The following is a 49,538-nucleotide window of genomic DNA, read 5'->3' on the forward strand; positions in this document are numbered from 1 at the left end:
TAAAGCTGGCCAAGACTGAAGTGCAAGTAACTTTTTATTGGAAAAACCTGTAACTCCATGCCAAAGTTCTTCAGTAAGGTGAGGCATCAAAGGATGCATCATTACTAAGAGTTCTCTTAAAACTTTAAACATAACTATTTGCGATTTCTTACGATTACTCAAATCAGCTTCACTAGGAGATTCACCAAGATTCAAACGTCTCTTAATTAATTCCAAATACCAATCACAAAAATCATTCCAAGCAAATTCATATAACCCTTTAGCTGCCTCACCAAGCGCATATTTTTTATAACGTTTAGCTGTTTCGTTATTTACCTTTGAAAGCTTCGATAAAATCCATTGATCTGATAATTCCAAACGATTGTGCTCTAATTCATCAAATGTCTCCTTAAAAGTTGTATCCCCAAGATTAATTAAAGCAAATCTAGTTGCATTCCATAATTTATTTGCAAAGTTTCTAGCAGCCTCAACTGTTGCAGAGGTATCTTTTGCCCGATCATAATCAATACGAATGTCTTGACCTGCTCCTGCTACCTCTTTCACTAAAGCAAAACGAAGGGCATCAGTTCCATATCGATCTATAAGTAAAAGTGGATCAATACCATTTCCTGCACTTTTACTCATTTTGCGATTTTGTTCATCTCTGACTAAGCCATGAATATACACATCAGCAAAAGGCATCTTTCCTGTAAAAGCACCTGCCATCATTGTCATTCTCGCAACCCAGAAAAATATTATGTCAAAGCCAGTCACCAAAGTATTAGTGGGATACCAGCGTGATAAGTCAGCATTCGTTTTATCTGGCCAACCCAAAGTAGAAAAAGGCCACAAACCACTTGAAAACCAAGTATCGAGAACATCCTCATCTTGTCTAAGTACAGCATCAGTTCCATATTTTTTCTGTGCCTCCAAAAGCGCATCTTTTTCTGAAAGAGCAACTATATATGGAGTGTCATCTGTAAGTTCATTATTCGTTTCACTTACAACAAACCAAGCTGGAATACGATGTCCCCACCACAATTGTCTGCTAATGCACCAATCGCGAATACCTGTTAACCAATCCCTATAAACTTTTGCCCAACGATCGGGATAAAAGCGAGGTTCATCTTTGCCAAGATGCGAACGACAGCGCTCTGCCATAGGTTCCATGCGGACAAACCACTGAGTTGAAAGCAAAGGTTCTATAGGAACCTTACCTCTATCAGAAAAAGGAACGCTATGCCGATATGGTTCTACCTTGGTCAATAATCCCTTTTGCTCTAATGCTTTAACAACTGCTTTACGAGCTTCAAAACGATCAAGGCCTTCGAAAGGACCTGCCTCAGCATTCATAGTGCCATCTTTATTCATCACTGTGATCTGCCGCAAATTATGTCGCTGACCAATTGCAAAATCATTCGGATCGTGCGCAGGCGTAACTTTGACACATCCTGTACCGAAATCCATATCAACATGATCATCAGCTATAACAGGAATTTCACGACCCAGAAATGGCAAAGTAAGTGTTTGACCAACAATGTTTGAATATCTACTGTCTGAGGGATTTACAGCAACAGCAACATCACCCAACATAGTTTCAGGCCTAGTAGTGGCCACCTCAAGAAATCTGATTCCATTTGAATCATTAATCTTGGAGAGTGGATATTGGAAATGCCAAAGATACCCATCAACTTCTTTAGTCTCTACTTCTAAATCACTAACTGCCGAAGAAGAAGCAGGACACCAATTCACAAGATATTCTCCTCTATAAATCAATCCTTGTTGGTGTAAACGTACAAATGCCTCTGAGACAGCCTTGCTTAATCTTGTATCCATTGTGAACCTTTCTCTCTTCCAATCAACTGAATAACCCAAACGTCGTAATTGCTCAACAATTCGACCACCACTTTCTGATTTCCATGCCCATGCTCGCTCTAAAAAAGCTGATCTTCCTAATTCATCTCTAGTAAGACCCTCTTTTTTTAACTGTTTTTCTAAAATTGTTTGAACAGCAATCGATGCATGATCTGTCCCTGGTAAACAAAGTACATTTTTGCCTTGCAAACGTTGAAATCTAACAATTGTATCTATTAATGCTGTATTAAAAGCATGGCCCATATGCAGGCTGCCAGTGACATTTGGAGGAGGAATAACCACTGAAAACGGCTCACCTTCATCATTAGGGTCTGGATGAAAGGCACCCTCTTCCTCCCATATTTTTTGCCAACGACACTCTGTTCCTAAAGGGTCATATCTCTTAGACAATGCATCTACTGCATGATCTAAATTTTCTGAATCAGGCTGGTCAACCACAAGAACAAAGAAGAATTCAAATCTTATAAGAAAACACTAATGAAGTTAAATGTTTTTGTAAAAATCAACAGCCACTTTCTGAAGAATTCCACGGAATAGCAATTAATTGATCATGTTCCTCCCATTGACTGCTATCTGTAATAACTCGTGCAGTTAATCCCACAATATTCAAAGCTTCCTTACAGCGATCATATGTTAATGAAATCTCACTGGCTACTGGCATAACAAATACCTTGGCTTCAGATGGATCTGCTATTAAATATAATGACAAATCTTCTAAAGTTCTTTCAAAAAATATCTTCCTCATTCTTATGGTTAAAGTCGATCCCAAAGCATCAGCAAAACTTTGAAGACTCTCTTTTTCTCCAGATAAGCCACAATTTAAAGATAACCAAATTAAAAGTTTTACCCAACTATCTACAGTCCAAATTGGTTCAAAACTATTTCGTTGATTTCTTACCAATTCAAATACAGCAAAATTGAACATTTTTGCCTGAATGCTTGATTGATTTGTTTTTTTCATAACAACAGTTTCTTTTTCTAATAAAATTAGATTTGACTGCCTTTAAACAGCATTAATACTAATCATGGATCTAAATGACCCCGAACTAGAGTTTTCCGACTTAATTTACGCCTATCAAAGTTGGGTGATGGCCGTAATTAATGATGAAAAGTTAGATAACGGTGAAAAACTCCTTACAGAAGAGATAGCAGATGATGCTATCAATGCAATGAGATTTCTATCTGGTGACGTTACCAATGCTATAGAAACAAGCTTAGCTAGGGTCTACGATGTTGATTCTGAAGAATTAGCTTCCTTACTATTCCCTGAAGAGTAAGAAATAAGAATAGTTAATCTATTAACTAGCTAAAAATTTGTATAGCTACTTAATTAAAATTAAGTTTAAATTCTGCAAGACATCAAAAGCGTTCTCACCTTCTTGCATAAGGATAAGAACCACTGCCTTATGATCTCTGTACAATTTCAAAACCTTTAAAGATAATCTAAGATTCTCAATGGGCGATCCAGGGTTCGAACCAGGGACATCCTGCTTGTAAGGCAGGCGCTCTACCGCTGAGCTAATCGCCCGTTAGTTAATTCTGCCTCATCAAGGCAACCCCAGTAGAAAATTAATGGAAAAAGAGAACACATCTATAAAATAAAATTTTTAAATTCCCATCTTCCAAGCGATGCTGGAAATGAGTTAAACAAGGAAATGAGACTTGCATCATCTTTGAAAATTAAAAAAACTAGTTTTTGGGCCTTCTAAGAAAGAGTTCAAAACTCAACTTTTTAATGACATTAAACAAGAATATTTGTTGATCTAAGACAAGTTCAGGCTAAAAAGAAGAAATAATTCCCCTAAGGAATTTGAAAGCCATAACAGAAAGTGTCTTCAGCAATCAAATCAATGTTAAACCTCCGCAAGTCCAATCCAAAAAGTGCCATAGAAGAGCTTATAAGAGTTGTCTCTAAACTACGCAACCCTATTAATGGATGTCCCTGGGATCTCAAACAAAACCACACATCATTAATTCCTTACGCTATTGAAGAAGCTTACGAAGTTTGCGATGCAATTCGTTATGGAAATGATTCAGATTTAATTGAAGAACTAGGTGACTTATTACTTCAAGTTGTTCTTCATGCACAGATTGCTAATGAAGAAAAAAGATTTTGCTTTGATGATATAGCTCAAACAGCTGCTGAAAAAATGATTAGGCGACATCCTCACGTTTTTCATAAGAAAAGAGAAATGAAGGAAGAAGAAATTCAACACACATGGGAAGAAATAAAGCAATTAGAAAAACCGATGCCAGATACAAATATTCCATTTAGTCAAGGCTTAATAAGAAAAGTACGGTCACAATCTGCTCTTACGAGTGCAATCTATATATCAAAAAAAACATCTGAGAAAGGACTTGAAAGGCATTCATTGGAAGAAGCCTGGAAATCAGTTGAAGAAGATATAAAATCATGTAAAAATGACTTGTCAGGAATAAATAATAGTGAAGGTAATATAGGTAGATTACTTCTAAATATAATCAATATTGGCATAATTAAAAAATTAAATCCAGAAGAAGGTTTATTAAAAGCAAATAAGGAATTTCTTTGTAATCTTAGCTATATAGAAGCTAAACTTAATAATACAGTAGCTAGCAAATTACAAATAAAAAATTTGTGGAAAGAAGCTAAGATGAATAATATGAAAGATACAGCATCAGTTAACTATTTACAAACTTAATCACAAAGTAAATTTAAATAATAAAAACATGTTTGAAAATGAAAATCCGAATGGTTCTTGGCTTGATGAATATCAAAATGATGTGCGCTATGGCCTCAAAGGTAAAAAGATAATTGAAGAGATAAGTAATTTCCAAAAGATAACAATATTTGAAAGCAATCGTTATGGGAAAGCTCTTCTACTTGATAATTGTTGGATGACTGCAGAGTATCAAGAAAAACAATATCATGAATGTATTGTTCATCCTGCTTTATGTGGTTCAAAAGAAATAAATAAAGTCTTAATTATAGGAGGAGGTGATGGAGGCTCTGCAAGAGAATGTCTTAAGTATCAAGAATTAAAAAACCTAGATCTAATTGAAATTGATAAACGAGTGGTTGAGTTGAGTCAACAATACTTATCAGTTATTGGAGGTAATTGTTGGAAAGACCAACGACTTAATCTAAAATTAACAAATGGTATTAACTGGGTAAAAGATGCAAAAGATAACTCATACGATGTCATTATTATAGATGGATCTGATCCCAAAGGTCCTGCAAAAGGGTTGTTCAATAAAGACTTTTTTAAGGATTGTCATCGCATACTTAAACCAGATGGCGTATTAGGAGCACAAACAGAATCTCCAGAATCCTTTGAAGATATTCATATCAATACTGTAAAGATGATAAAAGAAGTTTTTAAATATGCAGACCCATTATATGGTTATGTTCCAATATATCCAAGTGGTATATGGAGTTGGACATTTGCTTCAATTAAAAAGCCGCGCCATCTCTACCCTATTATTTCTAGAGCCAATACAATATCTAAAACATGTCAAGTATGGAGTCCAAGATGGCAACGAGGGGGCTTTGATGCTATACCAGCAAACATTGAAAGAAAGTTGCAACAATGAATAAAAGTAACCAAAACAAAGATCCAATCTTTAATTGTGATGATGCTATTTATATGTGTGCAAAGCGAGAAGTAGATAATTGCAACCTAGGCATCTATGGTGTTAATTATGATGGAACGACGTCTTTTAGGCCAGGAGCTAGATTTGGCCCTTCTTCAATTAGACAGGTTAGTAATGGAATAGAATCTTTTTGTCCACAATTAAACCTTGATCTTGAAGATATTAATTTTACAGATTTTGGTAACTTAGAAATAAATTTTGGAGCTCCAGAACCAGTTATTAAGAAAGTAAAAACTGCTTCGAATTTCATTTATTCTTTAGGAATGAAACCATTGCTCATTGGTGGTGAGCATTCAATTACCATTGGATCAATTCAATCAACTATAGAATATTTCCCGAACTTAATACTTATACAATTAGATGCACATGCAGATCTCAGAGAAGAATGGCTAGGATCCAAATTTAACCATGCATGTGTTATGCGAAGATGTCTTGAAATGATAAGTAGTGAAAGAGTCTTTCAAGTTGGAATAAGAAGCGGTACAAAAAAAGAAATGCATGAGTTAAGAAAGACAAAAAGATTGGTAAATTTCATTTCAGGACAACCTGCAAAAGAACTATATAACGCATTAAATCCACATAAAGGTAAACCTATTTACTTAACTGTTGATGTAGATTGGTTTGATCCTAGTGTTATATCAGGGACAGGAACTCCTGAACCAGGAGGTTTCACTTGGCAAGACTTTTCTGCAATAATTAATGTTCTTCAAAACCATAAAATAATTGGTGCAGATATTGTGGAATTAGCGCCACAGTTAGATCCATCTGGAGTAAGTAGTATAGTAGGTGCAAAAATAACTAGAAGTTTAATAATGTTGCTCAGCATTTCTCAATCAACAATTAGATAATGTGACTGCAATGATCGGCAGCAAGCTTTGAAAAGTTAGATTTCACTAATTGCCAATTCTCGTCCGAAATCTAATTGTTTTTCTACCATTTCGATATTTTCAAGTACTGGTAAAGATGCTTCTTCTTGACTCCAATGATGGCAATAAGCATATGAAGCAATATCAGAATGGATTTTTATCTTTCGAAGCAAACACCAACCATTTGCAGATGACTGAAAAGCCTTACTGTATTTACAAGTTTTGCAACATTCTTTAAATGACATCAAACATCAAATATGTTCCAAGACTTATACATTAGTGAAAGTTTTCAAATCAGGCCACAAACTTCTAAATATGAATTGTGCAAGATTGTATTGGGAATTGGCTCGAATGATGCGACCACTAAGAACCTTTTATAGAGAAGTCAAATGAAATCAAAAAACACTCCTCTTTATGAAACTTGCCTAAATGAGGGCGCTCGAATGGTGGAGTTCGCTGGCTGGAACATGCCAATACAATTCTCAGGACTAATTAATGAACACAATGCAGTAAGAAAAAATTCCGGAATATTTGATATTTCTCATATGGGAGTTTTTTCTATTCAAGGAAAAAACCCTAAAGATGCTTTGCAAACATTAGTTCCTTCCGATCTACACCGAATTGGACCAGGAGAAGCATGCTATACAGTCTTGCTTAATAATGATGGCGGAATTATTGATGACCTAATCGTTTATGACCTAGGCACTAATGATCCAAATAATGAAGAATGCATTTTAATAGTTATAAATGCAGGTTGTACGCAAGCTGATATTGATTGGATCAAGGAACATCTTTCGGATAAGAATCTTAAGGTTTGCAATGCAAAGGGTGATGGAGTACTGCTTGCATTACAAGGACCTGACTCCACAAATCAACTACGTAATGTCTTAGGTGAATCTTTAACGAATATTCCCAAATTTGGGCATCGAGAAATACAAGTACAACTAAAAACTCATCCAGTAAGTTTCTCAATATTTATCGCACGAACAGGTTATACAGGTGAAGACGGTTATGAAATCCTTCTCAACACAAATGCAGGAAAATCACTCTGGCGCGAATTAATAGAAAACGGAGTCACCCCTTGTGGTCTTGGTGCTAGAGACACATTAAGACTTGAAGCAGGAATGCCTCTTTATGGCAATGATATAAACAATACAACCACTCCTTTTGAAGCAGGTTTAGGATGGTTAGTTCACTTAGAAACCCCAGACGAATTTATTGGAAAAGCTGCACTTGTAAAACAAACTAACGAAGGTATAAACAAGAAATTAGTCGCTCTAAAGATTGAAGGGAGAGCAATAGCTCGAAAAGGTTATCAAATAATGTTTAAGAATAAATTTGTTGGAGAAATTACCAGTGGAAGCTGGTCCCCGACTTTGAATGAAGGGATTGCACTCGCATATTTACCAATCGATTTAACAAAAATAGGAACAGCAGTAAGTGTACAAATACGCGATAAGCTACATACAGCGATCGTGGCCAAAAAGCCCTTTTATCGCAGAGTTTCCTGACATAAATGTGCTTTTCTCAAGCCTACATACATTCGTTATGGGAAACTCATTCTCTCTATCTAGATTTTTCTCATGCGCAGTAACTACTGTGGAGAACTGCGCAAAAAGCACATTAACTCCAATGTCCAATTATGTGGCTGGGTAGATCGACGAAGAGATCACGGTGGTGTGATTTTTATCGATCTAAGAGACCGCACTGGAACAATTCAAATCACAATTGACCCTGATCAAGGATCAGAACTATTTACTGTTGCAGAAAATCTTAGAAATGAGACTGTTGTGCAAATTTCAGGAACAATTAGGGCTAGGCCTTCAGAATCATGTAATCAAAAATTAAAAACTGGCGAAATAGAAGTATTAGCAAACCATCTAGAAGTCTTAAATCAAATACAAGGGAACTTACCCTTTTCTATTTCTGTTCACGATGATGAACCAATCAAAGAAGAATTAAGACTTCGTCATCGTTATTTAGATCTAAGAAAAGATCGCATGACAAAAAACCTTCGATTGCGTCATGAAGTTTTGAAAACAGCCAGAAATTTTCTTGAGCAAGAAAATTTTCTGGAAGTAGAGACTCCAATCCTAACTAGATCTACCCCTGAAGGAGCGAGAGATTATTTAGTCCCTTCAAGAGTATGTGAAGGGGACTGGTTCGCTTTGCCTCAATCCCCACAACTCTTCAAGCAATTATTAATGGTCGGAGGAATAGAGCGCTATTACCAAATAGCTAGATGTTTTCGTGATGAAGACCTGCGTTCAGATAGACAACCGGAGTTCACTCAACTGGATATCGAAATGAGTTTTATGAGCCAAGAAGAAATTTTAGGATTAACCGAAAAATTAATCTCATCAATATGGAAATCCGTCAAAGGCGTAGACCTTGTCCACCCTTTTCCTCGATTAACTTGGCAAGAATCAATGGATCGATTTGGCACTGATAGGCCAGATACCCGTTATGGGATGGAACTCAAAAATGTCAGTCAAATTCTTAAAGGAATAGGTTTTAAAGTTTTTTCAGGTGCTATTGATGCAGGTGGTTCGGTCAAATGCATTACTATCACAGGAGGTAACCAGCTAATAAGCAATGTAAGAATTAAGCCAGGAGGAGATATTTTTAGCGAAGCGGAAAAAGCAGGTGCCAAAGGACTCGCCTTTATAAGAGTTCGTGGCAATGGTGAGATAGATACTATAGGCGCAATAAAAGACAATTTAAATATCGCGCAAAAAGAAGAACTCCTCAAACAAACCAATGCAAATGAAGGAGATCTAATTCTTTTTGCAGCTGGCGATACAACAACGGTTAATAAAACCCTCGCTCGCTTAAGACAATTTCTTGCCAAAGATTTAGACCTGATTCCATTCAAACTGAACAATGAACAATGGAATTTTCTTTGGGTAGTTGATTTCCCTATGTTTGAATTTAACTCAGATGAAAACCGCCTGGAAGCTCTTCACCATCCGTTCTGTGCTCCCAATCAAAGCGACCTAGGTCAAAGACGATTATGGGAAACAAATCTTCCTACAGCCCGTGCCCAGGCTTACGACTTAGTATTAAATGGTCTAGAGCTTGGCGGAGGATCTTTACGCATTCATAATCCTGATCTTCAGCTGACAGTTCTAAAAACTATCGGGCTTCCTTTACAAGAAGCAAAAAAAGAATTTGGCTTTCTGCTCGAAGCTCTAGAAATGGGAGCACCTCCACATGGAGGCCTGGCATTTGGGTTAGACAGAATAGTCATGCTATTAGCTGGCGAAGAATCCATCAGAGACACAATTGCTTTTCCTAAAACCCAACAAGCTAAATGCTTATTAACAGAAGCACCTGCAGAAGTATCAAAGAAACAATTAAAAGAGCTTCATATAACAAGCACCTTCATAAAAAATGAATAGATTCATATTGGTTTATAAGTTCTCCACCCATCTTTCCAATATATCCAAAAAATATTGAATTTTCTTGGCCTTGCTAAAGATCGAGTTAACTTAAAGTAGACAAACAAACTCAATGGCAAAATTTGTCTTCGTTACTGGAGGAGTTGTTTCAAGCATCGGTAAAGGAATTGTTGCTGCCAGTCTTGGACGACTCCTCAAATCAAGAGGATATAGCGTATCCATTTTGAAATTAGATCCATACTTAAATGTGGATCCTGGAACCATGAGTCCTTTTCAACATGGAGAAGTTTTTGTTACCGAAGATGGTGCAGAAACAGATTTAGATCTAGGGCATTACGAGCGTTTTACTGATACTGCAATGTCACGATTAAATAGTGTGACGACAGGCTCTATCTATCAATCTGTAATCAATAAAGAAAGACGCGGTGACTATAACGGTGGAACAGTACAGGTTATCCCTCATATCACAAAAGAAATCCGCGAGCGGATTCATCGCGTATCTGCAAATAGTAATGCTGATATTATTATTACTGAAATTGGTGGAACTGTAGGAGATATTGAATCTCTTCCTTTTCTAGAAGCAATTCGTGAATTCAAAGGTGATGTTGGGAGAAATGATATTGCTTATATACATGTCACTCTTTTACCTTTCATCAACACGTCAGGGGAAATCAAAACTAAACCAACTCAACATTCAGTAAAAGAATTACGTTCTATAGGAATTCAACCAGATGTCTTGGTCTGCAGAAGTGATAGAAACATTAATAAAGAATTAAAAACTAAAATTAGTGGATTTTGTGGAGTACATGCTGAGGCTGTAATTCCAGCATTAGACGCTGACAGTATTTATTCAGTTCCTCTTTCTTTAAAAAAAGAAGGCCTTTGTAGAGAAATACTTAAAATTTTAGAATTAGAGGATCATCAATGTGACTTGGAAGAATGGGAAGCCTTGATCCATCAATTACGAAATCCTGGACCATCAGTCACAGTTGCTGTTGTTGGAAAATATGTCCGACTAAATGATGCCTACCTTTCTGTAGTAGAAGCATTACGTCACGCCTGCATAGCTCAGAATGCCTCTTTAAATATAACCTGGGTATCTGCTGAAAAAATAGAAACTGAAGGTCCCGAAAATCTTCTAGAAGGAATTGATGCAATTGTAGTTCCAGGAGGTTTCGGGAATAGAGGTGTCAATGGAAAAATTACAGCTATACAATGGGCAAGAGAGAAAAGGATTCCATTCCTTGGGCTTTGCTTAGGAATGCAATGTGCTGTCATTGAATGGGCAAGAAATATAGCAGGGTTAAAAGAAGCTACAAGTTCTGAACTCGATCCAAACGCAAGTCATCCAGTCATTCATTTACTTCCTGAACAACAAGATGTAATAGATTTAGGTGGAACAATGCGACTAGGTGTGTATCCATGCAGGTTAACCCCAGAGACAATGGGGCACAAGCTCTATGGAGAAGAAGTAGTGTATGAACGGCATAGACATCGCTATGAATTCAACAATTCTTATAGGAATCTCTTCGTTGAATCTGGATATAGCATTAGCGGAACATCACCAGATGGTCGATTAGTGGAACTGATTGAATTGAAAAGTCATCCTTTCTTTACAGCCTGCCAATATCACCCTGAATTCTTATCCAGACCAGGAAAACCACATCCACTATTTCAAGGGCTAATAGAAGCCGCCCAACTCCGTTTACCTGCAACACCTCAAGAAGTATTCAAAAATACTCTGCCCAATTTTCAAAAGAATAAATGAGTACTTGCCTACCAATTGTAGAGAGATTTCATTCTCTTCAAGGAGAAGGTCTGCATTTTGGCAAAAGCGCATTTTTTATTCGACTTGGTGGTTGCAAAGTAGGTTGTCCTTGGTGTGATACCAAAGAGTCATGGTCAATAGCTACCCATCAAGAAGCAACTGTTGAAGAACTTTCAAAAGAAGCTGCAATTGCTCAATCACAAGGAGCAGCAATTTTAGTTATCACTGGAGGTGAACCTCTGCATCACAACTTGAATGCATTATGTAAAACCATACAAGATTTCACTTCCCATAACTCCAGAGAAACAATGCCTATTCATCTTGAGACTTCTGGAGTTGATGAAATAACTGGATTAATAAATTGGATCACACTTTCCCCAAAGCGACATGCCCTTCCCAAGAAATCTCTTCTCAGAGCATGTGATGAAATAAAAGTAGTTATTCATCAAAAAGAAGACTTGCTCTTTGCAGAAGAAATGGCTAATCAATCAATTAAAGAAAGACAAATTTCTAAGAAAACTTCAGATGAAAACCATAAAATTTCGCAACCTCATCTTTTTCTACAACCTGGCTGGAACAGTAAAGAAGGTACACAACTTACAATTGAATATATCAAAAGCCATCCACAATGGAGATTGAGCCTACAAACCCACAAATGGTTAGGAGTATTGTAAAAATTCAACAATTTTTACTATAGTTGCTTGTTATTAAAAATTAAATAACAAGAAAGTCCAAAAGTAATGTCTCTAGAAGAAAGGCCAAAAACTATTGCCCTTCTATCAGGAGGTTTAGATTCAGCCACTGCAACAGCAATTGCAATAGAGCAAGGGCACAATGTAATAGGACTATCTTTTGATTATGGGCAACGGCATAAACGTGAATTAGAAGCAGCCAAACTATTAGCAAATCACTTAAAGCTAATAGAACATCACATAATCGATATCAACCTATCCACTTGGGGCGGATCATCTTTAACTGATCTCAATGAATCAATTCCAAAAACCGGCGTTTTACCAGGAGTCATACCAAACACTTATGTGCCGGGAAGAAATACAGTCTTTATTGCTATTGGACTGAGTCTTGCAGAAGCAAGAAATGCAAAACAACTAGTTTTAGGGATAAACGCAATGGATTATTCAGGTTATCCAGATTGCAGACCTGATTACTTAGATGAATTCCAAAAACTTGCGAATTTAGCTAGTAAGGCTGGTAGAGAAGGTAATGGTATTAAATTATTGGCACCACTAATTCATTGGAATAAAATTCAAATAGTTCAAGAAGCTCTAAGATTAGATATTCCAATTGATCTCACATGGAGTTGCTATAACGGAGACACAGAAGAATGTGGTTTATGTGATAGCTGTCGTATACGCAATGAAGCATTACAAAGCGTAAGGTCCTTAAATAATTCTAAGACTCACTGAAGATGAATAATTTGTGTAGAGAGCTATTGGATTGGGTTGATCCTCAAATTGTTGCTCAAAAACTAATTCAAATTTATGGAGAACCAGGACTAGTGTGGCTTGATAGTGATGGAAGCAAAAATGGGCGATGGATAATTTTAGGAGCAGATCCAATTGAACACATTTGTTCTCATGGTTTACCAAATGACCCATCAGCTACCAACCCTTTTGAATTACTACGGACTATCCACTCAGGACATTGGAGTGGTTGGCTTAGCTATGAAGCTGGAGCATGGATTGAACCTAATAATCCATGGAAACAAGATTCAATGGCTACACTATGGTGTGCTAGACATGATCCTATTCTGAAATTTGATTTATATAATCAGCAACTCTGGCTTGAAGGAATCGATCGTAAAAGATTAGTAGAAATCAGAGAATTACTCAAAGAATTAAAAGCAAGTAATTTACAAAAGAATCAATCTCTAAAAAGAACTAAAGAGTTTCAAGGTATTGCCAAAGAAAAGTGGAAATGGCTAAATAATAAAGAGGAATACGCTAAAAAAGTAGCAACTATAAAACAATATATTGAAGAGGGAGATATTTTTCAAGCAAACCTTTCTACATGTTGTCAAACAAAAAATACTGCAAATCTTTTATCTATTGACCTTTTTAAGAGGCTGAGACAATACTGTCCTTCACCATTTTCAGGAATAGTCGTAGCAACAGGAGAAGCTCTAGGTGAAGCTGTTATATCTACCTCACCTGAACGTTTTCTAAAAGTTTTGCCAAATCAAAAAGTAGAAACAAGACCCATAAAAGGAACTAGACCTCGTCATGCTAACCCTAAAAAAGATTCTGAATTTGCGGCTGATCTAGTAAGCAGTTTAAAAGACCGAGCTGAAAATATTATGATTGTTGATTTACTAAGAAATGATTTAGGAAAAGTCTGCATACCTGGGACAATAGACATTACACAATTGGTAGGTTTAGAAAGTTTTTCCAAGGTCCATCACTTAACATCAGTTATTAAAGGGAAGCTAAAAACAAATAAAACATGGGTTGATCTTCTTGAAGCCTGTTGGCCGGGTGGATCAATTACCGGTGCCCCTAAAATAAGGGCATGCAAACGTTTATATGAACAAGAGTCAATTGCAAGAGGACCATATTGTGGGTCCTTCATACATTTAGATTGGAATGGTCAATTTGATAGCAATATTCTGATCCGATCTTTAATGGTTCAGAAATCTAGTTTACGTATATATGCAGGTTGTGGCATTGTTGCTGATTCGGATCCTTATAGTGAATCAGAAGAGTTAACTTGGAAGATAATGCCTATACTGGAGGCATTGCAATGAACAATATTTTAGATAATCAAATCAGTTGGATTAATGGTCATTGGATTAAACATAATGAGCCACAGTTGCCAATAAATGATCGTGGTCTAACTCTTAGCGATGGAATATTTGAAACTATTCTAATTATGAATAATCAACCGATATTATTAAATGCCCACCTCGATAGATGGAACGAGAGTGCCATCCTTTTAGGAATGGCAAAACCACCAACCAAAGACCATATACTGTCATTAATTAAAGAAGCTATTAATAAGAACCCTTTAGCCCAAGGCAGTGCTGTCCTTAGACTTAATTGGAGTAGAGGCGACAACAATGGACGTGGTATTAAGCTTTCATCTGCTAATGCTAAATCATCCTCTCACAGATTTTGGTTGACACTTCGTGCGTACAAGCCTTCTTTTAAACCTATTACAACAATGATAAGTAAACTTGAACAACGCAATGCGAATAGCAAAATCAATCAATGCAAAACATTTGCCTATACCCAATCAATCCAAGCTCGTCGTGAAGCAAATATTGCTGGCTTTGATGATGCTTTATTGTTAAGTACTAATGGTGAGATAGCTTGTGGAACAACATCTAATTTAATTGTCAAAAGGAGAGATAAATGGTTAACTCCTCATATAAGTAGTGGTTGCCTTCCCGGTATAATGAGGCAACAAGGACTAAATTCTGGGATTTTAAAAGAAGCTAAGATTTCTCCTGAACCTGAACCTAAGGATCAATGGCTATTGATTAATAGTCTTAGTTGTCATTCTATTATCAAGGTCAACACAAAATCATTTGAAGAGTATGAGGCAAGTAAAATACTTTGGACATCATTAACAAAGAGTTAAAAAGAAATTGGCATGGTGACTTTTGCTGGGGATGGTGCACAAGCTTCAATCTGAAAATTTATGGTTTCTCCGATGATGATTATGGAAGGAGAAATAAATTCTTGCTCTTTTACTTCTTTCACAAGGCTATCTAATGAGGTTCTCAAGCAACGTTGTCCATTAACAGTTGCCTGCTGAATAACCGCTGATGGAATCTTTGGGGACAGGCCTGCAGCTAATAATTCCTTAACAATATAACTGAGATTATGTACACCCATATAAATAACTAAAGTATTGCTTGCTTTTGCAAGAGCTTTCCAATTCACAGAAGGTCGGCGTTTATCAATGCCTTCATGTCCTGTCACAAAGGTCACTGAACTACTTGCAATACGATGGGTCAAAGGAATACCAAAATATGCTGAAGCAGCTATACCAGATGTAATGGCAGGAACAACTTCAACACCAATACCATTCTTATGTAAATAAGCTGCCTCTTCACCACCACGTCCAAAAACAAAAGGGTCTCCCCCTTTCAAACGCACTACACATTTGTTCTTTTTTACTAATTCCAAAAGAAGTGCATTAGTTTTCAATTGTGAAGTTGAATGATGACCTCTTAATTTCCCCACAAAAATAGATTTACAGTCTTTTTTAACTAATTTAAGAATTTCATCCGGCACTAAAGCGTCATATACCAAGACATCACATTGACTCAGGAGCCTATGTGCCCTAACAGTTAATAAGTCAGGATCTCCAGGGCCAGCACCAACTAAATAGACAGTCCCTAGCTGCTTGTCTTTCATGAAGGAAACATCTTTTAATCAAGAGCGTTTTAAGCGCTACCTACGCAAGATAGGTAGCGGAGAGCAAACTAGCCGTGGAATGACACGAGAAGAATCAGCCGATGCTTTAGAACTAATCCTCAACGGAGATCCTAGTCCTGCCCAAATAGGCGCTTTCATGATTGCTCATCGTATTCGGCGCCCAGAGCCACAAGAACTTGCTGGGATGGTAGATACTTACTTAAAGCTAGGTCCAAAACTATATTCCGAAAATAATTTACACCCACCTATTTGTTTTGGAATGCCCTTCGATGGAAGAAAAAAAACCTCACCTATTTATCCTCTCACTACTCTTTTACTTTTAGATGCATCTCAACCAGTAATTCTTCAAGGTGCAGGACGATTGCCAGTTAAATATGGTGTAACAACAGAAGAATTATTTAAAGGACTAGGGCTATGCCTAGGAGGAATGGATATACAAAAAGTACAAGACGGTTTTTCAGAACATGGACTAGCGCTTATTTATCAGCCAGATCATTTTCCTTTAGCAGATAGTTTAATCAACTATCGAGAAGAAATTGGGAAAAGGCCTCCAATCGCAAGTATGGAATTAATTTGGTCAGCCCATCAAGGAGAACATATTCTAATTTCTGGTTTTGTTCATACACCAACAGAAGATAGACATATCAAAACACTGAGATTATTAGATGAACAAAATTTCATAATGGTCAATGGTCTTGAAGGAGGGATCGACATACCAACCAGTCGAATATCAAACTTAAAATTTATGAAAAATCAAATATTAAACGACGTGAAAATTAATCCTCGAGAATATTCAATGAATTGCAAAGACTTAGAATTTGATGATATCGCTACATGGAGAACTAACAGTTTTAAAGCCCTTCAGGGTGAAGGCCCGTTATACAAAGCTCTTGTTTGGAATGCAGGAATTTACCTGTGGTTTGCAGGAGCAGTACAAAATATTTCTATTGGTATGAAGAAAGCTGAGAAAGCAATTCAATCTGGTTCAGCAAAAAAGAAGCTTAATCAATTAATTGCATGGAGAAACAAATAAACCATTTGTTAGTAAATTATTATTGAATGCGTTTCTAAAGTTTTTTCAACATTCGAAAACGATCAAAAGGGATACTCGCTATTTCGATTTTTTCTATAGATATCTCAACCCAACCAGATCTCAACAACAAAGGATGGCTAAATAAACTTGCTTCAGTAAATAATGTTGTGATTCCTTCTTGAAAAGCATCTAATTCAATTTTCTGAAGAAGCTTAGTAGCATAGCCTTTTCGCATGGAACGACCTCGACAATAAAGGAGAGCTAAGCGATCAGATGGATAGCGAAGTCCAAATGCTTCAACTTGATTTTGTTTCACTGCTAACCACCCTTTTCCATCTTCTATTGGTTTATCAAGAACTCCTGGCAAAAACGCTAATCCTCTCCAAGCTTCGATTTGATCATTACTATAAAAGACTGATCCTTGTGAAACAATTGCATCTGTATATACCTCTCTAAGTACAAGGTGATCCAAATTTTTAATTGGTCTTAAATGAACATCGAAATTATTCTGTTCAGCCTTAGTCAAAAACCACCCTCTATGAGATCTTTAAACTATTATGCATAGTTTCTCTTTGAAAAAGCCAAAAGTACCGACTCTGCTATGTGCCTTCATTACTTTATTAAATGACCGATTAGGTGAGACTATCGTTTTTCCTTTATTGCCTTTTCTTTTAGAACGCTTTACAAGTAGTGGAAGTACTATTGGCCTACTTGCAGGAACCTATGCCATATCACAATTTACTGTTGCCCCATTAATAGGAGCACTCAGTGACCGTTTTGGTAGAAAACCAATAATCATAATCTGTGTATTTGGTTCAGTTATAGGTCTTAGTCTCTTTGCAATAACAGTAAGTCTAAACTGGGAAAATATCCTCCCTGTATCAGCTGCAAGTCTTCCTTTAATCTTTTTATTTATAGCTAGAATTATCGATGGGATTAGTGGTGGAACAGCGACAACAGCAACGGCAATACTTGCAGATATATCTACACCAGAAAATCGTGCAAAAACTTTTGGTCTAATAGGTGTTGCTTTTGGACTAGGTTTTCTATTGGGTCCCGGGCTAGGGACAACACTCGCAAAATATAGCGTTACCTTGCCAGTCTGGGCAGCGACAGCTTTTGCAATGTTAAATCTAACCTTGGTAACTTGGCTATTACCAGAGACTCATCCTGTTAATGCACGCAATCAATTACCTAGAAAAAGAGAACTTAACCCAATCACACAATTAAGTCTGATTTTTACAAATCCATCATTACGCAGACTTTGTCTAGGGTTTTTCCTATTCTTTATGGCTTTCAACGGGTTTACTGCTATCTTAGTTCTCTATTTGAAACAGGCTTTTAACTGGAGTCCAGAATTAGCCAGTCTTACATTTGTAGTTGTAGGACTAGTTGCCATGGTTGTCCAAGGTGGCTTGATTGGTCCTCTAGTGAATCGTTTTGGAGAATGGAGATTAACAATGATAGGAATTGGCTTTGTAATTATTGGATGTTTACTTTTACCAATTGCTAATCAAGGAAATGCGATACCAATAGTATTCACAGCTGTTGCGATTTTAGCCTTAGGAACTGGCTTAGTAACACCTTGTCTACGTGCTCTAGTCTCAAAAAGATTAAATGCCACTAATCAAGGAGCTATTCTTGGGAGTCTTCAAGGGTTGCAAAGTTTAGGTACTTTTATAGGAGCAGCAATCGCTGGTATTTCCTATGATTTTTTAGGCGTAAAGAGTCCATTTTTGGGAACCAGCATTGTATTAATTATCGTTATAATATTAATTTCCAACAAAAGACACATTAAGTCTCAAAGATCAATCTAGAAAAGAATATAAAAGAGAATGCAGAATCTATAATGTTATAATGATTAGCAATCTAATAACGAATTACAAAGAACATTAATATTACACAATGGCTAAAAAATTTCGACTTGCAGAGAATTATATTAATAGAGAGTTAAGCTGGATTAATTTCAATGAAAGAGTTCTTGAGAAAGCCATTGATAAAAAGACCCCTCTTCTAGATCAAGCTAAATTTAGTGCGATTTTTAGTAATAATTTAGATGAATTTTTTATGGTTAGAGTTGCTTCATTAAAATCACAAGTAGAAGCAGGAGTAACAAAAAAAAGTGAGGATAATAAAACACCCACTGAACAATTAATTCAAATTCGTGAGAAGCTTTTGCCTTCTCTTCAAAAACAGCAAACACACTATTTATCTAATTTAAAAGATGCTTTTAGGAAAGAGAATATTTTCTTGCTTGATTATATAGAGCTAACATCTCGTGAAAAAAATTGGGTTGATAATTACTTTAAAACAGCCATTTTCCCAATACTTACACCACTAGCTGTTGATCCAGCTCATCCTTTTCCATTTGTTAGCAATCTTAGTCTCAATATTGCAGCATTAATTCGTGATCCTGATTCCGGTCAGCAACAATTTTCAAGAGTCAAAGTCCCACAAAAAACAATCGCTAGATTTATAACTATTCCAAGTGATTTAAGTGATAAAAATCCAAAGCCAATCTATAGCGCCATTCCTGTTGAACAAGTAGTGGCATTTAACTTAAATTTGCTCTTCCCAGGAATGGAAATCGAAGAACACTCCTTTTTTCGAGTCACTAGAGATGCAGACCTAGAGTTGAGAGATCTTGAAGCCGATGACCTAATGATTGCCCTAGAGCAAGGTCTTCGCAAACGTCGCATGGGTGGAGAAATAGTAAGACTTGAAGTATTAAAAACAATGCCAAAGAAAATTCTTGACTTACTAATGGAAAGCATGGATGTAGAAGAAGCAGACCTTTATTGCGTTGATGGATTATTAGGCCTAGATGAACTATTTGAGCTAATCACTATCGACACTCAGCATTTATCTTCTACATCAAAGTATGGCAAAATTCATAACTCTCTAAAAAATAGTCAATATGGGTTACTGGAAGATGGTTCAATCAAGCAAGAAGAATTTAGAAGCATATTTTCGATAATTAGAGCTAAAGATTTGCTCCTTCACCATCCATATGATCTTTTTACAAGTTCAGTAGAAGAATTTATCAATCAATCTGCTGATGATCCTTTAGTAATGGGAATCAAAATGACTCTTTATAGGGTTTCAAAAGACTCTCCAATTATTGAGGCATTAATTAGAGCCGCAGAAAATGGAAAACAAGTAATGGCACTTGTTGAATTAAAAGCTCGTTTTGATGAAGACAACAATATTCAATGGGCAAAACAATTAGAAAAATCTGGAGTGCATGTTGTCTATGGCGTTGTAGGACTTAAAACACATACAAAAATTGCATTAGTCATCCGTAAAGAAAAAGAGCGATTACGCAGTTATTTTCATATTGGAACAGGTAACTATAATTCAAAAACATCCAATCAATATACAGACTTGGGGTTACTATCGGTTCAACCGGAATTGGGACAAGATTTAGTAGAGCTATTTAATTATCTAACCGGGTTTTCAAAGCAACCAAGCTTTAGGAAATTATTAGTTGCTCCAGTAAGCCTAAGACGTGGAATAGAAACACTAATACAGCGAGAAATTGAAAACGCAAAAAATGGCAAGCAGGCAAAAATTAAAGCCAAAATGAATGCACTTGTTGATCCAAGTATTATTAATTTACTTTATGAAGCATCACAAGCAGGAGTAAAAATAGAGCTAATTGTACGAGGAATGTGCTGCTTATACCCTAAAAAAGAAGGCCTTAGTGAAAAAATTAGAGTGGTGAGCATAATAGGAAAATATCTAGAGCATTCAAGGATTTTCTGGTTTTATAATAATAATCAGCCAGAAGTTTTTATAGGAAGTGCAGATTGGATGCGAAGAAATTTAGATCGAAGAGTTGAAGCTGTTACGCCTATTGAAGATCCCACTTTAAAAAAACAACTAAATTCTATTTTAGAAATTTATTTAAATGACAATGTAGATGCATGGGAAATGCAAAGCAATGGCAAATTTCTTAGAAAATCAGCAATAAAAAGCGAAGAAATTTCTGCTCAAAACAAACTAATGGATTTTTAATATTAGTCAAATCATAGAATTAGAGAATCAAAATAATTGCAATACAGCTCTAAAAACGGAGCGAAGGATCATGAACATGCTCTAAGTCTTAATACCTAATCAAGTAACTTATTGAACAATGAAGATTGCTTCAATCAAAAAGTTTTATTTAATTCACTGTTATTTTCTATAACAGTGCTAAGTTCTTTCTAAACATAATTATAGGAGGCCAGGGTGATGGGGATCCCTCTGGAATCTGTTAAAGGTGATTCTTCATCACCATCAGAAAAAATTTCATTGCCAAAGACCTCGAAAGAGGAAAGGCAAAACAAAATAACTACCTCGTCAGCAGGTCGTGGTCGTCCTGCTGGTCGAGTTGGAACTGATTCAATTGGTTTTTATTTAAGTAGCATTGGACGGGTACCTTTGCTAACTCCAGCAGAAGAGATAGAACTTGCTCATCATGTCCAAAAAATGAAAGGGCTGTTAGATATTCCTAAGGAGAATATCAACACTCGCCAAAGACATCAAATTCGCATGGGAAAGCGAGCGAGAGATCGCATGATGGCTGCAAATCTTAGACTTGTTGTAAGTGTTGCAAAAAAATATCAAAATCAAGGATTAGAGCTACTTGATCTAGTACAAGAAGGAGCAATTGGTCTAGAGCGAGCAGTTGATAAATTTGATCCTGCTATGGGATACAAGTTTTCAACATATGCATATTGGTGGATACGTCAAGGAATGACAAGAGCAATTGACAACAGTGCTCGTACTATTCGATTACCAATCCATATCAGTGAAAAGCTATCTAAAATGAGACGCATTTCACGTGAACTGTCCCACAATTTAGGACGACAGCCAAATCGCGTTGAACTAGCAAATGAATTGGGTATGGAGCCAAAAGATCTAGAAGATCTAATGGCACAAAGTGCTCCATGTGCGTCATTAGACTCCCATGCGCGTGGTGAAGAAGACAGAAGTACATTAGGGGAACTCATACCTGATCCAAATTATGATGAACCTATGGAATGTATGGATCGCAATATGCAAAAAGAACATCTCAGTGGATGGCTATCTCAACTTAATGAGAGAGAGCAAAAAATAATGCGATTACGATTTGGTCTTGATGGAGAAGAGCCTCTAACACTCGCTGAGATTGGAAGACAAATCAATGTATCTAGAGAACGTGTTCGGCAACTTGAGGCCAAGGCTATTTTAAAACTCAGAGGAATGACTACTCATCAACAAGCTGCATAAAATTCAAATTGATTAACGCCTACTCTTTTATACTTATTAGTGGTTGGTTGATTATTGTTCTATCCACTAGTTATTTTTGCAATAAATTATTTCCTGAAGAAAAAGAATTAAGTCGTAAAATTGTTCATATGGGAAGTGGTCCTATCATCCCATTAGCTTACTGGCTAAATATATCTGCCCAAATTGCAATCCCTATTGCAAGTGTAATTACACTTGCACTATTGATCAATTATCGTTTTAAGTTACTAACCTCAATAGAAAATATAGAGCGAAAAAGTTTTGGGACAATTGCATATGGAATAAGTATCACATTATTACTTATTTTATTTTGGACTGACAACCCTTCCGCAGTCATATCAGGTGTCCTTGTAATGGCATTTGGAGATGGCTTGGCAGGCTTCATAGGTCGAAAAGTCAAATCGCCTCAATGGATTCTATTTGGTCAACGAAAATCACTAATAGGAACATTAACTATGGGTTTCGTTTCCGCACTAATTTTAACAATAGTCAATCAATCAACAGCTATGCAGTTGGGTCCTATAGCTATACTTTCGATTACATCTATTGCTGTTGCATTAGAACAAGTGAGTACTTTAGGAATAGATAATATTACGGTTCCAATTGGCGTAGCCTTAAGTTGGCAAATAATGTCATTTAGATAAATTGCTTAAAAAGTAACAGCATCAGCAAGTTGCTCAAACAAAGTTTCTGTCGTCTTCAAATCTATACAGGCATCTGTAATACTTTTTCCATAAATCAATGTTGATAAGTCCTTAGTTAATTTTTGATTACCTTCAACCAAATGGCTCTCAAGCATCACTCCCATGACATTAGACGAACCTTCTTTAACCTGCTTAGCAACCTCTTTCAAGACAATACCTTGTTTTCGAAAATCCTTATCTGAGTTACCGTGACTACAGTCAACCATCACTTTACTTTTTGAGCCTGATTGTAGAAGTTCTTGAGCAACTTTTTGCACTGATTCCAGATGATAATTAGTACCACTACTTCCCCCTCTCAAAACAAGATGACCATCAGGGTTGCCTGTCGTACTAATAATAGATGCATGGCCTTCATGATTAATACCTAGAAAATGATGAGGCTTTGAAGCTGCTTTCATAGCATTAATAGCAATAGCAATAGTCCCATCTGTTCCATTCTTATATCCTATTGGCATAGATAATCCGGAAGCCATTTCTCTATGAGTTTGACTCTCAGTCGTTCTTGCCCCAATTGCAGTCCAACTAATTAAATCAGCTATATATTGAGGAACAACAGGATCTAAAAGCTCAGTTGCTGTTGGAATACCTAAATTTGCTAAATCTAGAAGCAAAGATCTCGCTCTTCTTAAACCAGTATTAATGTCATAAGACCCATCAAGATGAGGATCATTAATGAGACCCTTCCAACCAGTAGTTGTCCTAGGTTTTTCAAAATAAACTCTCATTACAATTTCGAGTTGCTTAGAAAATTTTTCTCTTAGCGGAAGCAGCTGATTTGCATAATCTTTGGCAGCAGCAATATCATGAATTGAACAAGGGCCAACAATTACCAATAATCGTGAATCTGATCCTGCCAGAATTGCTTGTATTGTTTTTCTTGTCTTAGAAACAATGGTTGAAGAGTGATGATCTAATGGCAAATCCTTGTGAAGGGAAGCTGGAGGGACTAATGGCCTAGTCTCAACAACGTGTAGATCGGAAGTTTTATCAGATATCTGAAAATTCGTTGAAAAGGTCATTATCCCTTCCTCATTAGTACAGATTTCAAGAAACTAAAAATTAAATACATTACGAACTTGCAGTTCTGCATCTATCTAGAATCAAAGTTAGATTATATAAAAACACAATAAGTTAAAAATCTAGGCTTTGAAAGAAACTGGAATGAACAAAATGCTGAAAAATTATCATGAAGAAGCTTTAAAAAGGCAGCACAAATGTATTCCTCCTCTCCCTTTAGATCATGAACAAACTCATGAACTCACGAAATTACTTGAAAAACCACCATCAGAGACAGATGCAGAATTTTTATTAGACCTTCTCGAAAATCGTATTCCACCTGGTGTTGACAAAGCATCCTATATAAAAGCCTCTTGGCTTAGCTCAGTAGCTCAAAAAGCAATTATCAGCCCACTTGTAAGTCCTGCTAAGGCAACTCAGCTTTTAGGAACAATGATGGGTGGCTATAACGTTTCGGCGCTTCTAGAAATCTTGAAGAATAAAGATCAAGAACTAGCAAATATTGCTGCTGAGAGTTTAAGTAACACACTTTTAATTTATGACGCTTTAAATGACGTAATGGAGTTAGCAAAAAGCAATGCTTTTGCTAAAAAAATTATAGACAGTTGGGCAAATGCAGAATGGTTTACTCGAAGGGCAAAATTGCAAAGCAAAATCATTGTCACTGTGTTTAAAGTCTCAGGGGAAACAAATACAGACGATCTATCTCCTGCTACTCATGCAACAACACGACCTGACATTCCGCTTCATGCACTAGCAATGCTTGAAACAAGAGATCCTGAAGGTCTTAAAACAATTACTTCTCTTAAAAAGAAAGGACACTCTATTGCTTATGTAGGAGATGTTGTAGGAACAGGTAGCTCTCGAAAATCAGCCATTAACTCTGTTCTATGGCATATAGGTGAAGATATTCCTTATGTTCCCAATAAACGCTCAGGTGGAATAATTCTTGGAGGCAAAATCGCACCTATTTTTTTCAATACTGCTGAAGATTCAGGTGCTTTACCTATTGAGTGTGACGTCAGCAAATTAAGAACTGGTGATGTAATTACAATCCATCCTTATGAAGGTAAAATTGAAAGGTATGAAAATGGAGAAAATATTGCATCATTCGAATTAAAACCATCAACAATTTTAGATGAAATTCAAGCAGGAGGGCGTATCCCACTACTCATAGGTAGAGCTTTAACTGACAAAGTGAGAGAAAAACTCGGCTTAGAGCCAATAGATATCTTTATTCGTCCTGGAAAACAGACAGATAACTGCCATGGATTTACACAAGCTCAGAAAATTGTTGGCAAAGCTTGTGGCCTAAAGGGAATTGAGCCAGGTACAAGTTGTACTCCTGTAATTACAACAGTAGGAAGTCAAGATACAACAGGGCCAATGACAAGAGATGAGATGAAAGAGCTCGCATGTCTTGGTTTTTCAGCTGATCTAGTTATGCAGAGCTTTTGTCATACCGCAGCATATCCAAAACCAGTAGACATTCAAACCCACAAAGAATTACCTGATTTCTTTGCAGAAAGAGGAGGAGTAGCACTCAAACCTGGAGATGGAATTATTCATAGCTGGCTTAATAGAATGCTATTACCAGATACAGTAGGTACAGGAGGTGATAGTCATACTCGTTTCCCTCTAGGCATTTCTTTCCCTGGAGGATCTGGTGTAGTTGCCTTTGCCGCTGCAATTGGTGCAATGCCATTGGATATGCCGGAATCAGTCTTAGTGAAATTTAAAGGCTCTTTACAACCAGGCATTACATTACGAGATGTCGTTAATGCAATTCCTCTCATAGCAATTCAAAAAGGATTACTAACAGTCTCGAAAGAAAACAAAATTAATATTTTCAACGGCAAAATTATGGAAATAGAAGGGTTACCGAATCTCAAACTAGAACAAGCATTCGAACTTACAGATGCAAGTGCAGAAAGGTCATGCGCTGGATGCACTATTCAACTATCAAAAGAGACAATATCAGAATATCTGCGTAGCAATATTTCGCTATTAAAAAACATGATGGCTCGAGGTTACAAAGATGCTCGAACACTTAATAGACGTATTAATGAGATGGAGAAATGGTTAAAAAAACCAAAATTATTAAAAGCGGATCTCAATGCAATTTATTCTGATCAAATCGAGATCAATCTTGATGAACTATATGAACCAGTTTTAGCATGTCCAAATGATCCTGATAATGTAAAACTCCTTAGTAAAGAGGCAGGTCAAGCAATCCAAGAAGTATTTATTGGCTCATGTATGACTAATATTGGACATTATCGAGCTGCAGCAAAGATTCTAGAAAATGCAGGAGTCATTAAAGCAAGATTATGGATTTGTCCACCTACACGTATGGACGAAGAAATACTAAAAGAAGAAGGTTATTACAAAATATTTGAAAAAGCTGGTAGTCGAATGGAACTACCAGGTTGTTCTCTTTGCATGGGTAATCAAGCAAGGGTGGAAGATAACACAACAGTATTCTCAACGAGCACAAGAAATTTCAACAATAGACTAGGTAAAGGTGCACAAGTTTATTTAGGTAGTGCAGAATTAGCGGCAGTTTGCGCCTTACTAGGTCGTATACCAACATTGAATGAATATAAAACTATAGCGGCAGAGAAAATAAATCCACTCTCTGATGAACTATATCGTTATCTAAATTTCAATGAGATTGATAACTTTGAAGAAAAAGGAAAAATTATTAGCGAAGATGCGCTCGAAAAACTTATAAAGGCTACATAAATGAAGAAAGTTAATGAAATAAGTATACGACTTAAACAAAGTTACTCCAGTCATAGTATTCGTAATTTATTACGTCAGCGATGGTTTGTAGTCGTCTTGGCATTAGGTTTAACAGGCCTAGGTGCAGCATTAACCGGTGTCCTCTTTAAAGAAGGTATTTATCTTTTAGATAATTGGCGACTAAACCTTCTTAAAATGCAGCCAGCATGGCTGATCTTGCCTGCTTTAGGAGGAATAGGCGGGCTATTATCTGGAACACTAATCTCCAAATTATCTCCTGCAGCAGGAGGTTCAGGTGTAACTCATATCATGGCTTTTTTACGTCATAGAAAAGTGCCCATGGGGTTAAGAGTTGGAATAATCAAATTAATGGCAGGAATAATATCTATAGGAAGTGGTTTTCCACTTGGCCCTGAAGGCCCCGCAGTACAGATGGGAGGTTCTGTTGCATGGAAAATGGCGCAATGGTTAAACGCTCCTATAGCCTTTAGACGTGTAATCGTTGCTGCAGGAGGGGGTGCAGGTATCGCAGCAATATTTAGTGCACCAATAGGCGGCTTCATTTATACAATGGAGGAATTACTACACTCAGCACGACCTGTAATTCTTCTACTCGTTGTTATCACAACCTTTTGGGCTGATACATGGGCTGATGTCTTACAAGCAATTGGATTAAATGGCCATACTGGTGGATTTGATCAAACTCTTGGTTTTCAAATTGAACGTGAATATACCCCTTTAATACATTTTCTCCCAATAGACCTTGGATATTTAATAGCTCTAGGAATAATAGTAGGTGTTTTAGCAGAACTCTATTGTAAATATGTCCTAATAATGCAACGTAAAGGAAATCAATGGTTTAAAAATAAACTTATTCTAAGAATGTCAATTAGTGGGGTAATACTAGGAATTGTTTATTCCTTTTTACCAGAAGAATTTCACCATGTAGGAGAACTACAAAATTTAATTGCTATTGGCAATGCAAATATTTATTTATCTTTAGGTACATTTGTCGTTTTATTCTTTACCACAGGACTCGCTGCTGCTTCAAAAGCACCTGGAGGGCTATTTTTCCCAATGCTCACACTTGGAGGGTGTATTGGATCAGCATGTGGAACGTGGGTCGCAACCTTAACTGGACATGTGCCAAGCACATACATCTTTGCAGGGATGGGAGCATTTGTTGCTAGTTGCTCAAGAACACCAATTACAGCAATGTTTTTAGCATTTGCGCTGACAAAAGATCTTTTAATGCTAAAACCAGTCTTAGTGGCTTGTATTACCAGCTTTTTAGTCGCTCAACTCATTAATGAAAAATCAATCTATGAAAGACAAATCGAAATGGAGTTAAATGAACCAACAGAAGTAGAAAATTCTGAATTATCTCTTCCTCCCCCTAACTAACACTGAACAAAGAAACCCTTCTTTTTAAACCAAATGTTCCTAAGCATGATGCACTTAGGACAACATTGGCTTTCCCAAACACATATTCTGTAGGTATTACGAGTCTTGGATTTCAAATCATCTGGGCAACTCTTGCTCAAAGAATAGATATAGATGTCAGACGACAGTTTACTGACCAAGAAGATGCACCTCATCGGAGAAATGATTTATTTGGATTTTCTCTAAGCTGGGAATTAGACGGACCAGTACTTCTTGATCTACTAGAAAAAAATAAGATTCCTATTTGGAGCCAAAAACGTTCAGAAAATGATCCAATTGTTTTTGGTGGCGGGCAAGTTCTTACAGCAAACCCGGAACCATTCGCTCCTTTTTTAGACGTAGTTCTGCTGGGTGACGGAGAAAACTTATTGCCAGCCTTTATTAATACAATTCAAGAAAAAAAAGACTTATCTCGTACTGAAAAATTAAAAGCACTAGCTCAGGTACCAGGAATATATGTACCAATTTTTTATCAACCTCAATACAATTGCAGTGGTGAATTAATAGGCATCACACCAACTTCTCCAGATATCCCATCAAAAATTTCAAAACAAACTTGGAAAAAAAATATTTTAAGTCACTCAACTGTTATTACACCTGAAGCAGCATGGCCAAATATACACATGATCGAAGTGGTTCGTAGCTGTCCAGAACTTTGTCGATTCTGTTTAGCAAGTTACTTAAATCTACCATTTCGAAATTCATCGCTAGAAGCAGGTCTTATTCCAGCTGTAGAAAAAGGATTTGCTATCACAAAACGAATAGGGTTGTTAGGTGCATCAATCAGTCAACACCCAGAATTTGAAGACTTATTAAATTGGCTCAACAAAGATCGTTTTGAAGATATGAGACTTAGTTTAAGTTCTGTTCGAGCAACAACAGTTAATTTAAAAATGACTCAGTTACTTTCTCGACGTAATAGTAAGTCAATCACAATTGCCATTGAAAGTGGAAGTGAGAAGCTCAGACAAGTAATTAACAAAAAACTTGCCGAAGAAGAAATTTTTGCTGCAGCAAGATATGCAAAAGAAGGAGGGCTAAAAAGTATGAAACTCTACGGAATGGTTGGATTACCAACAGAAAATGAAGATGATATTCAAGCAAGCGTAGATTTACTACTAAAAATCAAACAAAGAAACTCGGGTCTTCGCCTAACATTTGGAGTAAGTACATTTGTGCCTAAAGCTCATACACCCTTTCAGTGGTTTGGTCTTCGTAAAGAAAGTAAAAAAAGACTAAAAAAACTTGCTAAACAATTAAAGCCTAATGGCATAGATTTTCGACCTGAAAGCTACGGATGGAGCGTAATTCAAACACTTATATCAAGAAGTGATAGACGATTGGCTAATGTAATTGCTTTAGTTCGAGGGTCAAACAATAGCCTAGGGGGATGGAAAAAAGCATATAAAACAATCCAAGACACAAGCTTACCAAATATATCTAATCAACAACTTCCGCATTGGGAACAAGTCATTAACAATGAGTGGAGCATAGATCAAGCTTTACCTTGGATGCATATTGAAGGCCCACTAACATTCGAACAACTCATCAAACATCAAGAACACGCTCTGATTCCTTAGAAGCAATCAAACACCGTAATCCAGATAAAAATATCCATCCTGCCAGATTAATACGACTATCAAACATAGGAATATCTGCACCATGAATAAATATCAGAGTAAAAGTTGAAGCCCACCATGCTCGATCAAACAAATTAATTCCGAAAGTATGCTGCTTAAAAAAGCAACACCTAAAAGAAATAATTAATAATAAAAGAATCATACAAACAAGCAATATTGCTACTGGCAAACCATGAGCAACTGTTAGTTCAAGGGGCAAATTATGCGCATGCCCATGCCAAATTCCCTGTCTAAGTGGATAAAGTACAGAAAACGCTGCAGCACCATATCCAAACCATGGTTTTTGATAAAATAATGCGATAGCATCTTTCCATTGAAATATTCTTGTAGCCTCTATTGGCCTATCAGTAGCAAATTGAAGATCAGTTAAACGACTCCACAATCCTTCAGGAACAATTTTTCTAGCAATAAACTGTATCTCCGTAGGAACAAATGGAAGTACAGATAACAATACTGGAAACAGCGATAGAGCCATTAAAGGGAGAACCCAAAACCAAGTAGCAGTTCCTAAAACAAAAGGCATAGATAAAAACATACTTGCCCAAGCATTTCTAGAATTAGTTAATACCAACGAAATAGCTATGAATAAGAGAACAAGAAAAGCTGCGCTTCTCTTTGTCCAATTCATAGAAGGCTGCACTAAAGTAGCCAAGGCGATTGGCCAAACTAATGCCAACCAAGCCCCTGCAATATTTGCGTAATTGAAAAGACCTGATAAACGACCAGTTGGCTGACCTCCTGGTTCAATAAACCAAATAATTAAACCATTGAGAAACTGCCATGGCCCTTCCAAGCCAAACCAAAGCTGCCCTATCCCTGAAAACACAACAGGAATAGTGCCAACAAGTAACAAAAGAGCACATCGCCTTCTAGCAACAGCTGTTAAGACATAAGGCTGAAAAGCCCAAAAACACCAAAAGAATGGAAGCCAATTAGCCAATCCAACCCAAGCAAGCCAGCCAGAAAACGCTCGCACACTACCAGCCAACATTAAGAAGGAAGCAATCAATAAGGGATAATTCCATTTATCTTTCAAGCAAAGATTGAACCTTTTTCTACTGCCAAGAACAACTGCTATAACAAAAAATATTCCAGAAATAAAAGCACTTGACGCTAAAAATAAAAGTCCAATTTGAAAACATATCCATCCTGATAGATTGGTTTTCAAAGGCTTTGAATTAGCAAGCCAATGCAAAAAGTTCATGCAAGAATAATAGGAAAGCGTTCAGGAAAAATCCATCCTGACAATTAACAAGTAGAGTCAGGCTGATCAGAGTAGATGAACTACAAAGTTAAAGTTGTAAAAGCCAAATACTCAAAAATCCTTCATTATCTCTTTATAACAACTAATACCTCTTTCAACGCCAACAATTCATAGGGATTTAAACATGGCTATACAAGATATTGCGATCATTGGAGGAGGAATAGTAGGTAGTACAACAGCTTTTCATCTCGCAAAGCTAGGGCATAACGTTATGATTATTGATCCTGAACTCAGCAAGCCAATCTCATATAAAGACTCAATCACAGGAAGCAAAGCATCATTAGGCATCCTCATGGGGTATGTATTTAGAAGATCATCAGGGCGCAGTTGGAAGCTTAGAAAACGAAGTATGGAACTATGGCCCTCATTACTGCAAACCTTATCTAAATCTGATTCCCTATTGCAAATAGAAACCCCACTCATTCAAATAGCAAAAAATCATCAAGAGATGGAATGGATAAAAAAAATAATTAATGAAAAGAGTCACTTAGGAGTAGCTCAATTAAAAAGTACGTCAAAAGAATCGCAAGGACGTTCTTGGCCAGAAGTTATATATGGAGGGTTAATCTCAAAACAAGATGGACGTATTGATCCAATAAAGCTACTAAAATCCCTAATGATTAGTTTAGAAAAACTACAAGTAGATAAAATCAATGCAAAAGTTATTTCTCTGCAACGAGTATCAACCAACAAGAAAGTTAAATGGAAATTAAATTTAAATAGTCACTCTATTATCAATACAGATTGTATAATTATTTGTTCAGCTTTAGGAAGCCAATCGCTTCTGAAAACGGCAGGGCATGAGTATCCTATGGAATCAGTCCTAGGACAAGTAATACAACTTAAGCTGCATGATCATGAAGGGAATTGGGAGAATTGGCCTAGTGTTCTAAATATTAATGGTATTAATCTGATTCCCCAAAAAAATAACGAGTTACTTGTAGGTGCAACTTTAGAAAAAGGAGATCAGCCAAATAAGTTAAATTTAGAAAGCTTGAAAAACCTCAATGGAAAGGCACCCAATTGGCTTCTAAGCTCTTCTATTGAGAATCATTGGTATGGAATAAGAGCCAAACCTGTAAACCAAGCCGCTCCTTTACTAGAAAAGATTGAACCAGGGCTAATACTTAATGCAGGCCATTATAGAAATGGAATATTATTGGCTCCCGCATGTGCGGAATGGGTAGCAAAACAAATAGAAAATTGATTATTTAGACTCAGTAAATTCAGCATCAATTACATCATCATTTCCCTCAGTAGAATTATTAGATTCGGATGAGGTTCCATCTGCTGCTTGAGAAGCAGCATTAGACTGTTGATATACAGAAGCACCTAAAGAATACAATTCCTTTTGAAGGTCTTCGACAAGAGTTTTCATTGTTTCGTAGTCATCTTTCTCTGTTGCTTCTTTTAATTGAATTCGCTTTGCTTCGACTTTTGCTTTTGCTTCTTCATCAACTTTATCTCCTAATTCTCCAAGTTGTTTCTCAGTCTGGTATACAAGTGTTTCTGCTTGATTTTTAATATCTATACGATCTCTTTTTTCTTTATCTGCAGTCGCATTAGTTTCGGCATCTTTCACCATCTTCTCAACTTCATTATCAGAAAGAGTAGATGCACCTGTAATAGAAATACTTTGCTCTTTACCACTACCTTTGTCTTTTGCAGTTACACTTAAAATTCCATTTGCATCAATATCAAAAGTTACCTCAATCTGAGGGACTCCACGAGGAGATGGAGGGATCCCATCTAAACGAAAAGTACCTAAGCTCTTGTTATCTGATGCCATCTCACGTTCACCTTGTAAAACGTGAATTTCAACGTTTGTCTGACCATCAACAGCAGTAGAATAAGTCTCTGTTTTTTTAGTAGGTACAGTCGTATTTCGAGTAATCATTTTAGTCATCACACCACCCAACGTTTCAACACCCAAAGACAACGGAGTCACATCCAGCAGCAAAATATCCTTAACTTCTCCGGCTAATACCCCTCCCTGAATAGCAGCACCAACTGCAACAACTTCATCTGGATTAACTGTTTGATTAGGATCTTTCCCTGTAACTCTTTTAACTAGTTCCTTTACTGCTGGCATACGTGTTGATCCTCCAACCATAACAATTTCATCAATCTCTCCGGTAGATAACTTTGCATCTTTCAATGCCTGTTCAACAGGAACACGACAACGATCAATCAAATTAGAAGCTAATTCTTCAAATTTTGCTCTAGTGAGTGTTAAATCTACATGCTTTGGTCCTTCAGGAGTAGCAGTAATAAAAGGTAGATTAATTTCACTTTGAGTAGCATTTGACAATTCAATCTTTGCCTTTTCTGCTGCTTCTGTAAGGCGTTGAAGAGCTTGTTTGTCTTGCCGAAGGTCAATACCTTCATTGGCTTTGAAAGTTGCAGCTAAATGATCAACAATTACTTTGTCGAAATCATCTCCACCTAAATGAGTATCACCAGACGTTGAAAGGACTTCAAATACTCCATCACCAACCTCTAGTACAGAAACATCAAAAGTACCACCACCTAAATCAAAAACTAGTATGCGTTCATTGCTTTTTCTATCTAATCCATAAGCAAGTGCTGCTGCTGTTGGTTCATTAATAATCCTTAAAACTTCTAATCCAGCAATCTTGCCAGCATCCTTAGTAGCTTGACGTTGAGAATCATTGAAATATGCAGGGACAGTAATCACCGCTTGATTAATATTTTCTCCTAAATACTTACCTGCATCTTCTGAAAGTTTTCTTAAAACCTGAGCAGCAACTTCCTCAGGTGAAAATTGCTTATCTAAAACTGGGCACTTTAGTTTTACGCTAGAACCTGACTTCTCTACAGAATAACTAACCTCCTTAGACTCTTCATTTACTTCATCGACTCGCCTTCCTACAAAACGTTTAGCAGAATAAAAAGTATTCTCTGGATTCATCACTGCTTGGCGTTTTGCAATCTGACCAACCAGTTGATCTTGATTTTTGGTATAAGCCACAACAGAAGGTGTTGTTCGAAAACCTTCTGCATTTGCAATTACTGTAGGTTTCCCTCCCTCCATTACAGCAACACAGCTATTAGTTGTACCAAGATCAATCCCTACAACCTTCCCCATTGGAATACTGCTCCTGAATTAAATTCTTTAATCAAGTCATCCTCGGCAGTGAGTGTACATAGAGGCGAGGTGTGGTTCCCGAACAGCAAACTTAGTAGTCTAAAAAAATGGAACAACTTATAAAAGGACCAATTAATGGAGAGACAAGCCTGGTAGGGGTTCTTGGATGCCCCGTAAAGCACTCATTATCACCAATAATTCAAAATGCTGCTCTAAAAGAACTTGGTTTGAACTGGTGCTATTTAGCAATTCCATGTAAACCCCAAAATTTTGAATTAGTCATCAAAGCTTTACGAACAATTAATTGCAAAGGATTAAATATAACGATTCCTCATAAAAATATAGCTCTTGATGTATGTGATGAACTAAGTAGTATTGCCAAACAAATTGGAGCAGTAAATACATTAATTCCAAGCAAAAGAAAAAACTGGTTTGGAACCAATACTGATATTGAAGGTTTTCGTTCTTCTTTATTAGAAAGAAAAATAAATTATGAAGGGAAAAACGCAATAATAATAGGTACTGGAGGCAGTGCAAAAGCTGTATTACATGGTCTGGATACTTTAAAATTTGGAAAAATAACTATTGTTAGCCGCACAAAAAATTCATTAAAGAAATTTTTAATAAATAATAATAATCTTTGCACAGAGATTGATGGATTAATTCAAGAAGATTTAACCTTAGAAGAATATATTAAAGCTGCTAATTTAATTGTAAATGCAACACCCATAGGTATGGAAAATAAAGCAAATAGTAAAAGCTCTTCGGAAATTCCACTAGGTAAAAGTATCTGGGAAAATCTTCAGCCAGGGTCAACTTTATACGACTTAATCTATACACCTAAACCTACAAAATGGTTGCAATTAAGTAGAAAATATTCCTGTCATCAAATTGATGGGCTTGAAATGCTTGTTCAACAAGGTGCATCCTCTCTTAGATTATGGAGTGGTATAGAAGAGATTCCTATTGATATAATGAGAAAAGCTGGGCAAAAAGCATTATTAAATTAATCCTATGATTACAATCTTAGACAAAATTATAAGTGTATTTTTATATATGCTTCCTTGGAGTGATGCACTTAAATACGGAAATAATATTTTCCAAAATTTCCCATTATCAAAGATTTTTATAATACCTACATTGCCAATATTTATTATTGAAAGAAGTCTCCCTATTGGAAGTTTTCTAGTATTTCTATTGCTTTTTATAGGGATAGCAAAAAATCCAAGAGTTTCATATTTCATAAGATTTAATGCTATGCAGGCACTTCTACTAAAACTAATTCTAATAATCTTTAACTATCTAGAAATCTTATTCATTCAATTATCTGGAAGTTTTTTCAGACTTGATATTCTAGAAATAATAATATTTATAAGTAGTCTTGCGATAGTAATTTATGCAAGCACCCAATGTATAAGAGGAATCGAACCAGATATTCCAGGAATTAGTGCTTCAGCAAAAATGCAGATTTGAAGAAAAAACCATATAGGTATAGGATTGAAAGCCCCGTCGCTCTATTTATTGAGCCTTCAGTCCTAGACGGAAAACACTATTATGTCAGATCCAACCTACTACGAAACCATGTATATCCTCCGTCCAGATATCCCGGAGGATGAAGTTGAAGGGCATCTTAAGAAATATAGCGAAGTACTTGAAAAAGCCAAAGCTAAAATTATTGATAATCAAATGCGTGGAAAGCGAAGGCTTGCTTACACAATTGGCAAACATAAAGAAGGGATTTATGTACAACTAAGTCATACAGGGAATGGAAAGCACGTAGAAACTTTAGAAAGATCTATGAGATTAAGTGAAGATGTAATTAGATATCTTACAGTTAAACAATATGGGCCTTTACCTACAAAGCGAAATACAAAATCACAAGACAAAGAAGCTTCAACAACTAATAATGAAAACGATACTAAAGAAGTGAAGGAAGCTAAAGATACTAAAGAAGTGAAGGAAGCTAAAGATACTAAAGAAGTGAAGGAAGCTAAAGATACTAAAGAAGTGAAGGAAGCTAAAGATACTAAAGAAGTGAAGGAAGCTAAAGATACTAAAGAAGTGAAGGAAGCTAAAGATACTAAAGAAGTGAAGGAAGCTAAAGATACTAAAGAAGTGAAGGAAGCTAAAGATACTAAAGAAGTGAAGGAAGCTAAAGATACTAAAGAAGTTAAAGAGGAAGGTTAATCTATATCAATCTTCTCTATTTGTCCCTATTAATTGAAGCCCATAGACGATTAGCAAGGCCCCAAACATAAATAAATCCCTCTGCAGATTTATGATCATATTGATCTTCTGCACTATAGGTAGCAATATCAGGTAAATATAAACTATTAGAATATGATTGTCTTCCTTGGATAGTAGCATTGCCTTTAAATAATTGAATTTTTACTGATCCGTTAACATCAAGTTGTGTACGATCAATAAAAGCATCCAAAGCATTTTTTAAAGGACTAAACCAAAAACCTTGATAAACCAAATCAGCCCATTGCCGCTCAATACCTACTTTTGTTCTTAAAACATCTGCAGACAAAGTAATGCTTTCAATCTCTTGATGACATTTTATTAAAAGCATAAGACCTGGAGCCTCGTAAATTTCTCTACTTTTTATTCCTACAACTCGATTTTCTATCATATCTATTCGACCAAAACCATGCCTTCCAGCCAATGCATTTGCCTTTTTGATAATGCTTACGGGGTCCAAAGTAACTCCATTGATTGCAATTGGATTTCCTGCTTCAAACTGAATTTCTATTTCTTCAGGAGTATCAGGGGACTCTTGAATTGAAGAAGTAATCTGAAACACTTCCTCTCGAGGCGCCAAAAAGGGATCTTCCAATGGACCAGCTTCAATACTTCTCCCTAAAAGATTTAAATCAATCGAATATGGAGATTTTTTACTTACAGGGGCAGGAATGCCAAATTTCTCGCCATAAGAAATTAATTCCTGTCTACTCATGGACCACTCTCTTGCAGGGGTTAATATCTTCAAATGCGGAGCAAGCGATGAAATAGCCAAATCAAAGCGAACTTGATCATTGCCTTTTCCAGTACAACCATGAGCAACAGCACCAGCTTCCATTTCTCTTGCCAACTCAACTAAGCGACTTGCTATCAAAGGCCTTGCCAATGCTGTTGATAATGGATAACGACCTTCATAAAGAGCATTTGCCCGAATAGCAGGAAATGCAAAATCATGTATAAAAGGTTCTATTAAATCATCAACTAAAGATTCCTTTGCTCCTGCTAATAAAGCTTTTTTACGAACAACTTCTAATTCTTCGCCCTGACCCAAGTCCGCTGCAAAAGCAATAATCTCTTCGACTCCATATTCATTTTTTAAATAAGGAATACAAGCACTAGTGTCTACTCCGCCAGAATAAGCAAGAACAACTTTCTGAAAATCTCCCATTAACGAAAACTCCTTAAATTAAATTTCAGGTTGACGAAGAAAAGAGGTCAAATAAAAAAACAAAATACTAGAGGGTCCAACAAGCAACCCCAAAACTATAAGCGGTCTAATGACCAAAGGTTCAGGGTGATGAATACCCCAAATATGAAAAAACCAACTCAAAGCTAAAGCAACTGCCCAAGTCAATGCAAATAAAAAAAACTTATTTCCCAAAACAAAAAATTAGACTCATAATGCATTATGTTATTAGATCGTCGAAAGTAGAATTTGATGAGCACTCTCGATACAATCAATCCGGCTCTAACTCGCTATGGGAGACAGGAGCAAGCCCCCGTCCTACCACTACGCGAGGAACCTGATCTTCTTAGTTGGCTAGAAACAAGTGGAAGAATCATTTCAGATGAATCATCTGCACTTCAAGAAGTTAGCACTGTAGAAGAAGAAGAGTTATCCGCTCTTATGGGAGAAAAAGAAGATTACAAAACTGAAGAAGAACCAACAGAAGACGAATGGGAAGACTAAAAGTTGTTTAGAACTATTTAATCAAATTTGCACAATAGATTTAAAGAAATTGAATTGGAAAAAATATATTAATAGATTTAAAAGTAGAGATTTGTCAGAAAATGGCTTACCTACGAGTATTTTATTGATTATTGGAATTATTGTAGTAAGTATAATTGTTGATTTATTTATACAAAAAAGCTTACTATTAGTTCCCTTAATTTCCTCAATAATTATTTCTGCAATAATAACAAAGTGGGGAATAATAAAACTAAAAAAAATTAACTGTAGACAAGTTGTTCGAAAAGAAGGTCCTAGTGGACATTTTCAAAAATCAGGAACTCCTAGCATGGGTGGAATTTTTATTGTCCCAATTAGTTTAATTCTGACAAACTTATTTGCATTAAGTAATAATACTTTTAGCAAGCAATTAGTTGCTCTATCATTTTTGAGCCTAGCCTATATGTTGATAGGTTTGATTGATGATTGGCAAAGTATTACATTAAAAAGAAACAAAGGTCTTAGCGTAAAAAGTAAAGTTATTCTGCAAACTATTGTTGGAATAATATTTTTGGTTCTCATTTATAGTCAAGATTTAAATAATACAGATATATTAATTTTTGGTAATAATACTATTAATCTAGGCTTGCTTTTTTGGCCTATAGCATTATTCATTTTATTGGCAGAAAGTAATGCAACTAATTTAACTGATGGACTTGATGGTTTAGCTAGTGGTTGTGGAGCAATTGTTTTCACCGGATTAGCAATTGAATTAATCATAAGAGGTAATAATGAAAACTATGCTATTGCTAGTTTCTGTATCACTATGGCAGGAGCCTGGTTAGGTTTCCTTATATTCAATCGAAAGCCAGCAAAAGTTTTCATGGGTGATACAGGTTCACTAGCTATGGGAGCATCATTGGCAGGAGTGGCTTTACTAACGAATACACTTTGGTCTTTACTAATAATGGGCGTTATTTTTCTTGCAGAATCAGTATCTGTAATTATTCAAGTTGGAGTATTCAAAACAACGAAAAAAATAATAGGAAAAGGCTATAGAGTTTTTAATATGGCTCCTCTTCATCATCATTTTGAACTAGAAGGAACCAAGGAAACTATTATCGTCCAAAATTTTTGGCTTATAACTATTTGCTTTGTATGTATGGCAATAATGCTACGTTGAAAATATATAAGCAAGGTTTACAATGGGTTATTTCACTTGGAAGGAAGCAGGCCTTACACAAGACTGCGAATCTTTAGAATCAATGGCCTATCGCTTCGAAGAATCTGCGAAGCTGATGCGAAGAATGGCAAAAGAAGGTTTTTTTCTTAAAAAAATAAATAATCAACAACTAATTACACATAAAGATTCTAATATTTTTCAAAAATGGGGATTTATAAATGAAGAACCTCCATTTCGTCAACTTGCCCTAATACCAGATAAGGGAATAACTTGTGCCAATGATTGAGTCGAAGATAAATTAAATTGATTTTTCATAAGAGACAGATATTTTGAAACATGTGAATTCCAACTATAATATTTTTTTATTCCATCAATTCCCCTGCTACTCCATTGTTGCCACAATTTCTTATTAGAGCCAGCCAATTCAAGAGTGTTTTGCAATACATCTAAATCAGTAGCGTCAAAAAGCAATCCATTTCTACAACTAGACAAAATATCTTTAGGACCACCATCGTCGGTTGCAGCCATAGGCAATCCACAAGCTGCTGCTTCAAGTAAAGTTAATCCAAAAGGTTCAGTTAATGCAGGGTTAACAAATAAACCTTCTAATTTAGATGCCCATCTATAAATAGGAGCAATCTGATCTCGTCGGTGAAACTTAGGGTACGCAACTTGCCCATATAATTGATATTTATCAACTAATTCAAAAATCTGTTGGAAAACATCCTTTTGTTGTTTATCAAGCAATTTCATATCAGTACGTGTTCCTAAAATAAGTACAAGATTATGCTTCTGACGTAAGAGAGGAGAGCGACCAAAAGCTTCAATTAAGGCTGGAATATTTTTTCTTCTTACAGCTCTGGAGATAGCTAATAATGGTGGCAAATTTGGTTTTCGTAGAAAGGGGGCGAATAAATCCTGAACTTCCTCAAACTCATTAGGCTTAGAGATTGTGTTGAATCTACGAAGATCCACACCAGGAGGAATAGTCTTAGCTTGTTTAGAAACAAAATTCTTATATCTCGAATATTGTTCATTGGCTTCTTGAAAGGTACTAGTGACTACCAAATTGGCATTTGCTAAAGCCAATTCTTCTGCACCAATTCTTCTGCTAATAGAATAAGTATTTTCGATTTGCAAATGATCCATTCCTGATTCTAATAAGCGACGCTTTTTTTCTCTTCCTAATGAATGTCCAGTAAATACAAATGGAATACCTAAACGACTGCTGACTAAAGCCCCTACATAACCTGCATCTGCATAATGAGCATGTATCCAATCAGGTAATGTTTTAGCTTGTTTCAATTGATCAATTAACTGATCAACCAATTGATCAAGATAAGGCCACAATAATTCTTTACGGAGATATCTTTTAGGGCCAAACGGAATTCGAATTATGTTTGCACTAGGGGCAATTCGTTCACGAGGCCGAGAATAATCTGAAGCTAGCCTTCGATCTTGTATTAATCGAGTTACTAAATCAACTTGATCGACTTCTAATGAAGCAGCCAACTCTTTAACAAGTTCTAAAACATATAAAGTTTGCCCACCTGTATCTGAATCTCTACCCAATTCAAGATCATGTGACCTAATTAAGCCATGTAAATGAAGATGAAGGAGTTTTAAACCCATACTCCCTCCAATTGAATTAGTAAATAGATAATTTATTTTGTGCCATTTAAATCTAAAGAAAGCATAAGGATTCTAAAGAGACTTTTTCAAAATGATCAAATCATTTGTCAGCAAAGGTATTTGATGAATTAAAAAAATCATTAATATCGATAATATAGCGAAATGCAAAGAAAAACGAGAAAATATTTTTTTAGCTAGATGGATTTTTTAATTTATGTTTTTCTAAAACATTTTTCAAATACACTCCTGTATAACTATCAGAATTAGCTGCCACATCTTCAGGGGTACCAGAAATAAGTAACTCTCCTCCACGATCTCCTCCTTCAGGTCCTAAGTCAATTATCCAGTCAGAGCAACGAATTACGTCCAAATTATGTTCTATGACTATAATAGAATTACCTTTATCAACTAATCTCTGTAATACATCCATTAATTTGTGAACATCAAAAAAGCTTAATCCTGTAGTCGGCTCATCAATCAAATAAAGAGTTTTACCAGTTGCTCTTCGAGATAGTTCAGTAGCCAGTTTGACCCTCTGAGCTTCACCTCCAGAAAGAGTAGGTGCAGGCTGGCCCAATTTTATATATCCAAGACCTACGTCCACTAATGTTCTAAGCCTATCTGCAGCTTGAGGAATAGCAGAAAAAACATCTACTGATTGCTCTACAGTCATTTCTAAAACATCAGCAATAGTAAAACCTTTATATTTAACTTGAAGAGTTTCACGATTAAATCTAGCTCCTTTGCATACATCGCATTGCACATATACATCAGGTAAAAAATTCATTTCAATCACATTTACTCCTTGACCTCGACAAGCCTCACAGCGCCCACCTTTAACATTAAAACTAAATTGTCCAACTTGATAACCTCTTGCTTTTGCTTCAATAGAGGCTGCAAATATTTGCCTAATAGGGTCAAATGCTCCCGTATAGGTAGCAGGATTAGAACGAGGTGTTCTACCTATAGGTGATTGATCAATAACTATAACTTTATCAATAGATTTTATACCACGTAGTTCTTCTAATCCTTGAGGGAAGGGAACCTTTAAACCTAATTGATGATTTATAGCAGGATGTAATAATTCATTAATTAATGTACTTTTACCACTTCCACTAACTCCTGTAACAGCAACAAGTCGACCCAATGGAAAGTCAACAGAAATATTTTTAAGATTATTTCTATCACAACCAATCAGGCGAAGATTTCGATTAACTCCTTTACGCCGTTCTTTTGGAGTAGGAATAGAACTTCTACCACTTAAATATTCTCCTGTAAGCGAATCTTTACTAGCTAATAAATTTTCTAATGTACCTTCAGCAATGACTTTACCGCCATGAATACCAGCACCTGGTCCAATATCAACCAAATAATCAGCGGCTCTAATTGTATCTTCGTCATGTTCAACAACAATTAAAGTATTACCAAGATCTCTAAGCCTTCCTAATGTTGATAATAATCTATCATTATCTCGCTGATGCAAACCAATACTTGGTTCATCTAAAACATATAATACTCCTGTTAAACCAGCGCCAATTTGTGTAGCTAAACGTATACGCTGTGCCTCTCCTCCAGACAAAGTCATGGCTGGTCTATCTAAACTTAAATAATCAAGTCCAACATCAAGAAGAAACTTTAATCGCAAGCGAATCTCTTTTAAAACTAGTTCACCAATTTGCATTTGCCGCGAAGAAAGTAAAGGTTTAGAATTATTTTTTGATTTACCAATGCCCATTAATTTTTCAATACATTCTAATGTTTCTGCAACACTAATTTCAGTTAATTGATTAATTGAATAAGGGCCTACCCTTACTGCTAATGCTTCAGGTCTTAATCTTTTACCAGAACAAGTTGGACAAGGGACTAATTCTAAAAATTTTTCTAATTTTTGACGAACAGATTCACCATTAGCATCACGTAACTGCCTTTCTAAAATAGGCAATATACCTTGAAATGATCTTTTATACCCATCTTGTTTATTATATCTACTATCAGATTGAATAAGTATTGGTTGTTCACTGCCATTCAATAAAATATTTTGTTGTTCTAGTGTTAAATCTTTCCAAGGGGTTTTAATTTCAAAACCATATGCTTCACCAACTGAAAATAATAAAGAAAAATGATAAGCATTTTCTTTTTCACTCCATGGTGCAACTGCTGCATAAACAGGCAACGAAGGATCAGGGATAACTGTATTACAAGTAAATTTTTTCAAATGGCCTAAACCATGGCAATCAGGACAGGCACCATATGGACTGTTAAAAGAAAATAATCTGGGAGACAATTCTTCGATCACAGCTCCATGTACTGGACAAGCAAAATTCTCAGAAAATAATCTTTCTCTCTCAATTCCCTCTGGCAAGTCTTCATTTTTCTTCGGAACAACTTCAACTATGGCTAAACCATCTCCACGCTTTAAAGCAGTTTGTAGAGAGTCTGTTAATCGTTCCTGAATCCCTTCTCTAGCAATTAATCGATCAACTACAACATCTATGGAGTGAGATTGATTTTTATCAAGTTCAATATTGTCAGATAACTCTCGAACCTCTTTATTAATTCTTACTCTTGCAAAGCCTTCTGAAGCTAAACCAGAAAGCAACTTTGCATGTGTTCCTTTCTTTCCTCTAACCACAGATGCAAGTAATTGATAACGGGTCCCATCAGGCAAAGTCAAAATCTGATCAACCATTTCATCAATCGTCTGAGGTCTTATTGGCCGATCACATTCAGGACAATGAGGATCTCCTGCACGGCCAAACAGCAAACGTAAATAATCTTTGATTTCAGTAACTGTGCCTACTGTTGAACGAGGATTATGGCTGGTAGATTTTTGATCTATAGAAATTGCAGGAGAAAGGCCCTCAATAGCATCTACATCAGGCTTATCAACTTGCCCTAAAAATTGTCGCGCATATGCTGAAAGGCTTTCTACATATCTACGCTGACCTTCAGCAAAAATCGTATCAAATGCTAAAGAGCTTTTACCGCTTCCACTTACGCCAGTAAAAACAATAAATTTATTGCGAGGAATAGTTATATCAACATTTTTTAAATTATGTTGGCGTGCACCACGAATGCAGATTACATCCTCAAAAGAGTCAGACATTATAGATTTTTGGTTTGCTTTAGCCACGGAGGGCCTCATAGTAATCCCATGAATCAATCATATGATCTTATAAAGATTGTCACTTATTATGCTGCTTTGTTAGCTAACAAGCTTGCAGCATATTCATTTGCTTGCGCAAAATTACCTCCAGCTAATTTAGCTAACTCCTCTTGTCGGTCTTTAAAATCCTTTAACAAAAGGATTTTAGAATTAGTCATGCCATCATTAATTATTTTTAAAACAGAAAAATGATTATCTGCTAATGCAGCGACTAAAGGCTGGTGTGTAATGCAAAATACTTGCTTTTTAAAAGACAGATTCTTCAATAATTTTGAAATAGCTGCACTAATACGACCACTTACACCAGCATCTATTTCATCAAAAATTAATGTAGACGAGCCACTTACATCAGCAAAAACCGTTGTTAAGGCAAGCAAAAATCTAGATCTTTCCCCCCCTGACGCAATATCAGCCAAGGGTGCCAAAGCTACGCCAGGATTAGCAGAAAACAAAAATTCAATTGCATCAGAGCCAATTTGAGAAAAAGGAGAAGGAGAAAAATCGACTTTAAATTGAATATGTTCAAGACCTAAAGGCTTTAAATAATTAACAAGATTTTCTTCTAATTGGCCAGCATATTTTTTTCGTATTTTACTTAAAAGCAAACAATTCGTCTCTAAATCTAATTTACATAATTTCTCTTTCTCTTCTAAATCATTAAATTCATCATCAATACTAGACTTCTCTAAAAGTTGTAAAGATTGATCACGTTTTAAGATAAGATTGGAGTAATCTAGATTATAACGAACTTTTAATTTATTAATATCGGCTAATCTATTTTGAATTAAATCTAATTTCGCAGGATCCGTATCTAACAAACCTCTATAATCTTCTAAACCCACTAAGAAATCATCTAATTTATTGTACAAATCTAATAAAATATCTAAATGAATAGACTGAGAGGGGTCTAATTTAGCAATGGTCTTGAGCTCTTGAATACAAATTGAAAAATGATCATGAACTGTAGGAAACTCATCAGTACTATCTTTTAATCTGTTAAATAATATTAATAAAGCATCCTGCAATTTAACACCATGAACCAAACGATCTTGTTCTTCTTTTAATTCTACTTCCTCCAAAGGGTTCTCAATCTTTATGGTTTCTAGATCTAATAGAAATGCCTTAACTTTTAACAATTCATCTTCAATATTGAGCATTTTGATTTTGATTTCTTCCAATTCTTTTTTAGAGGTCAACCACTGATTCCAAGAAGTTTTAACCAAAGTAGTTGCTTTATCTATTTCATCAGATCCAAATCTATCTAAAAGCTGTAATTGATATGTAGAAGAATTCAACTGATGAGATTGTCCTTGCTCTGCTAAATCAATCAATCGAGGTCTTAAAGTGAGAATTTGCTTTTTATTAATTATTTCTCCATTAAGCCTGATTCTACTTGTCAGTCGTCCATCAGTTATTTTCCAATCTCTAGAAACAAAAAATTCTTGCTCATTAATCTCAAAAGAATTTTCTTCAAGCCAATTTTTTACATTGGAATCTATAGAAAAGCATCCCTCAATTAAACAATTACTAGTACCTGAACGCATTAATCGAGATCCAGAGCCAATTGAACCTCCTCCAAGCAAAGAATCTATTGCAGAAAGAAAGACAGATTTACCAGCCCCTGTTTCTCCTGTGAAGACTGAGAAACCCTGTTCAAAAGAAAGATTGATACTTTCTATAAGCGCAATGTTATGGAGTCGAAGACCTAGAAGCACAGTATTCAAGTAATCTATTAAAAGCTAGCTAATACCCCAATGATTTAGAAGGGGTATTGAAGCCACCATCGCAAAATGAAAGAAGAACTTGGTGATTTCATTGAAGCTGCTGGATTGCAGTCATATGACCCTAATGAAATCAGTAATATCTACAAAAAGAACCCCAGTCGACTTATAAAAAGATTATGGGAAACGTTAATTCCAATTTGTTTATTTCTCATAGGTGTTGGATGGGACAAATTAATAGGACTACTGAACAATGAAACTAGAGCGAGAGAAAGAGCTAAAGAGTTTACAAACCTCCTTGTGGAACTGGGTCCCGCTTTCATAAAAGCAGGACAAGCATTATCAACACGCCCTGATGTAGTCCCAAGAATAGTCTTAGAAGAATTAGCACAATTACAAGATCAACTGCCAGGTTTTGCAAGCGAATTAGCAATAGCATGTATTAAAGAAGACCTTGGAAAAACATATGAAGAAGTTTTTAAATCATTTGAACTAGATCCAATATCAGCAGCTTCACTAGGACAAGTTCATCAAGCAATCTTGCACAGTGGCGAGAAAGTAGCAGTAAAAATACAAAGGCCAGGGCTTAGGGAACAAATCACTCTCGATTTATATATTGTTAGAAATATCGCTATATGGCTAAAAAAATATGTTGGATTTATTAGAAGTGATCTAGTTGCATTAATTGATGAACTAGGAAAAAGAGTTTTTGAAGAAATGGATTATATCAATGAAGCAAATAATGCTGAAAAATTTGAAACACTACATCAAAAGAATAAAAAAATAACAGTACCTAAAATGTATAAAAATCTAACTAGCAAAAGAGTATTAACAATGGAATGGATTGATGGTATCAAATTAACAAATATAGATGGGGTCAAAAAGCTTGGAATTAATCCTAATGAGCTAATTGAAATAGGTGTAAATTGTAGTCTTCAACAACTACTTGAGCATGGATACTTTCATGCTGATCCACACCCAGGAAATATACTTGCTTTAAACGATGGTAGACTTTGTTACTTAGACTTCGGGATGATGAGTGAAGTCACTGATAAATCTAGAACAGGATTGATACAAGCTGTTGTTCATTTGGTAAATAGGAATTTTGATAAATTATCAAAAGATTTTGTTGAATTAGGTTTTCTTAATGAAGATGTAAACCTAGAACCAATTGTTCCAGCTTTTGAAAAGGTTTTTGATGGAGCCTTAACTATGGGAGTGAGTAAAATGGATTTTAAAACAGTGACTGATGACATGTCAGGCTTAATGTATAAATTTCCTTTTCAATTACCACCATATTACGCTCTAATTATTAGATCTTTAATAACACTTGAAGGAATAGCATTAAGTGTAGATCCAGATTTCAAGATTCTAGGCGCAGCATATCCTTATTTTGCAAGAAGATTAATGGAAGATCCAGACCCTAAACTAAGAAAAAGTTTAAAAGAAATGCTTTTTGATGGCGGGATTTTTAAATGGAATAGATTAGAAAATCTTGTATCAAATGCATCTAAACAAAAAGAAATAAATATAGAAAACCTATTAGACCAGGTTATAGATTTTCTATTTTCAGAAAATGGTGGAATATTAAGAGAAGAAATAATCGAAACTATTGCTGAAAGATTCGACTTATTGAATTTGTATGCTATAAAAAATATAAATAAAAGACTACCTAATACCCTTAAATTAAATAATCTAAATCTAGATGCTGGAATGATAAACGAAATAGAGCCACTTCAAAAATTAATTGGAATATTAAGTAACATCCCAGAATTAAATACAAATCTCATTTTCAAAAAACTAAATAGAATAATAAAAGAGCCACTAACAAGAGTTATGAGTATAAAAATAGCTAAAAAAGTAACTAAGAAAAGTGTTGTAAGGATTATTAAGCTAGCAGCTGGAGTGAAGCAATAATGAACATAAACAAAGCAAAAGGTTATCTAATTAGCATGATGTTAATTGTTACCAATTTAATCTTTTACCCTGCATATTCTGCAGAGAAAATAACTTTTTATATCAGCATACTAAGTCGAAGTATTACTGTAGAAGAATTAGAGAACTTTAGTAAAAGAGGTGTTAAATCACAATTTTTAAAAAGAGTTCTTAAAAATCAAAATGAAAGAGAGATTAGAGAGATATTAAGAAAAGAGTATAAGGCACCAATAAAGCTTACTAGTAGATTGTTATATAGCAAAATTGGTGGTGTAATTCTAAAAAGAGTATCTAAAATTATATATCCTTATAGAATACCTGAAGAATCAATTAGTATAGTTGCTTTAAAAGCAGCAACTATAGAAGCAATTGCAAAAGGTGATGAAACAATAAATATAATTAGTTTTATCAAGGCATATCCAAGCAAAGTTATTGCAATAGATGTAAGTGAGTTATTAAAAGTTATTAACAAAGTAGAATCTACAAATGAACTTGTAAGATTTTTCTCTAATGCACCATTAGATAAACTCAAAAAAGATTCTAATTAAATTATGGCAAGGTCATTTTTCAAAAAATTTATTACAAAACAGAATCATCAAGCTGTTCACAAGCATTGGCCTGGGATTATAGAAGCATATAAGCATTGGCTTCCTGTTACTAAAAAAACACCTATTATTACCCTACAAGAAGGTGCAACTCCACTAATTGAACTTCAATATATAAATAAAATAATCGGAAAAGATGTCAAGGTATATGCAAAATATGATGGATTAAACCCAACAGGATCTTTTAAAGATAGAGGTATGACAATGGCAATAAGTAAAGCTAAAGAAAATGGTACTAAAGTTGTAATTTGTGCAAGCACTGGAAATACATCTGCATCTGCAGCTGCATATGCAAAAAAAGGGGGAATGAGAAGTTTTGTTTTAATCCCAGAAGGTTATGTAGCACAAGGAAAATTAGCACAAGCTTTAGTATATGGAGCAGAGGTATTAGCAATAAAAGGCAACTTTGATGAAGCATTAAAAATTGTGCAAAATATATCAAATAAATTTCCAGTAACACTGGTCAATTCTGTAAATCCATATCGTCTTCAAGGACAAAAAACAGCCGCATTTGAAATAATTGAATCCTTAGGAGAAGCACCAGATTGGTTATGTATACCAATGGGCAATGCTGGAAATATTACTGCCTATTGGATGGGTTTTAATGAATATTATATTGCAGGCATATCTAAAAAACTTCCTAAAATGATGGGTTTCCAAGCTAAAGGTTCAGCACCATTAGTACTAGGAAAAACTATAGACAATCCAGATACAATTGCTACAGCAATTAGAATAGGAAATCCAGTGAATAAGGAAAATGCTTATAAAGTCAAAAAAGAATCAAAAGGAAAATTTACAGATGTTACTGATGAAGAAATTATAAATGCCTATAAAATATTGGGTAAAGAAGAAGGTATTTTTTGTGAACCTGCTAGCGCATCATCAGTTGCAGGTTTATTAAAAGTCAAAGAGAGCATACCTAGTAATTCTAAAATAGTTTGTGTTTTAACTGGAAATGGTCTAAAAGATCCTGATTGTGCGATTAAAAATAATGATGCTGTGTTTAAAGAGGGAATAAGTCCAGACATTAAAACAGTTGCAGAAAATATGGGGTTTTAAAAACAAAAAAAGTAGACAATCAGATTTGTGCCTGGGGAAGAGCAAAAACACAACAGTGATATTCTGTGGAAAAACAAGAAATCCTTCTTGTTTTTTCAACAAAAATATTTTAATAGTGGATTTCAGTTTTTAATCCACAATTGAAGAAAATCAAATCCACAAATTTAAAAAAAGAA

40 protein-coding genes, 1 tRNA gene and 1 pseudogene (1 of these 42 only partly in view) are annotated in these 49,538 nt (G+C 35.7%); 29 read left to right on the forward strand and 13 right to left on the reverse strand.

Translation table 11 applies throughout. The annotated features are described in order from the left end of the window. Positions 1–2,292 carry the 5' portion of a valine--tRNA ligase gene (locus tag PRO_RS09080; RefSeq protein ID WP_011125993.1) on the reverse strand. 510 nt of this gene lie to the left of the window's left edge, so the window shows 2,292 of its 2,802 coding nt (coding positions 1–2,292); the start codon lies at positions 2,290–2,292; its stop codon lies off the left edge, out of view. Between the two features lie 64 nt (positions 2,293–2,356). Continuing rightward, positions 2,357–2,815 carry a hypothetical protein gene (locus tag PRO_RS09085; protein ID WP_011125994.1) on the reverse strand — a complete coding sequence of 153 codons (459 nt, stop codon included), beginning with the start codon at positions 2,813–2,815 and terminating at the stop codon, positions 2,357–2,359. Positions 2,816–2,879: 64 nt separating this feature from the next. Between PRO_RS09085 and PRO_RS09090 the strand changes: the two genes are divergently transcribed. Continuing rightward, on the forward strand, positions 2,880–3,131 hold the full coding sequence (locus tag PRO_RS09090; RefSeq protein WP_011125995.1) for a hypothetical protein: 252 nt from the start codon (positions 2,880–2,882) through the stop codon (positions 3,129–3,131). Positions 3,132–3,310: 179 nt separating this feature from the next. On the opposite strand, the gene PRO_RS09095 is transcribed toward PRO_RS09090, so the two are convergent. Next, a tRNA-Val gene (locus tag PRO_RS09095) sits at positions 3,311–3,382 on the reverse strand. Positions 3,383–3,704: 322 nt separating this feature from the next. Here PRO_RS09095 and mazG point away from each other — a divergent pair. The 3 genes from mazG to speB are packed head-to-tail and all read left to right on the forward strand — an operon-like array spanning position 3,705 to position 6,335. Continuing rightward, entirely contained in the window at positions 3,705–4,535 is an 831-nt protein-coding gene (mazG, locus tag PRO_RS09100; RefSeq protein WP_011125996.1) for a nucleoside triphosphate pyrophosphohydrolase, read from the forward strand. Positions 4,536–4,563: 28 nt separating this feature from the next. Continuing rightward, positions 4,564–5,427 (forward strand): polyamine aminopropyltransferase, encoded by an 864-nt coding sequence (speE, locus tag PRO_RS09105; RefSeq protein ID WP_011125997.1) that lies wholly within the window; start codon positions 4,564–4,566, stop codon positions 5,425–5,427. Continuing rightward, on the forward strand, positions 5,424–6,335 hold the full coding sequence (gene speB / locus PRO_RS09110) for an agmatinase (protein ID WP_011125998.1): 912 nt from the start codon (positions 5,424–5,426) through the stop codon (positions 6,333–6,335). The genes speE and speB overlap by 4 nt, the downstream gene beginning before the upstream one ends. A 35-nt stretch (positions 6,336–6,370) precedes the next feature. On the opposite strand, the gene PRO_RS09115 is transcribed toward speB, so the two are convergent. Further along, positions 6,371–6,598 (reverse strand): hypothetical protein, encoded by a 228-nt coding sequence (locus PRO_RS09115; RefSeq protein WP_036892581.1) that lies wholly within the window; start codon positions 6,596–6,598, stop codon positions 6,371–6,373. A gap of 144 nt (positions 6,599–6,742) precedes the next feature. Here PRO_RS09115 and gcvT point away from each other — a divergent pair, with 144 nt between their 5' ends. The 7 genes from gcvT to PRO_RS09150 all read left to right on the forward strand — a co-directional run bounded on the left by gcvT (position 6,743) and on the right by PRO_RS09150 (position 15,119). Beyond that, entirely contained in the window at positions 6,743–7,864 is a 1,122-nt protein-coding gene (gene gcvT / locus PRO_RS09120) for a glycine cleavage system aminomethyltransferase GcvT (RefSeq protein WP_011126000.1), read from the forward strand. Between the two features lie 72 nt (positions 7,865–7,936). Next, complete coding sequence (gene aspS, locus PRO_RS09125; RefSeq protein ID WP_011126001.1) at positions 7,937–9,754, forward strand: aspartate--tRNA ligase; 1,818 nt, start codon at positions 7,937–7,939, stop codon at positions 9,752–9,754. 112 nt (positions 9,755–9,866) lie between these two features. After that, entirely contained in the window at positions 9,867–11,522 is a 1,656-nt protein-coding gene (locus PRO_RS09130) for a CTP synthase (protein WP_011126002.1), read from the forward strand. Continuing rightward, entirely contained in the window at positions 11,519–12,196 is a 678-nt protein-coding gene (locus PRO_RS09135; RefSeq protein WP_011126003.1) for a 7-carboxy-7-deazaguanine synthase QueE, read from the forward strand. Before PRO_RS09130 ends, PRO_RS09135 begins: the two co-directional genes overlap by 4 nt. Before the next feature lie 66 nt (positions 12,197–12,262). Further along, the gene (queC, locus tag PRO_RS09140) at positions 12,263–12,946 is read left to right on the forward strand and encodes a 7-cyano-7-deazaguanine synthase QueC (protein ID WP_011126004.1); all 684 of its coding nucleotides are present in this window, start codon (positions 12,263–12,265) and stop codon (positions 12,944–12,946) included. A 2-nt stretch (positions 12,947–12,948) separates the two neighbouring features. Further along, complete coding sequence (locus PRO_RS09145; protein ID WP_011126005.1) at positions 12,949–14,283, forward strand: anthranilate synthase component I family protein; 1,335 nt, start codon at positions 12,949–12,951, stop codon at positions 14,281–14,283. After that, complete coding sequence (locus PRO_RS09150; RefSeq protein WP_011126006.1) at positions 14,280–15,119, forward strand: aminotransferase class IV; 840 nt, start codon at positions 14,280–14,282, stop codon at positions 15,117–15,119. Before PRO_RS09145 ends, PRO_RS09150 begins: the two co-directional genes overlap by 4 nt. Here the strand turns inward: PRO_RS09150 and cobA are convergent. Then, positions 15,116–15,901, reverse strand: coding sequence for a uroporphyrinogen-III C-methyltransferase (gene cobA, locus PRO_RS09155; RefSeq protein ID WP_011126007.1), 786 nt, complete (start codon positions 15,899–15,901; stop codon positions 15,116–15,118). The two genes, PRO_RS09150 and cobA, sit on opposite strands and share 4 nt — an antisense overlap. On the opposite strand from cobA, the gene PRO_RS09160 reads away from it, so the two are divergent. Continuing rightward, positions 15,900–16,955 (forward strand): anthranilate phosphoribosyltransferase family protein, encoded by a 1,056-nt coding sequence (locus tag PRO_RS09160; protein ID WP_011126008.1) that lies wholly within the window; start codon positions 15,900–15,902, stop codon positions 16,953–16,955. The genes cobA and PRO_RS09160 overlap by 2 nt on opposite strands. Positions 16,956–16,989: 34 nt before the next feature. Here PRO_RS09160 and PRO_RS09165 read toward each other — a convergent pair whose 3' ends face one another. Continuing rightward, a complete protein-coding gene (locus PRO_RS09165) occupies positions 16,990–17,481 on the reverse strand; it encodes an acetyltransferase (protein WP_011126009.1) in 492 nt (163 codons plus the stop codon). Positions 17,482–17,512: 31 nt separating this feature from the next. On the opposite strand from PRO_RS09165, the gene PRO_RS09170 reads away from it, so the two are divergent. The 4 genes from PRO_RS09170 (at position 17,513) to PRO_RS09185 (ending at position 22,870) form a co-directional block, all read left to right on the forward strand. Next, a complete protein-coding gene (locus tag PRO_RS09170; protein ID WP_011126010.1) occupies positions 17,513–18,772 on the forward strand; it encodes an MFS transporter in 1,260 nt (419 codons plus the stop codon). Positions 18,773–18,860: 88 nt separating this feature from the next. Continuing rightward, positions 18,861–20,972, forward strand: coding sequence for a polyphosphate kinase 1 (gene ppk1, locus PRO_RS09175; protein ID WP_011126011.1), 2,112 nt, complete (start codon positions 18,861–18,863; stop codon positions 20,970–20,972). A 216-nt stretch (positions 20,973–21,188) separates the two neighbouring features. Beyond that, the gene (locus PRO_RS09180) at positions 21,189–22,208 is read left to right on the forward strand and encodes an RpoD/SigA family RNA polymerase sigma factor (RefSeq protein WP_011126012.1); all 1,020 of its coding nucleotides are present in this window, start codon (positions 21,189–21,191) and stop codon (positions 22,206–22,208) included. A gap of 8 nt (positions 22,209–22,216) precedes the next feature. After that, positions 22,217–22,870: a diacylglycerol/polyprenol kinase family protein gene (locus PRO_RS09185; RefSeq protein WP_011126013.1), complete on the forward strand. Its 654-nt coding sequence runs from the start codon at positions 22,217–22,219 to the stop codon at positions 22,868–22,870. A gap of 5 nt (positions 22,871–22,875) precedes the next feature. On the opposite strand, the gene PRO_RS09190 is transcribed toward PRO_RS09185, so the two are convergent. Beyond that, positions 22,876–23,949, reverse strand: a complete 1,074-nt coding sequence (locus PRO_RS09190) for a 3-deoxy-7-phosphoheptulonate synthase (RefSeq protein WP_011126014.1) — start codon at positions 23,947–23,949, stop codon at positions 22,876–22,878. A 151-nt stretch (positions 23,950–24,100) separates the two neighbouring features. Here PRO_RS09190 and acnB point away from each other — a divergent pair, with 151 nt between their 5' ends. The 3 genes from acnB to PRO_RS09205 all read left to right on the forward strand — a co-directional run bounded on the left by acnB (position 24,101) and on the right by PRO_RS09205 (position 29,715). Next, complete coding sequence (gene acnB, locus PRO_RS09195) at positions 24,101–26,692, forward strand: bifunctional aconitate hydratase 2/2-methylisocitrate dehydratase (protein WP_011126015.1); 2,592 nt, start codon at positions 24,101–24,103, stop codon at positions 26,690–26,692. Beyond that, positions 26,693–28,096, forward strand: a complete 1,404-nt coding sequence (locus PRO_RS09200) for a ClC family H(+)/Cl(-) exchange transporter (protein ID WP_011126016.1) — start codon at positions 26,693–26,695, stop codon at positions 28,094–28,096. A gap of 65 nt (positions 28,097–28,161) precedes the next feature. After that, the gene (locus tag PRO_RS09205; protein ID WP_011126017.1) at positions 28,162–29,715 is read left to right on the forward strand and encodes a B12-binding domain-containing radical SAM protein; all 1,554 of its coding nucleotides are present in this window, start codon (positions 28,162–28,164) and stop codon (positions 29,713–29,715) included. Here PRO_RS09205 and PRO_RS09210 read toward each other — a convergent pair. After that, positions 29,684–30,979, reverse strand: a complete 1,296-nt coding sequence (locus tag PRO_RS09210) for an O-antigen ligase family protein (RefSeq protein WP_011126018.1) — start codon at positions 30,977–30,979, stop codon at positions 29,684–29,686. The two genes, PRO_RS09205 and PRO_RS09210, sit on opposite strands and share 32 nt — an antisense overlap. 184 nt (positions 30,980–31,163) lie before the next feature. Here PRO_RS09210 and PRO_RS09215 point away from each other — a divergent pair, with 184 nt between their 5' ends. Next, on the forward strand, positions 31,164–32,246 hold the full coding sequence (locus PRO_RS09215; RefSeq protein ID WP_011126019.1) for an FAD-dependent oxidoreductase: 1,083 nt from the start codon (positions 31,164–31,166) through the stop codon (positions 32,244–32,246). Here PRO_RS09215 and dnaK read toward each other — a convergent pair whose 3' ends face one another. Continuing rightward, the gene (gene dnaK / locus PRO_RS09220) at positions 32,247–34,148 is read right to left on the reverse strand and encodes a molecular chaperone DnaK (RefSeq protein WP_011126020.1); all 1,902 of its coding nucleotides are present in this window, start codon (positions 34,146–34,148) and stop codon (positions 32,247–32,249) included. A gap of 107 nt (positions 34,149–34,255) precedes the next feature. On the opposite strand from dnaK, the gene PRO_RS09225 reads away from it, so the two are divergent. The 3 genes and pseudogenes from PRO_RS09225 to rpsF all read left to right on the forward strand — a co-directional run. Continuing rightward, positions 34,256–35,158 carry a shikimate dehydrogenase gene (locus tag PRO_RS09225; RefSeq protein ID WP_011126021.1) on the forward strand — a complete coding sequence of 301 codons (903 nt, stop codon included), beginning with the start codon at positions 34,256–34,258 and terminating at the stop codon, positions 35,156–35,158. Between the two features lie 4 nt (positions 35,159–35,162). After that, positions 35,163–35,621: a Tic20 family protein gene (locus PRO_RS09230; protein ID WP_011126022.1), complete on the forward strand. Its 459-nt coding sequence runs from the start codon at positions 35,163–35,165 to the stop codon at positions 35,619–35,621. A gap of 81 nt (positions 35,622–35,702) precedes the next feature. After that, a pseudogene (gene rpsF / locus PRO_RS09550) lies at positions 35,703–36,155 on the forward strand (30S ribosomal protein S6); the annotation flags it as partial. Positions 36,156–36,351: 196 nt separating this feature from the next. Here the strand turns inward: rpsF and PRO_RS09240 are convergent. Further along, positions 36,352–37,560, reverse strand: a complete 1,209-nt coding sequence (locus PRO_RS09240; RefSeq protein WP_011126024.1) for an argininosuccinate synthase — start codon at positions 37,558–37,560, stop codon at positions 36,352–36,354. 270 nt (positions 37,561–37,830) lie between these two features. Between PRO_RS09240 and PRO_RS09245 the strand changes: the two genes are divergently transcribed. The 3 genes from PRO_RS09245 to PRO_RS09255 are packed head-to-tail and all read left to right on the forward strand — an operon-like array spanning position 37,831 to position 39,530. Then, complete coding sequence (locus tag PRO_RS09245; protein ID WP_011126026.1) at positions 37,831–38,082, forward strand: DUF3134 domain-containing protein; 252 nt, start codon at positions 37,831–37,833, stop codon at positions 38,080–38,082. A gap of 49 nt (positions 38,083–38,131) precedes the next feature. Then, positions 38,132–39,244 carry a phospho-N-acetylmuramoyl-pentapeptide-transferase gene (mraY, locus tag PRO_RS09250; protein ID WP_011126027.1) on the forward strand — a complete coding sequence of 371 codons (1,113 nt, stop codon included), beginning with the start codon at positions 38,132–38,134 and terminating at the stop codon, positions 39,242–39,244. 22 nt (positions 39,245–39,266) lie between these two features. Beyond that, a complete protein-coding gene (locus PRO_RS09255; protein WP_011126028.1) occupies positions 39,267–39,530 on the forward strand; it encodes a hypothetical protein in 264 nt (87 codons plus the stop codon). On the opposite strand, the gene PRO_RS09260 is transcribed toward PRO_RS09255, so the two are convergent. The 3 genes from PRO_RS09260 to PRO_RS09270 form a co-directional block, all read right to left on the reverse strand. Further along, a complete protein-coding gene (locus PRO_RS09260; RefSeq protein WP_011126029.1) occupies positions 39,482–40,876 on the reverse strand; it encodes a glycosyltransferase in 1,395 nt (464 codons plus the stop codon). The genes PRO_RS09255 and PRO_RS09260 overlap by 49 nt on opposite strands. A gap of 190 nt (positions 40,877–41,066) precedes the next feature. Next, positions 41,067–43,982 carry an excinuclease ABC subunit UvrA gene (gene uvrA, locus PRO_RS09265; protein ID WP_225866392.1) on the reverse strand — a complete coding sequence of 972 codons (2,916 nt, stop codon included), beginning with the start codon at positions 43,980–43,982 and terminating at the stop codon, positions 41,067–41,069. A gap of 86 nt (positions 43,983–44,068) precedes the next feature. Continuing rightward, a complete protein-coding gene (locus PRO_RS09270) occupies positions 44,069–45,757 on the reverse strand; it encodes a DNA repair protein RecN (protein ID WP_011126031.1) in 1,689 nt (562 codons plus the stop codon). 75 nt (positions 45,758–45,832) lie between these two features. Here PRO_RS09270 and PRO_RS09275 point away from each other — a divergent pair, with 75 nt between their 5' ends. Genes PRO_RS09275 through thrC form a run of 3 tightly spaced genes read left to right on the forward strand, consistent with a single transcriptional unit; the run spans position 45,833 to position 49,362 of the window. Then, positions 45,833–47,680 (forward strand): ABC1 kinase family protein, encoded by a 1,848-nt coding sequence (locus PRO_RS09275; RefSeq protein ID WP_011126032.1) that lies wholly within the window; start codon positions 45,833–45,835, stop codon positions 47,678–47,680. Further along, a complete protein-coding gene (locus tag PRO_RS09280) occupies positions 47,680–48,246 on the forward strand; it encodes an alpha/beta hydrolase (RefSeq protein ID WP_011126033.1) in 567 nt (188 codons plus the stop codon). Before PRO_RS09275 ends, PRO_RS09280 begins: the two co-directional genes overlap by 1 nt. 3 nt (positions 48,247–48,249) lie before the next feature. Further along, positions 48,250–49,362 (forward strand): threonine synthase, encoded by a 1,113-nt coding sequence (gene thrC / locus PRO_RS09285; protein WP_011126034.1) that lies wholly within the window; start codon positions 48,250–48,252, stop codon positions 49,360–49,362. The last annotated feature ends 176 nt before the right edge of the window (positions 49,363–49,538 follow it).

Source organism: Prochlorococcus marinus subsp. marinus str. CCMP1375 (assembly GCF_000007925.1).
In the GTDB taxonomy this organism is placed as follows: domain Bacteria; phylum Cyanobacteriota; class Cyanobacteriia; order PCC-6307; family Cyanobiaceae; genus Prochlorococcus_E; species Prochlorococcus_E marinus.

Bases quoted from the DNA above. Each gene is read 5' to 3' on its own strand.
- PRO_RS09215 (WP_011126019.1), top strand. From the start codon at position 31,164: ATGGCTATACAAGATATTGCGATCATTGGAGGAGGAATAGTAGGTAGT.
- gcvT (WP_011126000.1), top strand. From the start codon at position 6,743: ATGAAATCAAAAAACACTCCTCTTTATGAAACTTGCCTAAATGAGGGC.
- PRO_RS09280 (WP_011126033.1), top strand. From the start codon at position 47,680: ATGAACATAAACAAAGCAAAAGGTTATCTAATTAGCATGATGTTAATT.
- acnB (WP_011126015.1), top strand. From the start codon at position 24,101: ATGCTGAAAAATTATCATGAAGAAGCTTTAAAAAGGCAGCACAAATGT.
- PRO_RS09255 (WP_011126028.1), top strand. From the start codon at position 39,267: ATGGGTTATTTCACTTGGAAGGAAGCAGGCCTTACACAAGACTGCGAA.
- PRO_RS09150 (WP_011126006.1), top strand. From the start codon at position 14,280: ATGAACAATATTTTAGATAATCAAATCAGTTGGATTAATGGTCATTGG.
- PRO_RS09240 (WP_011126024.1), bottom strand. From the start codon at position 37,560: ATGGGAGATTTTCAGAAAGTTGTTCTTGCTTATTCTGGCGGAGTAGAC.
- thrC (WP_011126034.1), top strand. From the start codon at position 48,250: ATGGCAAGGTCATTTTTCAAAAAATTTATTACAAAACAGAATCATCAA.
- PRO_RS09170 (WP_011126010.1), top strand. From the start codon at position 17,513: ATGCATAGTTTCTCTTTGAAAAAGCCAAAAGTACCGACTCTGCTATGT.
- PRO_RS09190 (WP_011126014.1), bottom strand. From the start codon at position 23,949: ATGACCTTTTCAACGAATTTTCAGATATCTGATAAAACTTCCGATCTA.
- queC (WP_011126004.1), top strand. From the start codon at position 12,263: ATGTCTCTAGAAGAAAGGCCAAAAACTATTGCCCTTCTATCAGGAGGT.
- cobA (WP_011126007.1), bottom strand. From the start codon at position 15,901: ATGAAAGACAAGCAGCTAGGGACTGTCTATTTAGTTGGTGCTGGCCCT.
- PRO_RS09260 (WP_011126029.1), bottom strand. From the start codon at position 40,876: ATGGGTTTAAAACTCCTTCATCTTCATTTACATGGCTTAATTAGGTCA.
- PRO_RS09275 (WP_011126032.1), top strand. From the start codon at position 45,833: ATGAAAGAAGAACTTGGTGATTTCATTGAAGCTGCTGGATTGCAGTCA.
- PRO_RS09245 (WP_011126026.1), top strand. From the start codon at position 37,831: ATGAGCACTCTCGATACAATCAATCCGGCTCTAACTCGCTATGGGAGA.
- PRO_RS09230 (WP_011126022.1), top strand. From the start codon at position 35,163: ATGATTACAATCTTAGACAAAATTATAAGTGTATTTTTATATATGCTT.
- speE (WP_011125997.1), top strand. From the start codon at position 4,564: ATGTTTGAAAATGAAAATCCGAATGGTTCTTGGCTTGATGAATATCAA.
- PRO_RS09225 (WP_011126021.1), top strand. From the start codon at position 34,256: ATGGAACAACTTATAAAAGGACCAATTAATGGAGAGACAAGCCTGGTA.
- dnaK (WP_011126020.1), bottom strand. From the start codon at position 34,148: ATGGGGAAGGTTGTAGGGATTGATCTTGGTACAACTAATAGCTGTGTT.
- mazG (WP_011125996.1), top strand. From the start codon at position 3,705: ATGTTAAACCTCCGCAAGTCCAATCCAAAAAGTGCCATAGAAGAGCTT.
- speB (WP_011125998.1), top strand. From the start codon at position 5,424: ATGAATAAAAGTAACCAAAACAAAGATCCAATCTTTAATTGTGATGAT.
- PRO_RS09085 (WP_011125994.1), bottom strand. From the start codon at position 2,815: ATGAAAAAAACAAATCAATCAAGCATTCAGGCAAAAATGTTCAATTTT.
- PRO_RS09210 (WP_011126018.1), bottom strand. From the start codon at position 30,979: ATGAACTTTTTGCATTGGCTTGCTAATTCAAAGCCTTTGAAAACCAAT.
- PRO_RS09090 (WP_011125995.1), top strand. From the start codon at position 2,880: ATGGATCTAAATGACCCCGAACTAGAGTTTTCCGACTTAATTTACGCC.
- aspS (WP_011126001.1), top strand. From the start codon at position 7,937: ATGCGCAGTAACTACTGTGGAGAACTGCGCAAAAAGCACATTAACTCC.
- ppk1 (WP_011126011.1), top strand. From the start codon at position 18,861: ATGGCTAAAAAATTTCGACTTGCAGAGAATTATATTAATAGAGAGTTA.
- PRO_RS09135 (WP_011126003.1), top strand. From the start codon at position 11,519: ATGAGTACTTGCCTACCAATTGTAGAGAGATTTCATTCTCTTCAAGGA.
- PRO_RS09160 (WP_011126008.1), top strand. From the start codon at position 15,900: ATGAAGGAAACATCTTTTAATCAAGAGCGTTTTAAGCGCTACCTACGC.
- PRO_RS09115 (WP_036892581.1), bottom strand. From the start codon at position 6,598: ATGTCATTTAAAGAATGTTGCAAAACTTGTAAATACAGTAAGGCTTTT.
- PRO_RS09200 (WP_011126016.1), top strand. From the start codon at position 26,693: ATGAAGAAAGTTAATGAAATAAGTATACGACTTAAACAAAGTTACTCC.
- PRO_RS09130 (WP_011126002.1), top strand. From the start codon at position 9,867: ATGGCAAAATTTGTCTTCGTTACTGGAGGAGTTGTTTCAAGCATCGGT.
- PRO_RS09145 (WP_011126005.1), top strand. From the start codon at position 12,949: ATGAATAATTTGTGTAGAGAGCTATTGGATTGGGTTGATCCTCAAATT.
- uvrA (WP_225866392.1), bottom strand. From the start codon at position 43,982: ATGTCTGACTCTTTTGAGGATGTAATCTGCATTCGTGGTGCACGCCAA.
- PRO_RS09180 (WP_011126012.1), top strand. From the start codon at position 21,189: ATGGGGATCCCTCTGGAATCTGTTAAAGGTGATTCTTCATCACCATCA.